This window comes from Aquimarina sp. KJ22-3 (assembly GCF_055808215.1).
Genome location: NZ_CM147859.1, coordinates 3,287,844 through 3,345,514, shown reverse-complemented (window position 1 = coordinate 3,345,514; position 57,671 = coordinate 3,287,844). Strand labels below are relative to the sequence as shown.

The 57,671-nt window shown below is 36.3% G+C and carries 49 protein-coding genes and 1 pseudogene (2 of these 50 cut by a window edge); 22 read left to right on the top strand and 28 right to left on the bottom strand.

All coding sequences use genetic code 11. From position 1 onward, the window contains the following. From AC0L3Q_RS15370 to AC0L3Q_RS15310, 13 genes and pseudogenes are all read left to right on the top strand, one after another. Positions 1–2,788, top strand: the 3' portion of a protein-coding gene (locus tag AC0L3Q_RS15370) for a leucine-rich repeat protein (protein WP_473280706.1). The gene continues 254 nt to the left of window position 1, outside the view; only the last 2,788 of its 3,042 coding nucleotides appear in the window; its start codon lies beyond the left edge, outside the window; the stop codon is at positions 2,786–2,788. 292 nt (positions 2,789–3,080) lie between these two features. Further along, positions 3,081–3,782: a hypothetical protein gene (locus AC0L3Q_RS15365; protein ID WP_473280704.1), complete on the top strand. Its 702-nt coding sequence runs from the start codon at positions 3,081–3,083 to the stop codon at positions 3,780–3,782. A 1,264-nt stretch (positions 3,783–5,046) separates the two neighbouring features. Next, a pseudogene (locus tag AC0L3Q_RS15360) lies at positions 5,047–6,056 on the top strand (fatty acid desaturase family protein). Between the two features lie 6 nt (positions 6,057–6,062). After that, positions 6,063–6,311 carry a cold-shock protein gene (locus AC0L3Q_RS15355; protein WP_473280701.1) on the top strand — a complete coding sequence of 83 codons (249 nt, stop codon included), beginning with the start codon at positions 6,063–6,065 and terminating at the stop codon, positions 6,309–6,311. 439 nt (positions 6,312–6,750) lie between these two features. After that, positions 6,751–7,755, top strand: a complete 1,005-nt coding sequence (locus tag AC0L3Q_RS15350) for a bestrophin family protein (RefSeq protein WP_473280699.1) — start codon at positions 6,751–6,753, stop codon at positions 7,753–7,755. A gap of 132 nt (positions 7,756–7,887) precedes the next feature. Then, the gene (locus AC0L3Q_RS15345; protein WP_473280696.1) at positions 7,888–8,181 is read left to right on the top strand and encodes a hypothetical protein; all 294 of its coding nucleotides are present in this window, start codon (positions 7,888–7,890) and stop codon (positions 8,179–8,181) included. Positions 8,182–8,316: 135 nt separating this feature from the next. Continuing rightward, positions 8,317–8,856 (top strand): helix-turn-helix domain-containing protein, encoded by a 540-nt coding sequence (locus AC0L3Q_RS15340; protein WP_324179543.1) that lies wholly within the window; start codon positions 8,317–8,319, stop codon positions 8,854–8,856. 401 nt (positions 8,857–9,257) lie between these two features. Beyond that, a complete protein-coding gene (locus tag AC0L3Q_RS15335; protein WP_324179376.1) occupies positions 9,258–10,109 on the top strand; it encodes a prohibitin family protein in 852 nt (283 codons plus the stop codon). Positions 10,110–10,532: 423 nt separating this feature from the next. Continuing rightward, positions 10,533–10,883, top strand: coding sequence for a cupin domain-containing protein (locus AC0L3Q_RS15330; RefSeq protein ID WP_473280694.1), 351 nt, complete (start codon positions 10,533–10,535; stop codon positions 10,881–10,883). A gap of 18 nt (positions 10,884–10,901) precedes the next feature. Then, positions 10,902–11,069 (top strand): hypothetical protein, encoded by a 168-nt coding sequence (locus AC0L3Q_RS15325; protein WP_299606236.1) that lies wholly within the window; start codon positions 10,902–10,904, stop codon positions 11,067–11,069. 48 nt (positions 11,070–11,117) lie between these two features. Further along, on the top strand, positions 11,118–11,387 hold the full coding sequence (locus AC0L3Q_RS15320; protein ID WP_473280691.1) for a beta-1,6-N-acetylglucosaminyltransferase: 270 nt from the start codon (positions 11,118–11,120) through the stop codon (positions 11,385–11,387). Further along, complete coding sequence (locus AC0L3Q_RS15315) at positions 11,326–12,162, top strand: beta-1,6-N-acetylglucosaminyltransferase (protein ID WP_473280688.1); 837 nt, start codon at positions 11,326–11,328, stop codon at positions 12,160–12,162. The genes AC0L3Q_RS15320 and AC0L3Q_RS15315 overlap by 62 nt, the downstream gene beginning before the upstream one ends. A 9-nt stretch (positions 12,163–12,171) precedes the next feature. After that, positions 12,172–12,483 (top strand): co-chaperone GroES, encoded by a 312-nt coding sequence (locus AC0L3Q_RS15310; protein WP_473280685.1) that lies wholly within the window; start codon positions 12,172–12,174, stop codon positions 12,481–12,483. A 71-nt stretch (positions 12,484–12,554) separates the two neighbouring features. Here the strand turns inward: AC0L3Q_RS15310 and AC0L3Q_RS15305 are convergent, their stop codons facing one another. From AC0L3Q_RS15305 to AC0L3Q_RS15295, 3 genes are read right to left on the bottom strand one after another with little or no spacing between them, the layout of a single operon-like run. Further along, the gene (locus tag AC0L3Q_RS15305; RefSeq protein WP_473280683.1) at positions 12,555–14,348 is read right to left on the bottom strand and encodes an alanine racemase; all 1,794 of its coding nucleotides are present in this window, start codon (positions 14,346–14,348) and stop codon (positions 12,555–12,557) included. Continuing rightward, entirely contained in the window at positions 14,330–15,421 is a 1,092-nt protein-coding gene (locus AC0L3Q_RS15300; protein ID WP_473280680.1) for an N-acetyltransferase DgcN family protein, read from the bottom strand. The genes AC0L3Q_RS15305 and AC0L3Q_RS15300 overlap by 19 nt, the downstream gene beginning before the upstream one ends. 42 nt (positions 15,422–15,463) lie before the next feature. Beyond that, positions 15,464–15,646 carry a hypothetical protein gene (locus AC0L3Q_RS15295; RefSeq protein WP_473280678.1) on the bottom strand — a complete coding sequence of 61 codons (183 nt, stop codon included), beginning with the start codon at positions 15,644–15,646 and terminating at the stop codon, positions 15,464–15,466. 1,098 nt (positions 15,647–16,744) lie between these two features. Here AC0L3Q_RS15295 and AC0L3Q_RS15290 point away from each other — a divergent pair. Beyond that, positions 16,745–18,325: an IS1182 family transposase gene (locus AC0L3Q_RS15290; protein ID WP_473286891.1), complete on the top strand. Its 1,581-nt coding sequence runs from the start codon at positions 16,745–16,747 to the stop codon at positions 18,323–18,325. A gap of 86 nt (positions 18,326–18,411) precedes the next feature. On the opposite strand, the gene AC0L3Q_RS15285 is transcribed toward AC0L3Q_RS15290, so the two are convergent. The 4 genes from AC0L3Q_RS15285 to AC0L3Q_RS15270 all read right to left on the bottom strand — a co-directional run bounded on the left by AC0L3Q_RS15285 (position 18,412) and on the right by AC0L3Q_RS15270 (position 21,602). Further along, the gene (locus AC0L3Q_RS15285; RefSeq protein ID WP_473280676.1) at positions 18,412–18,966 is read right to left on the bottom strand and encodes a dihydrofolate reductase family protein; all 555 of its coding nucleotides are present in this window, start codon (positions 18,964–18,966) and stop codon (positions 18,412–18,414) included. 143 nt (positions 18,967–19,109) lie between these two features. After that, positions 19,110–20,177 (bottom strand): ribosome small subunit-dependent GTPase A, encoded by a 1,068-nt coding sequence (rsgA, locus tag AC0L3Q_RS15280; protein WP_473280674.1) that lies wholly within the window; start codon positions 20,175–20,177, stop codon positions 19,110–19,112. 29 nt (positions 20,178–20,206) lie between these two features. Beyond that, entirely contained in the window at positions 20,207–20,935 is a 729-nt protein-coding gene (locus AC0L3Q_RS15275; RefSeq protein WP_473280671.1) for an MBL fold metallo-hydrolase, read from the bottom strand. 127 nt (positions 20,936–21,062) lie between these two features. Beyond that, entirely contained in the window at positions 21,063–21,602 is a 540-nt protein-coding gene (locus tag AC0L3Q_RS15270) for a TetR/AcrR family transcriptional regulator (RefSeq protein WP_473280669.1), read from the bottom strand. A 523-nt stretch (positions 21,603–22,125) separates the two neighbouring features. On the opposite strand from AC0L3Q_RS15270, the gene AC0L3Q_RS15265 reads away from it, so the two are divergent. Together AC0L3Q_RS15265 and AC0L3Q_RS15260 are read left to right on the top strand one after the other, a co-directional pair. Beyond that, entirely contained in the window at positions 22,126–24,555 is a 2,430-nt protein-coding gene (locus tag AC0L3Q_RS15265; RefSeq protein ID WP_473280667.1) for a hypothetical protein, read from the top strand. A gap of 380 nt (positions 24,556–24,935) precedes the next feature. Continuing rightward, complete coding sequence (locus AC0L3Q_RS15260) at positions 24,936–26,516, top strand: IS1182 family transposase (RefSeq protein WP_473286891.1); 1,581 nt, start codon at positions 24,936–24,938, stop codon at positions 26,514–26,516. Between the two features lie 83 nt (positions 26,517–26,599). Here the strand turns inward: AC0L3Q_RS15260 and AC0L3Q_RS15255 are convergent, their stop codons facing one another. From AC0L3Q_RS15255 to AC0L3Q_RS15245, 3 genes are all read right to left on the bottom strand, one after another. Beyond that, on the bottom strand, positions 26,600–27,847 hold the full coding sequence (locus tag AC0L3Q_RS15255; RefSeq protein WP_473280665.1) for a serine hydrolase domain-containing protein: 1,248 nt from the start codon (positions 27,845–27,847) through the stop codon (positions 26,600–26,602). Between the two features lie 111 nt (positions 27,848–27,958). Further along, entirely contained in the window at positions 27,959–28,315 is a 357-nt protein-coding gene (locus AC0L3Q_RS15250; protein ID WP_473280663.1) for a hypothetical protein, read from the bottom strand. A 6-nt stretch (positions 28,316–28,321) separates the two neighbouring features. Beyond that, positions 28,322–28,498, bottom strand: coding sequence for a hypothetical protein (locus tag AC0L3Q_RS15245; RefSeq protein ID WP_473280661.1), 177 nt, complete (start codon positions 28,496–28,498; stop codon positions 28,322–28,324). Positions 28,499–29,226: 728 nt separating this feature from the next. Between AC0L3Q_RS15245 and AC0L3Q_RS15240 the strand changes: the two genes are divergently transcribed. Continuing rightward, on the top strand, positions 29,227–30,336 hold the full coding sequence (locus tag AC0L3Q_RS15240; protein ID WP_473280659.1) for a hypothetical protein: 1,110 nt from the start codon (positions 29,227–29,229) through the stop codon (positions 30,334–30,336). A 1-nt stretch (position 30,337) separates the two neighbouring features. Here the strand turns inward: AC0L3Q_RS15240 and mnmE are convergent, their stop codons facing one another. Next, the gene (gene mnmE, locus AC0L3Q_RS15235) at positions 30,338–31,729 is read right to left on the bottom strand and encodes a tRNA uridine-5-carboxymethylaminomethyl(34) synthesis GTPase MnmE (RefSeq protein WP_473280657.1); all 1,392 of its coding nucleotides are present in this window, start codon (positions 31,727–31,729) and stop codon (positions 30,338–30,340) included. 287 nt (positions 31,730–32,016) lie between these two features. Here mnmE and AC0L3Q_RS15230 point away from each other — a divergent pair, with 287 nt between their 5' ends. Continuing rightward, positions 32,017–34,458, top strand: a complete 2,442-nt coding sequence (locus tag AC0L3Q_RS15230; protein ID WP_473280654.1) for a trypsin-like peptidase domain-containing protein — start codon at positions 32,017–32,019, stop codon at positions 34,456–34,458. Positions 34,459–34,629: 171 nt separating this feature from the next. Further along, on the top strand, positions 34,630–34,968 hold the full coding sequence (locus tag AC0L3Q_RS15225) for a DUF4870 domain-containing protein (protein ID WP_473280652.1): 339 nt from the start codon (positions 34,630–34,632) through the stop codon (positions 34,966–34,968). 80 nt (positions 34,969–35,048) lie between these two features. Here AC0L3Q_RS15225 and AC0L3Q_RS15220 read toward each other — a convergent pair whose 3' ends face one another. Both AC0L3Q_RS15220 and AC0L3Q_RS15215 read right to left on the bottom strand, forming a co-directional pair. Beyond that, positions 35,049–36,329, bottom strand: a complete 1,281-nt coding sequence (locus AC0L3Q_RS15220) for an ammonium transporter (RefSeq protein WP_473280650.1) — start codon at positions 36,327–36,329, stop codon at positions 35,049–35,051. A 52-nt stretch (positions 36,330–36,381) separates the two neighbouring features. Then, positions 36,382–36,720, bottom strand: coding sequence for a P-II family nitrogen regulator (locus tag AC0L3Q_RS15215; protein WP_473280647.1), 339 nt, complete (start codon positions 36,718–36,720; stop codon positions 36,382–36,384). Between the two features lie 448 nt (positions 36,721–37,168). Between AC0L3Q_RS15215 and gltB the strand changes: the two genes are divergently transcribed. Beyond that, positions 37,169–41,668, top strand: a complete 4,500-nt coding sequence (gene gltB, locus AC0L3Q_RS15210) for a glutamate synthase large subunit (RefSeq protein ID WP_473280645.1) — start codon at positions 37,169–37,171, stop codon at positions 41,666–41,668. A gap of 12 nt (positions 41,669–41,680) precedes the next feature. After that, complete coding sequence (locus AC0L3Q_RS15205; RefSeq protein ID WP_473280643.1) at positions 41,681–43,144, top strand: glutamate synthase subunit beta; 1,464 nt, start codon at positions 41,681–41,683, stop codon at positions 43,142–43,144. Between the two features lie 92 nt (positions 43,145–43,236). On the opposite strand, the gene AC0L3Q_RS15200 is transcribed toward AC0L3Q_RS15205, so the two are convergent. The 11 genes from AC0L3Q_RS15200 to AC0L3Q_RS15150 form a co-directional block, all read right to left on the bottom strand. Beyond that, positions 43,237–45,990: a M56 family metallopeptidase gene (locus AC0L3Q_RS15200; RefSeq protein ID WP_473280640.1), complete on the bottom strand. Its 2,754-nt coding sequence runs from the start codon at positions 45,988–45,990 to the stop codon at positions 43,237–43,239. After that, the gene (locus tag AC0L3Q_RS15195) at positions 45,990–46,349 is read right to left on the bottom strand and encodes a BlaI/MecI/CopY family transcriptional regulator (RefSeq protein WP_473280638.1); all 360 of its coding nucleotides are present in this window, start codon (positions 46,347–46,349) and stop codon (positions 45,990–45,992) included. The genes AC0L3Q_RS15200 and AC0L3Q_RS15195 overlap by 1 nt, the downstream gene beginning before the upstream one ends. Positions 46,350–46,526: 177 nt before the next feature. Beyond that, positions 46,527–47,462 (bottom strand): threonine ammonia-lyase, encoded by a 936-nt coding sequence (locus AC0L3Q_RS15190; RefSeq protein WP_473280635.1) that lies wholly within the window; start codon positions 47,460–47,462, stop codon positions 46,527–46,529. A 30-nt stretch (positions 47,463–47,492) separates the two neighbouring features. Continuing rightward, on the bottom strand, positions 47,493–48,341 hold the full coding sequence (locus tag AC0L3Q_RS15185) for an alpha/beta hydrolase family protein (protein ID WP_473280632.1): 849 nt from the start codon (positions 48,339–48,341) through the stop codon (positions 47,493–47,495). Positions 48,342–48,353: 12 nt separating this feature from the next. Further along, positions 48,354–49,355 (bottom strand): NAD-dependent epimerase/dehydratase family protein, encoded by a 1,002-nt coding sequence (locus AC0L3Q_RS15180; RefSeq protein ID WP_473280630.1) that lies wholly within the window; start codon positions 49,353–49,355, stop codon positions 48,354–48,356. A 106-nt stretch (positions 49,356–49,461) separates the two neighbouring features. After that, positions 49,462–49,860 (bottom strand): hypothetical protein, encoded by a 399-nt coding sequence (locus AC0L3Q_RS15175; RefSeq protein ID WP_473280628.1) that lies wholly within the window; start codon positions 49,858–49,860, stop codon positions 49,462–49,464. A gap of 42 nt (positions 49,861–49,902) precedes the next feature. After that, positions 49,903–50,325, bottom strand: coding sequence for a VOC family protein (locus AC0L3Q_RS15170; RefSeq protein WP_473280625.1), 423 nt, complete (start codon positions 50,323–50,325; stop codon positions 49,903–49,905). A gap of 127 nt (positions 50,326–50,452) precedes the next feature. Next, entirely contained in the window at positions 50,453–51,571 is a 1,119-nt protein-coding gene (gene dnaN, locus AC0L3Q_RS15165) for a DNA polymerase III subunit beta (RefSeq protein ID WP_073315309.1), read from the bottom strand. Between the two features lie 130 nt (positions 51,572–51,701). Further along, positions 51,702–52,277, bottom strand: coding sequence for a DUF1572 family protein (locus tag AC0L3Q_RS15160; RefSeq protein WP_473280622.1), 576 nt, complete (start codon positions 52,275–52,277; stop codon positions 51,702–51,704). A gap of 66 nt (positions 52,278–52,343) precedes the next feature. Continuing rightward, positions 52,344–53,375: a FecCD family ABC transporter permease gene (locus AC0L3Q_RS15155; RefSeq protein ID WP_473280620.1), complete on the bottom strand. Its 1,032-nt coding sequence runs from the start codon at positions 53,373–53,375 to the stop codon at positions 52,344–52,346. Next, entirely contained in the window at positions 53,376–54,515 is a 1,140-nt protein-coding gene (locus tag AC0L3Q_RS15150; protein WP_473280618.1) for an ABC transporter substrate-binding protein, read from the bottom strand. It abuts the gene before it with no gap. Between AC0L3Q_RS15150 and AC0L3Q_RS15145 the strand changes: the two genes are divergently transcribed. After that, positions 54,514–55,257, top strand: a complete 744-nt coding sequence (locus tag AC0L3Q_RS15145) for a Dph6-related ATP pyrophosphatase (RefSeq protein ID WP_473280616.1) — start codon at positions 54,514–54,516, stop codon at positions 55,255–55,257. The two genes, AC0L3Q_RS15150 and AC0L3Q_RS15145, sit on opposite strands and share 2 nt — an antisense overlap. Here AC0L3Q_RS15145 and cobC read toward each other — a convergent pair. The 4 genes in view from cobC to AC0L3Q_RS15125 are tightly spaced (at most 9 nt apart) and all read right to left on the bottom strand, a layout consistent with a single transcriptional unit that may run on beyond the window. Further along, the gene (cobC, locus tag AC0L3Q_RS15140; protein ID WP_473280613.1) at positions 55,254–55,772 is read right to left on the bottom strand and encodes an alpha-ribazole phosphatase; all 519 of its coding nucleotides are present in this window, start codon (positions 55,770–55,772) and stop codon (positions 55,254–55,256) included. The two genes, AC0L3Q_RS15145 and cobC, sit on opposite strands and share 4 nt — an antisense overlap. Further along, positions 55,754–56,518 carry an adenosylcobinamide-GDP ribazoletransferase gene (locus AC0L3Q_RS15135; protein WP_473280611.1) on the bottom strand — a complete coding sequence of 255 codons (765 nt, stop codon included), beginning with the start codon at positions 56,516–56,518 and terminating at the stop codon, positions 55,754–55,756. The genes cobC and AC0L3Q_RS15135 overlap by 19 nt, the downstream gene beginning before the upstream one ends. A 3-nt stretch (positions 56,519–56,521) precedes the next feature. After that, positions 56,522–57,556, bottom strand: coding sequence for a nicotinate-nucleotide--dimethylbenzimidazole phosphoribosyltransferase (gene cobT, locus AC0L3Q_RS15130; RefSeq protein WP_473280610.1), 1,035 nt, complete (start codon positions 57,554–57,556; stop codon positions 56,522–56,524). A 9-nt stretch (positions 57,557–57,565) separates the two neighbouring features. After that, on the bottom strand, positions 57,566–57,671 hold the 3' end of the coding sequence (locus tag AC0L3Q_RS15125) for a bifunctional adenosylcobinamide kinase/adenosylcobinamide-phosphate guanylyltransferase (RefSeq protein WP_473280609.1). Its footprint extends 407 nt past the window's final position; the window shows 106 of its 513 coding nt (coding positions 408–513); its start codon lies beyond the right edge, outside the window — the gene reads right to left on this strand; the stop codon is at positions 57,566–57,568.

The window sequence follows — 57,671 nt, the reverse complement described above, 5'->3', positions numbered from 1 at the left end:
CAACGGAACGATAAGGATTGATTGTCCTCAGGGAGAATATAAAGTTACCGGTATTAATAGTGAAGCTTTCGGTTATGAGTATTGGTTGAGTGAGGTCACCATACCGAACACTGTAAGATTTATTGAGCAGCAAGCTTTTGCAGGAAACGAGCACGACCCTGACCTCCACGACAAATTGAGAATTGCGTTGGTCATTCCCAATAGTGTGGAAAGGATTGATCTAAGGGCTTTTGGATATAGCGGCTTGACTGGCGTGACCATTAGTCAAAGCATTACCAGTATTGAGAATTCGGTTTTCCAGGGCAATAACTTGGAGAGCGTGGTTATTCCCGATAGAGTGACCACAATTGGTCTTTGGGCCTTTGCACTTAACGAATTGACCAGTGTGACCATTGGTCAAGGCGTTACCCATATTAGGGCTTCTGCTTTTGGCTTTAACAAGTTGACCCATGTAGCCATTCCCGATAATGTGACCACTATTGAGGCTGGAGCTTTTAGGAATAACCCAATTACCACAGTGGTATCAGAGCGCACAGATCCCCCATCAATCCAGACAAACACCTTTACAAACCGTAACCAAATAGATGTTATTGTCCCCAAGGGCGCATATAATAATTATGTACGAGCTTGGACAGGTTTTGGCTTTAAATCTATCAGAGAAAAAGTAGACGTTGGCGACACCTTTACGGCTAAAGGTATCGAATATCAAGTAACGGCGCTCGGTACCCCCAACGAGGTAATGATTATAGGTTACGTGTCTGCAGTTAACAGAGTAGAGATCCCCGAAACTGTAAGCAATGGGGGGAATGACTTTACAGTTACCAGTATTGGAGAAAGTGCTTTTCAGTTCAATAACTTGAAGAGTGTGAACATACCTAACAGTGTGACTAGTATTGAGTTTGGTGCTTTTGCTGGCAACGCCTTGGAAAGTGTGGACATACCTGGTAGTGTGACCAGTATTGGTAGTGGTGCTTTTAATAACAATGCCTTGACCCTTGTGAACATACAGGATGGTGTGAGAATTATTGAGGGTAATGCTTTTTCCGAAAATCCAGACCTTGCCGCAGTGGTGTCAATTGGCACAGATCCTCCATCGATTGAAGTAAGTACCTTTATAAACCGTAACCTAATAAACTTGATAGTGCCTGTAGGCACGAGAAATGATTATGAAAATGCAGGGTGGATGGGCTTTAGATCCATCTCAGAAGGGATTGGGGTTTCAATAGAAGCGCCGGCGAGAATAGCTGATGTATCACCCTTTACGATCACCTTTCGGTTTGATTTGGAAGTGACAGATTTTACGATAGATGACATTAATTTGGACAATGCTACCGCAAACAATTTTACAGGTAGCGGTACTGAATATACCGTAGAGATCACACCAACACTTTGCAATGGTCTCATTACCATTCATGTCCCTGAAAATGCAGCTGTAGCTGGACATCTAAGCAATGTCACCAATTTGCCAGCAAGCGTAGAGGTAAAGGTTAATGCCGTATTCGAACCCGAGGTAAGTAGTTCACTGGTCGAATATTGTGAAGGTGATAACGCCGTTGCATTGATGGCAACCGGAACAAATTTATTATGGTATACTGAGCCAACAAGAGGTACGGGAAGTACCACGGCACCGGTACCAAATACGGGAAGTGCTGGGGACACATCCTATTATGTAAGTCAAACAAACAACGACAACAATTGCGAGAGCGAACGCGTAGAGATAGTAGTTCGTGTCAAACCCCAGCTAGTAGCTCCAATAATAAGTTCAAATACCCCGGTATGTTCTGGTGAAAATGCCATATTTACCATTACAGGAACCCCAGGTGATATGGTAACCTATAGCGGGGCCCTAAGTGGAATGGTAATTATAGAAGCTGGTGGAACGGTAAACGTAGCAGTAAACGGGGCAGACTCGGACACGACCCTGGAACTAACAGAAGTAACCAATGGGGGCTGTAGTATGCCGTTATCGGGAACAGCCACGGTAATCGTTCAGGGTGATCGATTAATAACTATTGCCCAGGATATTACCGTACAATTGGATGTCAGTGAACAGGCGTCCATTACCCCAGCACAAGTAAACAATGGTTCAAGGGGTGGTTGTAACAACTCCGATTCTATCTTCTTAAGTCTGGACAAGACTACTTTTACCTGTGACGATGTGGGGACTCCAGTGATGGTGACCCTTACCGCAGTACAAGGAAGGCAAACGGCTGTGGCAACGGCTTTGATAACAGTAGAAGCGCATGTAAATAACCTTGTGGCAATGGCCCGGGACATGACCGTACAGTTAGATGCCAATGGAGAGGCGACCATCTTGCCAGAGGATATAGACAATGGCTCTACTTATGGCTGCGGCAACACCCCAGAATTGAGCCTGGACATAGATACCTTTACCTGTAATGACATAAATACTCCGCTGATGGTTACCCTTACCGCTACACAGGGTGCCCAAACGTCTACCGCCACTGCTATAGTAACCGTAGAAGCGATTGGCAATTGTGGGACTGGTGAGCCCCTTGCGGATTTCAATAGAGGGTTTTCCCCCAACGGTGATGGCATTGCCGATAATTTGGTGATTCAAGGCCTTGAAAAATATGAGAACAACGTGGTCAAGATATACAACCTGAGTCAGCGCTTGTTATTCAGCGCTCATTATGGGGGACCCAACGATGCCTGGGATGGCACTTATAAAGGCAGTAGGGTACCTGTAGGTTCTTATGTATGTGTAATCGACTACAACGAACCTGGGTTGGACCACGAAGCAAAAATGATCTATGTTAATTATTGATGTTTTTGTTTCTGTAGTGGTTGGGGCTATAACAGGCTCAGTATGAAACGTCAGCCTTCGACTCCGCTCAGGCTTCGGAAAGATAAGCGATCACTGAGCGGAGTCGAAGTGAAAGCGGGCTTCGAGAGCCTCAACCCTCTGTAATGTCGAACCCTGCGGACCCTGAGGTCCTCGAAGGGTCGAAGTGTGTTCTTCGGTATACTCAGAAACCAGATCATCGAGTCGAAGTACCATTTCCATAAAATAATCCCCACATCCAATATCAAGTATAAACCATAAATATATAACACGTATGTCCAAACAGAATTTTGAAACGAAATTAACCGAATTAGAAAACATGCCACAAGAATTAGTTAAAGCACCATCACAACCGGTAGATGTCACTACACAAGAAGCCGAAGACCTATTTGTTTGGGCGCAAGAAGATAAACAAGTACTAGTTAGTATAGGATTAGATTGGAGCAAATATGTAATCGATCTACCAATACGTACCGGAGCGTGCCGATATGCACAAGCCATTTGGAACAAAGAGCGTTATAGCCAGGAGGAAGCAGCCAAGGCCTGGAGAGAAGAATCGCCCAAAGCCTATGAGTTTAGAAACGATCTATTGGCAGATATGCGTTTTGCGTTTAGAAAACGCCCAGATCTATTAGGACGGGTACGCACTATTGCAGGAGGAGATGGCAATGCCGATATGATCCAGGATTTGATGGATATTAGTGTGCTAGGAAGAGGAAATACCACCGAATTTGAAGCAATTAAGTATGACGTATCCCGCTTTGATGTTGCTGAACAAAAGTCGGACGACCTGGCCGAGCTATTAGCCAAAGCTAATGGTACAACTTTAGACAATTCCAAAGCCAAGAACATTCGTGACCGTGCGTTTACCCACCTTAAAGAAGCTATGGATGAGATTAGAGATACGGGTAAATACGCCTTTAGAAAAGATCCAGAACGCTATAAAGGTTATATAAGCCGCTATCGACGTAGGTGAGACTGTTCATAGTTGATGGTTGTCCGAATTGAATATTTTTTTTAAGTACTCATATTTTTTAAAAGCTTACTACCACTGGCCCGCGCACTGGGTTGGGCTCTCCGCGTCACGCGGACGCCTCGCCTTAATGTGCGGGCTTCTTTTTACCCTGTGCGGACGTGTCACCTCATACCGCTGGTCGATACATCTAGTGCGCGGGAGGGTCACCTACCTATACGGAGTAGCTACCGAGTGCCGTTGGTCGATACAACAGTGTAGGGGAGGGTTACCGACTTGTGCGGGTGAGGTTTGGCGCGATGTTGGTCTATGAGAATTTGTGTTATGGATTAAGAAATCTTTTGGGATTAAGGTTTCTGCAATATTTCCTATTTATAAAGTTGTATTTTGAATTTTTACAAACTCATAAAGTTCCAAACTAAGTTTCTAATTTTTTAAAAAACTTATTAAATGTGACCTAACAATTCGCTTAAACATAAACAACCGAATATTCTAATACAGCAAGTGACAATTCTATTGTTTATAGGGAGTTAGAGAATTTGAGAGACAAACAAGTGACAAATAAAATCTAAATAAAAGAAAAAAAGGAAAATCTAAACCTATTCAATCCTCTGAGCTCATAACAGGGAGGATGAAGCCATTAAATAGATATCGCGAGGTAGAGCAGTAGGCAGCTCCTCGCACTTATAACCCGAAGGTTGCAGGTTCGAGTCCTGCTTCCGCTACTTTTCAAAAGTTAAAGCATTGCTCTTCATTTCTTTAGTTTTTTTGTTCTCTTCAATTTTTATAATGTTTTTGCCTAATTTAAATTACTAATAATATACCCTCCTTTTAAAAGGATGAACAATTTAACATATGATTTGGAGATAACGCTTAAATTAAAGGTATCTTTGCAATGATAAAATTCGTAAAGCTTCAATTTAATTTTGTTTTTTCAAATTCAACATTCTTTTCTTGCTCTCTTTTTTCTCGGCAATAGTGCAAAAAACAATTTTAAGTTAAATATTAAGGATAACAACATAGGTTTGAATGTTGTTTTCAGCGTAGAACAAGTCTTCACAATTGAATATTCCTGTTCGTTTCTCCATTAATATTACGTTTATACGTTGTCTCCGAATTATAGGAGGACAGGCTTAAAACAAAAGTTGATAGTATCAAAAATCTAAAATTTTCAAAAAGAACAAACTCTGAGTTTTCAAAAACATTGAGAAACAGGGTGAATAATTATTTCAAAACAAATAAAATCGACAAGCATGCAAACAAAAGCATGATCTTTAAAACTATCGTAATGCTTACGGTATTTTTTGCACCCTTATTATTAATTAATATTGGTATTGTTTCCAAACCGTGGCTACTTTTTACCTTCTATATAATTAGTGGAGTAGGGATGGCAGGCATAGGTATGGGTATTATGCACGATGCCATTCATGGTTCCTATTCCAAAAACAAAAGAGTTAACAAATACCTAGGGTACACTATGAATCTAATCGGCGCCAATGCTACAGTATGGAAGATACAACATAATATACTGCACCATACTTATACCAATATAGAAGGGATGGATGACGATATAAACGTACCTTTTTTTCTTCGTTTTTCACCGCACGCAAAAAAAATAGACTTCACCGATTTCAACATTTATATGTATGGTTCTTTTATGGATTGTCTACAATTTCGTGGGTTACCCTCAAAGATTTTATTAGACTTTCCCGTTATAGAAAGATGGGGTTCTTGAACAAAAAGAATGAATTTAGAAACGAAATAATTAAGGTTGTCGGCTGGAAGCTGCTATACTATTCGTATGCTTTAATTATACCATTGTTAATGATATCATTGGCTCCTTGGATGATTGTCTTAGCCTTTCTTAGTATGCATTTTGTTACAGGTTTGCTTATCAGTATCATATTTCAGGTGGCACATATTATGCCTAGTACTCAATTTCCCCTTCCAAACAATGATGGGGTGGTCGAAGGTGATGGTTTTACACATCAATTGGTCACAACTACTAATTTTGCACCCAAAAGTAGATTTTTCTCATGGTTAATAGGAGGGCTGAACTATCAAATAGAACATCACCTGCTGCCTAATATTTGTCATGTTCATTATAAAAAAATATCTGGTATTGTTGCCGATACAGCTAATGAATATGGAATACCCTATCATACAAAAAGAACATTTTTTTTAGCCATTATGGATCATATTAGAATTTTGCGAAAATTGGGAAAAATGCAAGTCATACCTATAGAATCAGGATGCAATTTTAAGACAATAAATTAAAGAACAATGAATATTATAAAACAAACATTAAATAGAATAATAAATAATAAATACAAAGTAATGAAAGAAGGAACAGTAAAATTTTTCAATAGTGCCAAAGGATTTGGCTTTATTAAACTCAAAGATTCCGATGAGGATATTTTTGTACACCAAAGCGGTATTATAGATGAAATTCGTGAGAACGATAACGTAAAATTTACGATGGAAAGAGGTGAAAAGGGAATGAACGCAGTCAATGTTGAATTGATTAAATAACAAGTTCTGTCGCTCTAAAAGTGTTGAAAAGCCATCTGTTGAAGATGGTTTTTTATGTCTGACCTCCAGACTGGTATGGATGGAAGTGCCCGAAATTGAAAAAAGGGTTAGTTAATATTGAAATAACAAACTAAAGTCAGATAAGATGAAATATGACCATAGAAGTTTCTATCACGGCAGCAAAATTCAGTATGAAGTCCTATCGAGTGGTGTAAAAAGAACACGACATGCTTTCTAAAGTGACGACCATTAATTGAGCATTTTAAACGAGTTTGATGCATGGTAGAATCGTAGTGCCAAATCATACACGTACTTTACTTATGTGGTCAAAGTTCACATTCGCTTAGCTGTAAATAAAAATAGAGTATGTATATAAAACCTGTTTACTCCTTAAAAATAGTACTCCTATGGACGAGAAAATATATTTATTTTTTTCTTAATGTCCATTGTACCGGTGATACTGTATGATGTTGTTGGGTTAAAATGGTTATATCTGCCTTGGCTTCCCATTGGACTTATAGGCACATCTCTCGCATTCATAACCGGATTTAAAAACAATGCTTCTTACGAAAGACTTTGGGAAGCCCGAAAGATATATGGAGGTATTGTAAATACTTCAAGATTATTAGCTACTATGGTCAATGACTTCATTACCAATGAATTTGTCAGAGTAGAGAGAACCGATAAAGAATTTTTTAATATAAAGAAGGTTATTATCATGCGCCATATAGCTTGGATGACTTCTCTTAGGTATGCTCTTAGAATCAAAAAGCCTTGGGAAACCCTTGTAGGTAGTAAGTCAGGTAAAGAGCACATGAAAACGATAGAAGTAAAAGAACACGAGCTGACGCTACAAGAAGAACTTCATGGATATTTAAATGAAGATGAAAAAGAATTTGTGTTGAGCATGACAAATAAACAAGCAGCCTGCCTCAATATGCAATCTAAGCATTTTAAAGAATTAAAATTAGAAGGATTGATTGATGACTTCCGACACATGGAGTTCAACAATATCATTGGTGAACTATTTACCTTACAAGGCAAGGTCGAAAGAATTAAAAACTTTCCATATCCAAGGCAATTTGCGACGCTAAACTTGTTTTTTATATGGATTTTCATGATTCTCCTACCGTTTGGAATGATGCATGAATTTCATGAAATTGGCCTCAATTTAGGCAATCATGAAAATAGATGTTTTATGAATCGCCTCATTGTTGAAAATTTTGTTTGGATGACCGTTCCGATCAGTGTTGTTATATCATGGGTGTTCATGCTTATGGAAAAGGTAGGCGATGTGTCGGAAAACCCTTTTGAAGGAACCAGAAATGACGTCCCGATTACTACAATTTCAAGGGGAATAGAAATTGATATCCGAGAAATAATTGGGGATGATAAAAATGTAATACCAAAACCCCATCCAAATTATGGTGATACTGAAATGTAAAGAGGATATTAACAGTCAACCAGGTGTATAATTAACCGCTTTTGATCAACAACGCCCTGGGCATATAAAATTAAGGTATTGTTCTATCCCATAAAACGAACAGTTAAACTACCTTTTAAAGACATTAAGATAATGATACGTACAATGCTATTCTTTATATCTCTTATCTCATTGGCCATATTCCCTTCCCAAGGAACAAGCCAAATAAAAAAAATAGAAGGGGTCTTTCTTGGGCGTGTTGAGAATGGTTATTCGTTTTGTTGTAAAACCGTATCTGGATTTGATGAGATATTGGTTTTTAATGAAGTGCTGTCTGTTATACTTGAGAAATATCCATTACATACGGATAAACATATTGGAGAAAATTTTATCATCTCGTTTACTAAGGATATAATTATTGAGAAAAAAAGAGTAGAGAAGTGTTAACCATATTACGTTTACAAAAGCTTGTACCGGGACAACATCTTCGAGAATGATATAAAACCCTAATTCCTAACGTATAAATAAATACCTTACATATAAACGTTTATAAATATGAGTACAAAACTATTCATAAAATACATGGTTAGTTTACGATGCAAACTGATGGTCAAAGAAGAGTTAAAAAAACTTGGATTGCATTATGTTGTTTTAGAATTGGGAGTTGTTGAACTCTTGGAAGATATAACCAAAGACCAACGCCTCGAACTGAAGAAAAATCTAAGTAAATCTGGCTTAGAATTGATGGAAAGTAAAAAGAGTATTCTAATTGAAAAAATCAGAAATGTTATTATCGAAATGATTCATTACACAGATGAATTGCCCAAAGTCAATTATTCCGATTATATAAGTGAAAAAGTTGGTTATAATTATACATATTTAGCAAATATATTTTCAGAAGTGAAAGGAATTACCATTCAACAATTCATTATTATCCATAAAATTGAAAGAGTTAAAGAATTGCTTATTTATGATGAACTAAATCTTACCGAGATCTCTTATAAACTACACTATAGCAGTACGGCACACTTATCTAATCAATTTAAAAAAATCACAGGTTTAACGCCTACTTTTTATAAAAAACTGAAAGAAAAACGTAAACAAAATCTGGAAGATTTATAACCAATTATATCCTGTTAACCAGATCTTAAGCATATAAACCAATCTTTTATACAAACTTACAGGATACCACTTTTTCAATTTTGCATCATTTAGATAAACGGATATATTGTTTTGATACTTACATATCACAAAATCCCCTGCATTAAGCTCAATGATAGCTGTTTTACCAGTCACATTTCTTATCCTAATAGGTAAACCCATAGATAAAATTATTTTTTTATTCATAACCATAAAGGTGACCTATTTTTGCTAGAAATATGCATGTTGAAAGTTATTTTTATACTAAATAATCTTTTGCTGTATTGATATTTGAGAATGTGCGATATATGTAATATGTACTTAGTGTAGTATAACACAAAGTATATTCAATTATCCCATTTTTGTAGTAAAATAAAAGCAAAATGGATGATCAAGATATAAACAACATAACAGAGACATTGAAAAATAGTAAATGGAGGAGATTGCTCATTGTAGTAGTAATACTCATTGTATTGATAGTATTTAAACCGTGGGCTCAGGTGGGGGCAGGTGAAAGAGGAATTGTTCAGAATTTTGGTGCAGTTCAAGATGTAGTACTAGGAGAAGGGATTCATTTTAAAATACCTATAGCACAAACAGTTACTTTGATAGATGTAAAGATCCAAAAAGCGATGACTGATGCTGCTTCTTCTTCCTCTGATCTTCAAGATGTAGATTTATCAGTGGCCTTGAATTATCATATTATACCAGAGAAAGCAAATTTAGTTTACCAAACCATTGGAGTAGAATTTAAAGAGCGTATTATTGATCCAGCCATTCAAGAGGTAATGAAAGCTGTTTCAGCAAGATATACTGCAGAAGAATTAATTACCAAAAGACCGGCGGTCAGTACCGAAATGCAACAGGCGCTCACATCAAGATTGCTTGCGTCAAATATATCGGTTGATGCTTTCTCTATTATCTCTTTCAGCTTTTCTCAAACTTTTACTGATGCTATTGAAGCTAAACAAACTGCAGAACAAAATGCATTAAAGGCAAAGCGAGATTTGGATCGCATAAAAGTAGAAGCAGAACAAACAATCACCGCTGCGAAAGCAGAAGCAGAGGCATTGCGTTTACAAAAAATGAATATTTCACCCGACCTAATCGAACTGAGAAAAATAGAAGCAAACCTTAAAGCCATAGAAAAATGGAATGGAATCTTACCAAAGGTAACAGGTGCTGGCGCTATACCTTTCATCGGAGTAAGTGATGTAGCGAAAAAGTTAAAATAATTATATGATGATATAGAGCCTTTGATATTAATCAATCCATAAAAAAGGTTTGATAAAGAAGGTGGTGAAATTCCAAATCTTTAGCGAACAATCTGTTTTATAAAAAACCTTTAAATGTGTGATATATGTAATGTAGGCCTAAACGAGTGTAATACATTAAAGTATTAATTAACTGATTTTTGTATCCATATCAAACTCCTTTTTATACGTGAAGGGGTATTAATAATCTAAAAACAGAAAATCATGTCAAAAGGAAAAGAAGGTAAATCGAAATCGGGTAAAAAAGCCCCGGCAAAAAGTTTGAAAGAAAAGAGAGCTGCAAAAGCTGCAAAAAGAAAAGAGAAAAGGAGTGAGGAATAAATAGTACTATCAAAATGTAGCTAATGTATTCTAGTTTAACATTAATCTTCTATAATATCATTTATGAAAAATCAAGAATTAGAAAAATCCTTTAAGCATAAATTGGTGGATACTATTGATTATGTGCCTGGATCTGTGGTGATGAAAGCAATTCTAAAGAAAAAAACAGGAATCGTAGCCATATCATCATTTGATAGTGGAGAAGCATTGACTTCTAAAACTTCTCCTTTTGACAATCTTATACAAATTATAGATGGAGAAGCTGAGATTATTATTAATGAACAGTCAAATATCATTGAAACAGGTCACGCAATCATTATCCCTGCTCATACAAGAAATATAGTAATGGCAAATAAACGATTTAAAATGATATCGATTATCATTAAAAGTGGTTATGAAGACGTAAGTATCTAAAATTTGAAAACAAAGTATATGGAAAGGCAAGAAAGTAAATTCAAACCAGGCGATACTGTTTATGCCAAAGTAAACCCTGAAGTTAAATTGATTGTACGATTATATTACCGGAGGATATACTATTGCAAATTTGCCGAAGATCCAGAGAAAAAAGAGGTTGTGTTTTTTGAAAGAGAGCTTTTATAATCATATTTATTAAGACAAAAGTTGAACACTAAACAAGACACCTACTAAATGACACAACGATTAGATATAACAAAAACTCAAAATCTTCATTTTAGTATTTTAGAAAGAAGACCAAAAATTGCTTATTTTATTAAGGTTCATAGTTGCCCTCAACAGTTTAAGAGATTGTTTAAAGCTATTTATCATCCCGAAAATCATTACTTAATTCATATCAATCAAAAAACTGACAGCAATATAAAAGAAGATATTATTTTTTTTGGCAGATTATTCCAACTCTTATTTACTGAAAAGTACAATTATAGAGATAAGAAAATATAATATTGTTCAATCTCAACTTAATGGGATGAAATATCTCCTGAACCGTTGTCTGAAATGGGATTTTTTTATTAATCTAAGCGAACAGGATTTTCCTTTGAAATCCCAAGATGCTATTCTTGATTTCTTACACAGGAATAGAGGGAAAAACTTCATAAAAATGGTTAGTCAAGTTAGAGGCGGGACTGATACGATGAACCGTATAGAAAATTATTTTCAAGGCATTGATATTGGTTTCCTGAGCATACCCTTTAAAAAATCTTTCATGAAAAACGTGATTCCATATGTTGGGGAACAATGGATGATCCTGTCCAGAACATGTTGTGAATTTATCTGTCATAGCCCCGAAGTTAAAAAATTTGAAGATTTCTATTATAACATACTAAATGCCGACAAATCATTTTTTCAGACCGTACTGATGAATACGTCATTTAAAGAAATAGTTGTAAACAATGATAAAAGAGCTGTTATATGGATAGCTGATGGAGATGTAAAGTTGAAACCAAAAACCTTAACAGAATCTGATTTTGACTTTTTAATGCAAGAAGAAAATTTATTTGCCCGAAAATTTGACACAAAAGTAGATGAATCTATATTACACCTTTTGGAAGAAGCTTTGAAAGCAGATCAAGTAACAAATAATACCAATGGTATAGATTTTAATCTTGTTTCAACAACTGATATTGAGGTAAGGAAAACAAATAAGACTTTAGATCGGGAGACATTTATAAATTCGCCAGCTCAACTACATAGACGACCACTTAACGGAAGTAAATAATTAATAAAGATGATAGGTAAATTTAAAATACAACCGCTTAGAGATTGGGTCTTGATAAAGGAGGATGTAGCACAGGAAAAACCTGAGGCAGGGATTGTCATCTCTGATACAATTAATAGCAATCAAAAATCTCAAAAAGGAATCATACTGGCAACTGGAAAAGGTAAAAAAGATAAGCCTTTGATTGTAAAGGTTGGGGATCTTGTGTTATTTGAAAGGGAGTCCGGAACAGAAGTCTCTATGGAAGGTGTTAAAATGTTTATTATCAAAGAATCAAACATCTTTGGTATTATTCGACCAACCAATTTGGAAGTCATATAAAAAGATTTAACAGGCTTAGTTTTTAACTACAATGATGAGCCATCCGAGAATTTGAAGATTAATAGATAAACCTAAAGATAAAAAAGTGTTTTATCGAGATGTTGAAAAACAGTTGATTGTATATTCGGTGCTTCTAAAATACCAAAATGAGCGTATTCTTTATTTTTTTCAACAGCCCAGGCAATATTGCCATAGTCAAAATGCCAATACTCTTTATGGTCACATACAAAGTCCTCATCTTCGAAAAGTTTCATAAGAAGCTTTCGATTTTTCTTTGCTTTTTTACTTATATCTGGATGTTTAGGATAACATTTTTCATTTAAATCAATGTGTAATCCATCATTGGTTCCAAAATCAAGCACGTATTCCCCACGCAAATCATAAATCAGAGCATCAACAGCTCCTCCGGTTGCATGGGTAGATTGCATTCTTGGTGCAATGAAGTTTGACACTATTTCATTAATTTCTTCTTTGGTTTTTTCCGGATGTTTCTTTTTAATGAAATGGGTCTTTTGATCTGATAGTTTTTGTTGGTGTTCAAATGATCTCCACGCGGATCTAATAATTAGTTTTTTACCCTGATCGTACAGAAGCTTACTAATTCGCCCTATTTTTTTATATACTTCCTTTCTAACCAAATAGCGATAGTTTTTTTGCGGGGACTTTTCGAATATTAGATTAAAGTCAGAATCCTGAAGACTTATCAATGGCGAATTATCCTCCTTGACAGCCATCATCAAGGTTTTCTTTTTGTGCAACCTATCTTTTTCTTCGACTATAAGACAATACTCTCTTGCGCTTATTGGAGTAATGACATTTTTGAAAATATAGGATGAATTCATAGCAGTAGCTAGTGCACCATACTTTAATGTAAATGAAACATTGCTGCCAATTTTTAATTTTTCTTTTTTGGCATTGATAATAATGTGATCTCCACCAGCTCCCAGAATTTCAATATCTAATTTAGGAGTTAACCCTGTCACCATTACATCTTGGACGCCCATGGCTAGTATAGCTCGCGTTATCATACCCTGATCTTTAAATTTTGGCTTGTTACCAAAGGCATCCAAACCGATTTCACCGTTTGGTACTGATCCTTTGTTTTTTAATTCGATGACTTCAGCTACCAACATAAAAGCGTCTTGGTAAAGTTTCGGAATTGGCTTTCCGGTTAAAGGTTCATAGCCTAAAAATATGGACTCTCCAAGTCTCAAATTATTAATCTTACCTACATCATTTGTAGTAGTAAACCAATTATAATTAGCTGAGTTCCCCCCTGAGATGATAGATAACTTTATGTTAAACTTTTTCTCAATATTAATAGCAATTGCAGATAATGTGTCCATTTTTTCTGCAGTAGGCTTAACTCCTGAAAAACAAGCAAGATTTGTACCTATACCTTCGAGTTTAATACCTTTTAAGGTCAATACTTTTTTGATAGTATTTTCTAACTGCGATGGTAATATACCTTCACGTAAATCCCCTAATTCTACCATAAGTATGATTTTATGGATCTTACGGTGTAGGATAGCAAATTCTGAAAGTTTTTTTATTACAGATAACTCAGAATTTAGACTGATATCAGTATATAATACTACTGATTCTGTTTGACTGATCATTGGGGTTCTAATCAACAAGAAATTTGCTTTAACTCCAGCAATACGCATTTTTTTGATATTTGATATTCTTGAATCGGCAAGAATTTTAACTCCACTCTTCACCAAAATATTAGCAATATGATGATCTGCGCAAACTCCTTTAGTAACAGCAATTATGTCTATACCTTTTGACTGAAAAATAGAGGTTAAAATCTTAGCATTATGAGCAATTTTACTAAGATTAATATCTATTCTTGGGATTGACATAGTAGTGGGTTGACACGAATTAAATCAGGAAATATTTCTTGAAGTTTTTCTACCAGCTTACTGCAGTCGTTTTTCAGGACATCAGTAACAGGTAATTGATATTTTTCTTCATAAGCCTTTGTTACATTTTCAACTTCTTGGTCATTCATATCTTCATGATTGATTGTTATTGCAATAACCTTGGATCCAGAGAAGGTTTCTAACATTTTTATTTCACTCTCAAGTGTGGGCATTGGAATTTCCGGAAAATCACACCTGGTGCGTCTTTTTGGTGGATGCTGAAGGATAATAGCCTTTGGCATAGCACCTCGGAGGATTGCACTTGAAGAGGTAAATGCGGGATGACTAAGGGCTCCTTGCCCCTCTACTACGATTATATCAGGTTGTTCTTTAATTGCTTCTAGAATAGCATTTTCTACTTCTCCTGTAGCAAAGCCAGAACTTAGAACATCTATGGCAATACCATATTTTGAACCTTGAAGTATTCCTGTTTGGCCTGTAGTTATAAAGATGGCGTTCAAACCTCCATTTTTCAGCGCTTCTACCAATTTAAGTGCAGTGGTTCGCTTGCCAACTGCGCAATCTGTTCCGGATATCTTTATTATTGGTGTTTGAACATTTCTTATTTTGCCTGTAAAGAGGTGAAGATTTTCTTTAGGGGGTGGTTTTCTTACATCAAAAATAGATACATTATATTTTTTTGAGAGACGAATACAAACTTCATTATCTGATAGAAACTCAGGAAGTCCACTTACAATATGCATCCCAGCTTTAATAGCAGTGTAAATAATTTTTCTCTCTTCATCACTAAGTAAGGGCTGGAGAGGAGCAATTCCGTAGATAAAATATTCTGGAATACTATCCAACATTTCGATAGCTTGATTGAAATTCTGGAATATTGGTATTTCATTTTTGATTCCATCTAAATATTCTCCTGCATCAAGACCTGATTTTGTGCTATCAATTATACCAGCAATTTTATACTTGTCTGAATGTCGGACAAGACCGTTTGCTACTTTGCCATCCAATTTGCCAAGTTCATTTTCGCAGTAGACAATTGCTGATGTTTTCATAATTTGTGTGATTTAATATAAAAAATGGATTTCAGGAAGAGTTTAACTTCCTATCAATGCTCTGGCGGTCAAACCTAATTCCCATCTATCGGGGTCATTTTGAAATCCGCAGTAATAAACCCCACCAATATATCTCCGAACGATTAGGGAAATATTGGGATTTATTTTAGTGAATACTGTATCTCCTATTTTATATTTACCGATTACCTTATTATCAAGTTTCATATTTACTATACTATAATTTTTTAATACTTCATTTAATAAGATTTGATCCTTACTAGTCTTATCCTTAGAATTGTTAAGTTTCTTTAAATTCCGGAGATTACATAAGCACAGAAATAATCGCCGGAACCTAAAGTTTTATTAGTGAATTACTAATAAAAAGAAACAGAAAAATGATTCAAGAGTATTTTCTTGTACAATACCTAATTTACCCCTAAGAATTATTTTTTACTTTTTTTCGAGTTATAGTCTTTTCGTTGAAAAGGAACTGTATAACAAATCTCTATATAAATTCTTTATCGTTTGAATTTTGAAACAATAAAGTAAATTGTTGAGATAAAGGTCTTTATAATTAACGGATAAGAGGTTGTATAATAAGAGTTGAATGTTACATAAATCACAGGTTTTAGATTTTTAATATGGCTATCCATTATCTTTTATTAAGAACGATGCTGCAAGAGCTGAATAAAATTGTTTTACTAATGATGCAATCCCTAACATGATAATCAAATCGAATCTCGTAAGGATTCTAGGACTCCGGATAAATATAATTTATCGCTTTCTAACTGTAGAACAAAAACGACCAGCGATTATATTGTTTTGTAAGGTATTGTAAAGAATCGTATCGAGAACGCTATAGGCTTTGATGAAACTGAACTTATTAATGATAGTAGCAATGATGTAACTTCTTCAGACGCAAATCATCAACTAAACAAAAGGTGTTTTGAATTTAAAATTAGGAGAGCAGAGGTTTTAGAAGGTTAGCTTTTTATTAGTTTTGTGACCCTTTTCTTACTTAACAATACAGTAAGTAACAAAGTTATATTTCATAGGGAATTACAGAGATTCAGGCCTGCTTTTGATGTGCTAAAACATCTAGAAAACGTAAAAAACATATCGGACCCTTATGAAAGTGACAAAAAGGTTCTTCCAATTATTCACTTTCTTCCATTATGCTTAGAAATCAGCCTTTGATTAATACTTTTATTTTGGTGTGACATAAAACCACAATGAATTATAGCCATTGTGCCTGTTGCACAAGTTAACAAAAATGTAAGATAGATTTGTTATTGATTTTGGATTGGTATGTTATCTTTAGTTATGCAAGGCAAGAAAATATACCAAGAAAAGCTCTTCAATCAATTTCAGCTTAGTGATCGTGTTCCATTACATAATTTTTACAGACGTCTCAAGGATTTTTTGGATCTTCAGTTTTTATACGGATTAACTCAAGAGTATTATGGATCTAGCGGTCAAAAAAGTATTGATCCCGTTGTATTCTTTAAACTATGTTTAGTGGGGTATTTAGAAAATATCATCAGTGATCGTAAACTTATGGATCATTGTAGTATGCGATTGGATATTTTATATTTTATCGGCTATGATATAGATGAAGAGCTTCCTTGGCATTCTACTATTAGCCGAACACGACAACTATTTCCGGAATCAGTTTTTGAACAGGTATTTACTCATATTTTCGAGATGTGTGTTAGTAAAGGTATGGTAAAAGGCAATACTCAAGCCATTGACTCAGCTCCGATAAAGGCAAATGCAAGCATGGATACTTTGGAGTTAAAAGTTCCAGAGCAGGATCTAACAGCTCATCTAGCGGATATTCGTCATATTAGCAACCGTGATAAAGATACTTTTCGCAAAGCCAAAGAAAACAAAGCGAGTAAGGAACAGCGGGGTATTACTGCCAGCGATAAAGAGCTTAAAGAGATAGAGAGCCGCACTGGCAACTGGAGTACGCATCAAAATCATCGGCCTGGAGCTGGTAATAAAGGTAGTCGTTACACCAGTAACAAAACACATTATAGTCCGACCGATCCTGATGCGCGTATAAGCGTAAAACCTGGTAAGGCTAGAAAACTTAATTACTGTAGCCAACTAAGTGTAGATACGGCTAACCATGTGATCACTGACATCAAGGCTTATCATGCCGATGGGAAAGACAATCAATATCTACAGGATATAGTAGATCGTTTACAACAGCGGTTATGGGGGTCTGGTTTTCAATTGGAAAACGTACTTGCCGACACAGGCTATAGTAGTGGAGAGAACTACGCTTATCTAGAACAAAAAGGGATTATAGGTTATATACCAACACACGGGACCTATAAAGGAGGCCCAGACGGGTTTACTTATGTAGAAGCTAAAGATCATTATATCTGTCCTAACGGATCAGTAGTACCCTTCAAGAAAGTATTTTTGGATCATCGTACCAAGACCAAGAAGAAAGAATACCGTATATCTAGCAAGATATGTAGAGAATGTCCATTATCATCAAGCTGTTTGGGTAAAAGTGCTAAAGAGAAGAAATTTAGTGTTACGTATTACAGAGAGGAATATGAGCGTATTAAGGAGCGATTACAAACCAAAAAAGGCAAACGTATGAAATCCAAACGACAGAGTACTGTTGAGCCAGTGTTTGGAACACTTACCCAATTTATGGGCTTACGGAAAATCAATACGATCGGGATTAGGCAGGCTAATAAAGTGATGCACCTATCAGCAACTGCCTACAATTTGAAGAAGTACCTGAAATTTGTAGAAAAACAGTTAAAAAGTGGAGCAGGAGCTGCACGCTGCTTTTTGAGAATCAAAAACATCTTTCCTTGCTTTATAAAACTGTATATAAGCCATTATAATTTTATTCCTTATAAGATAACAACAAAATAAAAACGCTCTTAAAAGAGCGCATTTAGGGTCAATTATTTGAAAAATATTGGCTTGTGCAACGGTTACCATTGTTAGCTACGGTTTTTTTATTTCTTATTTATCTCATACACCATTTCAACCATTCCATCTTTAAAGGCAGTTACATCCTTTAAATGCAACGGAATTTCCTTTCCAATGTAGTCGAAGAAAAGTTTTCCATCACCCAAAAGTGTTGGGATTATCGTGATATTTATTTCATCCGCTAATCCAAGTCGTAGAAATTCTTTCGTGAGCATAGTTCCACCAACCATCCAAATGTTTTTGTACTGGTTTTTTAGTTGATCATTTACTATTTTGCTTAAGTGACCTGAAATAAATTGTACATTTTTTTTATCCGATTCAAGTTGTCGTTCGGTTAGAACAAAAACTGGAACTTCTCCATAAGGCCAACCCAATTCAACAGCGTGTTCATAAGTACGAGACCCCATAACATAACAGTCAATAGACTTAAGGAATTCCGAAATATACTCTTTCGTCAGTTCGACACCTTCTTCGTAATTATCTTTTGAGTGCATCCAAGATACACTTCCATCCTTTTTGGCTATAAAACCATCAAGACTGGAAACCATATGGATCGTAATTTTCGAATTTTTGTCTTGCATTTCTCAAATTGTGGGTAATGGTCTAGTGTATGGGCAGTAACGGATTATACGTTTCTGCTTTTCAGACATATAAGATACTATATTTAATGTAAAAACGTTCAAGTTTGCACTTAAACCTCTATTGCTTATACACCGTGTTGTGCTTAGTCCTTATTTGATTTTTTCTTTTTCTTATAGTTTTTTATCATTTTACCAAAATCTTTGTCTTTTCTGCGTTTTTCGACTATGGTTGATTCATAATGTTCTTTTTCTCGTTCCATTTTCAAATAGTTCTCAAAATACGATTTCTCTATCTGATCATTATCTATCGCTAATTGAACCGCACAACCACTTTCAGAGGTGTGAGTACAATCTGAAAATCTACAACTTTGTGCCAAGTCGCATATTTTTTCAAATGTACTTTCTATTCCTACTGAACTATCAGTAATACCGACTTCTCGCATTCCTGGATTGTCAATGAGTATTGCTCCATTTATCATAGGAATTAATTCACGATGTGTTGTAATGTGCTTACCTCTATCAATGCTTTCACTAATAGCGGCTGTTTTCATTCGATTTCCTCCAATCAAGCTGTTAATCAGGGAAGACTTTCCCACACCTGATGAACCGAGAAGACAATATGTCTTTCCTTTATAGAGAAGTTTTTTCAATTTATCTATTCCAACCTTTGTTTCATTACTTACGTGGATCAGAGGAACACTTTCAACTCTGGCTTTTATTTTGCTGAGCAAATCATTCAAGTTCTGTTGGTCCGATAAGTCTGTTTTAGTTATAACAATTATGGGTTCAATCTTGGAAGTGTAGCAAAGGGTTAAATATCGTTCTAATCTGTTAATGTTGAAATCTCTATTTACGGATTGCACAATTAAGCCATAATCGATATTGCTAGCAATTATTTGCAGCTCACCAAATTTGTTAACAGCTTGTCTCGATAGAGTTGAAAACCTAGGTAGAATACTATGAATAATTGCAAAATTGGATTCATGATTCATCAAAGAAACCCAATCACCAACAGCAGGAAAATCTTCACGGCTTTTTGCAGAAAACCTTAAATTCCCTGTGATCTCTGCTTCAAATTCACCTTTTTCATTCTTTACAATATACCTTTCCTTGTGTTCGGCTATTACACGACCAATTTCAAAATCCTCAAGATTATTCTTGAGTCTTAATTTTTGGAAGTAGTCATTATATCCTAAATCTTGAAGTGACACAGTTTCTTTATATTTTTGATAAGATTACGCTAGTTTAACTTAAATACTTTGGTTGTGCTCTTTACCAAAGATTCAAACCGATTCAATTCTTCTACGTTTTTGATTTCATAGTGCATAGGGATAGTAATTTTGGGTCTAATTTTATTTACCATCTTAGCAGCCTCCTTCTCATTCATTGTTAGGTTATCTCCTCCAATGGGAACTAAAGCGATATCAATACTGATTAGTTCTTTCATTTTAGGAAAATAGTCCGTATCGCCTGCATGATAAATTTTTAAACCATTTTTAAATATAATCATATAGCCTACATTTTCTTTCGATTTAGGGTGCGCTTTGATCCATAAAAAAACTGATTTTGTATTGTATGCAAAAGTTGTCTCAATACTAAAGTCGTCAAATTCTAATTGTTGATGAGGCTTTACGACTTTGATTTTATTTTTGATACCTATCAGCTTTTTTGAAACTCCTTTAGAACAAATAATCTTTGTTTCAACCTTTAGAAGCTTTTTAATATCCTTCAAAGAGAAATGGTCTGGATGAGCATGAGTTATCAAAATATAATCTGCTTGCTCTGCATTCTCAATTCCTACGGGGTCGATGTAGATAACCTTGTCATCAACCTTCATTTGAAAGCTTGAAGGAAAAAAGTGTGACTTGTTTACTTTGATTGCTCCCCAAGTTGTTAGAGTCATATTTTCTCCAATAGTTACTTTTTGAGGTATTGGATTTCTTTTTTCGCTTATTGTTACCTTTACCATTGTGCATGCTTGATTAACTATTAACACTATACAAAGCATCAAAACGTATAATCTATTAAATCCCATTTGAAGCCTATCTTTTGGGCAAAAATAGAGAGCCTGAATATCAAATTTTAGACGCTACCGTCTATTTGGATTGTTTAAAAAGGAATACCATTTGCCGAATATTCGCAAAATATGCCTTTAGCCACGATTCGTTCAGAGTTTCCTCTGTGATCTGAAGATAAAAATTTTCCAAGCTAAGATGTAAAACCATTTGTGCTAAAGCACCATTCTCCGATAAGGAAATGATGTTTTTCCAAACTGGAAGTAACCCATGAACAGAAAATTGAAGAATGTGATTGAGATATTCTTTAAATTCAGGGTGGTTTCTATGAATTCTTAGTTGACGATTAAATAATAAATCGATTTTGTGTTCAAGAATAATCGCTATTAATTCCTTCTCGTTCTTTGCGGCTGACTCTAGTTTTGAAATGGCTTTTGCCTTTCTTAAGTGAAATTTTAATAGTCTTTCTGTAAAAACTTCTAAGTCAGCAAAGAAATGATAGAAGGAAGATTTATTTTTTCCTACTTCTTTGGCAAGTCTTTCTATCTTAAGTCCTTTAGGACCTTCAAAAGCAAAATACTTATAGCCTTTTTCTAGCCATATTTTTTCTGCCTCTTTCATTTATAAACAAAGAAATACTTTAGCTGATTAATATTCATTGTGTGAGGTTGTATTAAGCACAACGTATGTATATAGTTACTAAAGGTAACTATATTTCTTATATATGATGTTGTAATTTTTTGCAACTAATTGTAAGTATTTATAAACGCTTAAATGTTACCCTAAAAACTCAAAAACGATCGACAATTTAATTTAACTACGCATCATCATCTTAATGCAGTGGGAGTAATCAATATTGCTTCAGAGAAAATTAATAATTCGGTTCTAAAAAGGATAGAAGTTGATGATTCATTGATGTTCTATGTTATGTTTTGTTGTTCCCTTACACAAGGATGTTTTTAAAATTTGAATGAGGTGTAGGTCTTTAGGGATCTGAATCTAAACCCAGTATATTTCCCAGTTTTTGGAATTTAGGTATTTCTACTTACAAACAATACAAAACATGTTGATAAATTTAATGTCCCCTACAGTCACAATGAATTAATAGTTAACAATTTAATTAATTTTTTTAAACACAATCATCATGGAAGAAAAAGAGCAAAACACAATTGACTTACCTGTAAAAAGTAAGAAAAAAAGGATCGATAATCGATTAATTAAAGAAAGTAAAAAAACTTCTAGTAATATTTTGTCGAATGGAGAAAGAAGTATAGAAGAAGAGCCAGAACCAACAAATTTTACGGCCGTCCTTTATGATGGGATAGTGAATGCGGTCGGGAACAATAATCCCTACCAAATGTTTTCCTTAAACTGGCCAGCAACAGTACTCGATGAAGGAGCATTAAATTGGGATGCAAAGGCAACGGATTATGTAATGCCTGCAGATGTTAGAGCATTGACCTCTCAATTGTTAGACACCTATATCCCACCATCTCCTATTAGCCAAACAGATGGAAGCCGTGTATCTGATCGATATATGAATGCAATAAATGGTCTTGGTCCTATTCCAAATTCTGAACTCATTAACTTGCAAAAGATCATTCGAGATAAGCTACAACAGACCATTGTAATTAATGAAAATGGAGAACAGCTAGAAATTACCGTAACTCAATGGTTTGATAAATTATATTCAAAATACTTGTCGGCCAAGAAATCATGGGACAAAGCACAAACCGAAGAACGCGCACGTATAACATCTCAATATCCTAATCAACCGGATAAGCAAAATAATGCTTATCTGGAGTGGTACAATATCAACGCACGAAGTTTTTTGAATGCAATCAATGAAGCACATCAAAATCTTTTGGCAGAATTTCCTTTACGTGAATGGGAGGCTGCTATTTCTATTCTGGATACCAGTAGCGATCAGGATCTGATGCGGGCAAAAAATCAAATTAGAGATTTTCGTATTCCTATTCCTATAGAATATGGAGGAGGAGAATATGCGCCATCAACTGCTGTACCGTTAACCTGGTCAACAGATTTAAAAACTACCGTCGGGAAGTTAGATATGCTTTCTACTCCAGCAGCGCGTTTTCAGGATATATCAACCAGTATTAGAGCTTTACAATCCGAAGTCCAGGCCTGGTCTGCAATCATGCCAGATATTACAGATGAAGAAACAAAAACACGCCTTGCAGAGTTTAGAGCAGCTTTAGAAACATTTTCTCAAGAACGTACAACATTAACTCAAAATTGGGGGGAATCGGTATATGTAGTTGTAGAAGCAGTAGCAGCTTATACAACTTCCTTTTCAACAACTACAGAAAAGTTTGTTTCTGCGATGACAAAAACTGCCCAGGGAGATCAAGATTTGACTCAGAACCTTGCTAATGCGATTCATAGCGCATATGGATTAGGTGCAGGAGAAGCTACTTATGCTCGAGTTACTGAGTTGACAGAAAAAATTGTAAACCAACAAAATGGTGTTTGGGCCCAGCAGGAAAAAACGTTGAATGCAGGATCAACACTTGCCGGAGCGGCTACTACTTGGCTTGAATCCCAAGGTAGACAAACAAACATGCAATGGATATTTGGCTACATAGAACAGCTTAAAACCAGACTCGATAACCTTCGTCAAGTACAAGCACAACTGTTACAATCATCTATGGTGATGTGGAAAAAAATGTATGTTCCGGATTATGTGCCAAACGAAGATAATCCTAACGAAACGGTAGCTGCTTATGTTCCGCTAACCAATACTCCGATACCTGAAGAGAATGGAGGAGCTATAACACCACGTAGTGATTATGATAAACTGAATACTCCCGATGCCTATGCTTCTAATAATCCAGATACCTGGACAGAAATTTTGATGACCTTAAAAAAGAGTCAAATGGAGTCAACAGAAAGAATGACGACAACATTTACCAGGAGAGAATGGGGCACAAATTTTTTCTTTGGTTCCTACGGAAGTCAAAAGCAATCACAAACTTCAAATTTTGCCAATGAGTTTATGTCAGAGAAATCCGAAATCCAAATAGGAATGCTCGTTAAAAAAGTAAATATTAGACGTAACTGGATGGATCCGAATATTTTACGAAAAAGCTCTGATTATTTCAGATCTGGTAGCACACTTTTTATGGCTAATAGTAATATCACAACAGAAGAAATTCTTAACGATGAAGATATTCAGGCTCAATTGCAATCCACAATATTACCTTGTTATCCTGTTTCTTTTTTGATTGCTAAAGATGTCTCTATTAAAATGAACTTTGATTTTTCGCATACTGAGCGTATCAAACAATTTGCTAGCTCTACGGCTAGCGCAGGAGGTGGTTTTTTTCTTTTCAATTCTTCATCTGCCAGCAGTTCTAGTGATTCTTCAGAATCTGTTTCTGTTAATGCGGAAGCTGGAGAACTTGTTATTAAATTCAAGTCTCCACAAATCATCGGGTATTATTTAGCACTTTCTCCTCCCGACGAATCGCAGGAGTTAACTCAGCCTTTGGCCGAAGAAATTGCCAACGCAATAAGTTTTCTAAATGCGGTAAAAGAGGTTCATAATGAATAGATCTGGTAAAATGAGACGCAAAAAAGAAGTTTAAAACGTCAGACTATTCGCAGTAAAAAAGGCTTGCTATCTTTTAGGTAGCAGGCTTTTTTTATGATTTTTCAATAGTAATCCCAATGTTCTTTAAAACACATAACAACAAAAATAAAAATGGACAGTATCGTAGCCGTTGCTTATCAGAAGAAAACTCTATTAATTCCTACGCGACCCTCCGAAAAAAATGTCTAATACGAACTGAGCTATTTTATTACAACGTTTAGTATCAGAAACATTGCCATCCTGAAGGGGGATGTTTTTTATACATTGTGCCTGTTGCACAAGTTAACAAAAATGTAAGATAGATTTGTTATTGATTTTGGATTGGTATGTTATCTTTAGTTATGCAAGGCAAGAAAATATACCAAGAAAAGCTCTTCAATCAATTTCAGCTTAGTGATCGTGTTCCATTACATAATTTTTACAGACGTCTCAAGGATTTTTTGGATCTTCAGTTTTTATACGGATTAACTCAAGAGTATTATGGATCTAGCGGTCAAAAAAGTATTGATCCCGTTGTATTCTTTAAACTATGTTTAGTGGGGTATTTAGAAAATATCATCAGTGATCGTAAACTTATGGATCATTGTAGTATGCGATTGGATATTTTATATTTTATCGGCTATGATATAGATGAAGAGCTTCCTTGGCATTCTACTATTAGCCGAACACGACAACTATTTCCGGAATCAGTTTTTGAACAGGTATTTACTCATATTTTCGAGATGTGTGTTAGTAAAGGTATGGTAAAAGGCAATACTCAAGCCATTGACTCAGCTCCGATAAAGGCAAATGCAAGCATGGATACTTTGGAGTTAAAAGTTCCAGAGCAGGATCTAACAGCTCATCTAGCGGATATTCGTCATATTAGCAACCGTGATAAAGATACTTTTCGCAAAGCCAAAGAAAACAAAGCGAGTAAGGAACAGCGGGGTATTACTGCCAGCGATAAAGAGCTTAAAGAGATAGAGAGCCGCACTGGCAACTGGAGTACGCATCAAAATCATCGGCCTGGAGCTGGTAATAAAGGTAGTCGTTACACCAGTAACAAAACACATTATAGTCCGACCGATCCTGATGCGCGTATAAGCGTAAAACCTGGTAAGGCTAGAAAACTTAATTACTGTAGCCAACTAAGTGTAGATACGGCTAACCATGTGATCACTGACATCAAGGCTTATCATGCCGATGGGAAAGACAATCAATATCTACAGGATATAGTAGATCGTTTACAACAGCGGTTATGGGGGTCTGGTTTTCAATTGGAAAACGTACTTGCCGACACAGGCTATAGTAGTGGAGAGAACTACGCTTATCTAGAACAAAAAGGGATTATAGGTTATATACCAACACACGGGACCTATAAAGGAGGCCCAGACGGGTTTACTTATGTAGAAGCTAAAGATCATTATATCTGTCCTAACGGATCAGTAGTACCCTTCAAGAAAGTATTTTTGGATCATCGTACCAAGACCAAGAAGAAAGAATACCGTATATCTAGCAAGATATGTAGAGAATGTCCATTATCATCAAGCTGTTTGGGTAAAAGTGCTAAAGAGAAGAAATTTAGTGTTACGTATTACAGAGAGGAATATGAGCGTATTAAGGAGCGATTACAAACCAAAAAAGGCAAACGTATGAAATCCAAACGACAGAGTACTGTTGAGCCAGTGTTTGGAACACTTACCCAATTTATGGGCTTACGGAAAATCAATACGATCGGGATTAGGCAGGCTAATAAAGTGATGCACCTATCAGCAACTGCCTACAATTTGAAGAAGTACCTGAAATTTGTAGAAAAACAGTTAAAAAGTGGAGCAGGAGCTGCACGCTGCTTTTTGAGAATCAAAAACATCTTTCCTTGCTTTATAAAACTGTATATAAGCCATTATAATTTTATTCCTTATAAGATAACAACAAAATAAAAACGCTCTTAAAAGAGCGCATTTAGGGTCAATTATTTGAAAAATATTGGCTTGTGCAACGGTTACCATTGTTGTACGCAGGTTTATTGGATTAATTTACTTGAATACTCATCTAATTTGTTCATAATTCCAAAATAAGCATCAAATCCTTCTTGATTTTGAATATTCGTATTTACAAATAAAATTCGCCCTATCTTATTTTTTTGATTAAAGAACATTAAAGAAGAAACTCCAGGATCTCCGCCAGTATGACCTATATTATTAAAGGAGGAAAACCCCATAAAAATACCTGAATTATATTCATCATCGTATGGGTTTGTTTTGCCTCTTTCCTCAGTGAAATTTTTACTAGTCAATTGTATTTCAAAAAGTTGCTTGTAATTTTCTTTAGTTAAGATTGTTCCGTTTCCCGAATAGCCTTTAATCAATTCGGTCAAATATTTTCCTAAATCGTTGATGTTGGTTATAAACCCACCGTCTGGATATGTGATTAATGAATAATACGGTAGTTTGGTTTCTGTATTGGAATACAGGGTTGAAACGTTTTCAAAGTTAACAGTTCCATAGCTCCAGCCTGAACTATCCATTTCTAAAGGTTTCAAAATATGTTCGGTCGTGAAATCTGAATATGATTTATTTGATACAATTTCAACAATATAGGCTGCTAGCGTTGCACCAACATTTGTATATTCAAAAAATTGACTTGGTTTGTTTGCTGTAAAAGCATTTTTATCATACCATTTTCCATTTGTGGATAAGTAGTTTTCTAGAAATTCAGATAGAGCAATGTTAGTGTGTTTTGGATTGAAACTTTGAGGAATATTTTCTGATTTTATTAATGTGCTATCTATTTCATCTTTTAGCACATAGGATTTATCCATATAATTTTCAGTATCAATTATCGATGAAGTATGTGTTGCTAATTGTCTTATGGTTATATCCGTATCTGGGAAATTTGGATTTCGAACTTCAAATGGAAGGTATTTGTTTACAGGGTCATCTAAATTCAAAAGACCTTTTTCTTGAGCCTTCATTAAAGCTAATCCAATAAATGTCTTTGAAATAGAAGCTATAGGTTGTAGCGTATTCTCAGTATAAGGTTTTTTGGATTTTACATCTGCAAATCCAAATCCTTTTTTGTACAAAAAACCTGAAGAATCAACAATAGCGACCCCTAATCCATTAAAATAATTTTTATTCAACTTATTTATTTCAATCGCTAGACTGTCCTTTATTGGTTCGTTGTCTGTAATCTCTTTTGCAGTATTTGATTTTTGTTTACAGGAAATAATTAATAAAATTCCTAAAAGTGATAAAAGTATTTTGTTCATTATTTTAAAATCGGATTTTATAGATATTACAGATTTATCTTCTGCTTACGTACAACGTCTCTTTTATGTTGCGTTTGCATCCCGAAGGGTGTATATGCATTATACAAATTGTTATGTTCTTTTTGCTTTTTTAATTTTTTCTTGATCAGTCAAATACTCTTCAGAATTGACATAGTCCAGTTTTTCTTTTAATATCTTTTGATCCAAAGAGTCCTTTGAATGAAGTTTAGCCACTTTTAAAGCGTTGATAATTTTTGTTTCCAAGTCAGACCTTTGGGTGATTAACTTTTTATCTAGATATACTCTTCCAGGAATGCTTAGGGATTCATATAAAACCCAAGAGACATTCTGTACAAATTCTATTTCAAATTCTTGATTTAGATTATTTCTACATTTTAATGTGATTGAACCTCCGTCCATCCAAGCAAGTAATTCTTCAATTTCTATTTTTGATTCAAAATCAATCATTAGACATTATTCGTTTTTCGTTGCTTTTATAAGCTTATTTAATTCGTTAATTACGTTAAGCTTTGAAGTCTTTGGTAGATTAACATATCCCACTCCTCCAAAAATAACTTCCCAATAGCCACCTTCATCAATAACCATTTGTCCAACAACTCTCATTTCAGTTTCATTCAAAGCTGATGGCAATCCTATAACTTCAAGAGTATAATCAGATTCGGCATAAACTCCCTTAAAGACATATGTATCTTCATCTTTTTTTCTGGTAGAACTTCTATTATGGTCCCATAAGTCAAAATTTCACTAAAAGGGTCGTTATTAGTTAATTTATATGTGTATTCCGAAACTTTTATTACCTCATACGTACCCGTAGAAGCTTCTTCAGGAACATACATTTTTATATCAATTATTTTTTCTTCGTCCATTTTTGTTAATTGAACATAACGTATGTGTATAGTTACTAAAGGTAACTATATATTCAAATATTAAGAAATATAGTTATCTCAATGAAGTGATATTTCAGAATATAAAAATAGTAATCTCCAGTAAAAAAGCGAGGCCTAACAAAATAGAGTTAGCAAAATAGAAAAACAAAGGTGAGGTTTAGTACAAGACCGGACGATAAAAACTGCCCATATCTACCAGAACTGGGACAAACAGATCTATAAGGGGGTGTTGGATTCCCATTATCCCCAAAATAACGTATAACATCCCATTTTTATAGTGGTTGAGCACTAATTGTTGGATAGCTCCTTCAGATGGTTCTTTTTTGTTTGAATTTATATTCAAAAGTCAATGAAAATACTAATTCAAATGAAAAAACAATTACAGTCACTAATATATCATCTGTTTATGATGTTGACAACCTTTGCCGTTTATAGTCAAAATATAACGGCATTAATTTTAAAAAAATAAGAATGAAAACTTTGGGAATACTTTTTTTGACTGCATTTATTTCGTTGTCTTGTAATAGTGATGATGTGCCAGATCAACTTTTGACACGTGCTATGGTGGCATTAGAGACTGCCCAACTTAGTCAATTTGATGTAAACACGGATTTAGAAATTTCTATAGAGACTATAAATGGTTTTACTGTTGATCAGATAAATGTTCTTAGAAATAATGAAATAGTTGCTAATGCTATCATATCTGGTAATTCGGCTACGTTTAGCAGCTCAAGCCTAATTCCTTTCCAATCCACAATAAATCTGGATCTCGAATATACTGTTTCAAATGGAAACACTTTCAAAATACTTCAGGAAGAGGTGGATATTTTAGATCCTTTTTTCTTCACTCAAGAAATACCAACATTAAGCTTTAGAGATTCATCCGCTATTGAATATGGAAGTTTTACTGTCGGTGCAACTATTGATAATGTAGATGTAGAATGGAAAGTAGGTAAGAAGGGTGCTTTTGTAAATGCTACTCGTGTTTTTGATACTGATTCTGATGCTTTTCCTTTAAGTGCTGACACTTATATAAATCAGTTTGGAGCAAAAAAAGGGGACACTCTATTCGTAAGATTAAATGCAACTAGTGGATCGGTAACAAAAGAAATTGAAACATCAGTAGTTTTGGTTCCACAGAGTTTTGGTGTGGATCTCGAGTCGAAAATTGGCTCGATGGCAAGCATTAACGAAACCAATTTGTTTGATCCCAACGTATTTTCTGATGGAGATGATACTGCAGATTTAGTTTTTACAGATCCTCAAGGTATTTCTGTTAATGAAGGTACGAACATAAGTTTTGTTCGAATTCATACTACGGAAGAGCCGGAAGATTTTTATGCAGCATATAATGATGTTGAAGTTGCTAAATCAGATTTCGATGCCGGAACTCCTCAAACCTCCCTGCAAGTAAATGTAGGTGATATATACGTTTACAGAGCGATTAGGGACTTAAAAATTGATAGCGATATAGTTGAGAACACAGAAAACTACGGAATAATCCTTATTACCGAAATAACGGAAACCGTAGAAGATCTTGAAATTGATTTTCTTGTCAAAGAAAACACTATTATCGAATAAATTACTTCCCGATACAGAAGTTCGCAAAAATATTACCTAGTAAGTCATCACTGGAGATTTCTCCAGTGATTTCTCCAAAGTGATATAAGGCCTGACGAATATCAATGGCCATAAGATCACCCGATAATCCAGAATCTAGTCCGTATTGTACTTTTTGGATCTCCTCCAGAGCTTTTAATAACGCATCATAATGCCTGGTATTGGTCACAATGGTTTCATTGTTACGAAGTGCACCGGTATTCACAAAATCCAAAAGTTTGTTTTGTAAATCTTCGACTCCTAAACCAGATTTTGCAGATAACAAATGGATATTCTCAATTTCTGAAACCAAGTGATCAATTTGATCTTGTTTCAGTTTGTCTACTTTGTTGGCCACAATAACCAGGGGTTTTTGCGGGTATTTGTTTTTGATTTTACCGATTTCTGTTTTTAGTTCAATCAAACTCTCGGGAGTGAGTAGGGAACTGTCGATCAAATAAATGACTACCTGGGCCTGATCAATCTTTTCAAAAGTCTTTTGTATACCAATACTTTCTACCACATCTTTGGTATCTCGTATTCCTGCAGTATCAATAAATCGAAATCCAATACCACCAATATTGATTTCGTCTTCGATGGTATCTCTGGTGGTACCTGCAATATCAGATACAATGGCTCTTTCTTCATTAAGCAGAGCATTTAATAGGGTGGACTTACCAACATTAGGTTCTCCTACGATGGCTACAGGGATTCCATTTTTGATCACATTACCTACTGCAAAAGAATCTATTAAGCGCTTCAACACTTTTGTGATGCGTTCAATCAAATCTTTAAATTGTGTGCGGTCTGCAAACTCTACATCTTCTTCAGCAAAATCCAGTTCTAGTTCGATTAGTGAAGCAAAATTGAGGAGCTCATCACGTAGTTTTTTGATCTCATTAGAGAATCCTCCTCGCATCTGTTGCATTGCAATTTGGTGGGAGGCTTCAGAATCTGATGCGATCAGATCTGCTACCGCTTCCGCTTGTGATAAATCCAGTTTCCCATTGATAAAGGCACGCAGGGTAAACTCACCTGCATCGGCCATACGGCATCCTTTACGAAGTAATAGCTGGATAATTTCCTGTTGGATGTATGTTGAGCCATGACAAGAAATTTCTATGGTGGGTTCGCCAGTATACGAATTCGTTCCTTTAAAGATAGATACCAAAACTTCGTCAAGAACTCGTTCCTGATCTACAATATGTCCTAAATGAATCGTATGGCTTTTCTGTTTGCTCAGTTCTTTTCCACTTATGGATCTAAACAAAGGAGAGCAAATCGATATCGCATCTTTTCCCGAAACTCGGATTATGGCTATAGCACCGCTTCCCGAAGGAGTAGCGAGTGCCACTATAGTATCTTGTGAAATCATAGCAATGTACTGAAAGCGCAAAAATAGCCATTAATCTACTCACTTTAAACACGCATTGTTAAACTTTTTTTGAAGAGTTGTTTTTCTTTTCTATCTTGTAGGTCACTGAAAATGATGGTATTGATTGTGTACCTTTTGTAATCAGTGTTCGGGATAAAAAGTAGTAAAAATATCGAGTAGTTATTGTTGTGATAACGAATAGTAATTGGAAGACAAATGGATTAACCATCCATAAACCTAACAACTAAATTTAATGTCTAACCAATTAATAAATAATTCTTATTCGTATGAATTTACACAACACAAACTCAACTCACGCTACGAAGAAGTATTCCTTATCCACACTAGGAATATGGATTTGCACAGTATTTATGTTAATGCCCCTTATCGATTGGGGACAAACCGACCCTCTACCGACCAGATATCAAGATGTTAATGTTTCTTTATGGTCTACAAATTCAATAGGAAAAAGTAATACCGAAATTTTAACAAAGACCATAGCCGAACCAGGTGCTACTTGGTTGCGATTATTCTTCAAAGATGTAAATCTTGGACAAAATAGTACGCTTACGATTACATCGGCACTTGATGGAGCTTCTCAAACCTTAACCTCAGCCACAATTGGAGATTGGAAAAACACCAGTGCCTATTTTAATGGAGATAAAATTACATTAGAATTGTCGGTGGCTCCGGGAGAGAAATCGATAGGGCTTAGTATCAATGAGCTTGGGATAGGGATTCAAGATCCAAACACCAAGTCTCAATGTGGATCTAATGATGATCGTATCGACTCTACAGACGATGCTATTGGTAGGATAGTTCCTATTGGATGTACAGGATGGATCATTACTAATGGTCGTTTGGTAACTGCAGGACATTGTGTAGGGAGCAGAGCACAAATTATTGAATTTAATGTTCCAAAATCAAATCCAGATAGAACGATTGTTCACCCTGGGCCAGAAGACCAATATCCTATCGGAAACTTTGTTTCACCATATCCTAATAGTCCAAGTCAGGCGAATGACTGGGCTGTTTTTACTGCAAGTGCTAATACACAAACAGGACTTACACCAATCCAGGCACAAGGAAAATCATTCAATGTGGTTCAGTCAGCTCCTGGAAACACGATTAGAATCACTGGTTTCGGAACCGATACAGGTATCGATAATCAAACACAGCAAACCCATTCCGGACCACTTTCTTCGGTTACTAATACTTTTGTACGTTATCGAGCTGATACTACAGGTGGAAACTCCGGTAGTCCAATTATAGATGAAGCTACAGGTAACGCGGTAGGAGTACACGCTTATGGAGGTTGTTCAGGATCTGGAGGGTCTAACTCTGGAGAAAGAGCTACGATTCCTGCATTTTGGGATGCGATGGGGCTTGGTAGCACGCCACCTCCGCCACCAAATGAAGATTGTACTGGTGACGTTAGCTCGTTTCCGTTTGCAGAAAGTTTTGAATCTAGCTTAGGGCAATGGTCTCAAGCGACTTCCGGAGATGATTTGAACTGGAGTAGAAATTCTGGAGGAACACCTTCTAACGGTACTGGGCCTGGTAGCGCAGCAGATGGTAGTTTCTATCTATATGTCGAGGCTTCTGGTAATGGTACAGGATATCCAAACAAACGAGCCATCCTTAACTCTCCATGTTTAAACTTTGGATCTTTATCAGAGCCAACACTTACTTTCCAATATCATATGTTAGGTACTGCCATTAATAGTTTAACTGTAGAGGCGCGTACCAATAATTCTGGAAGCTGGTCAAGTGTATTTAGCAGATCTGGAGAACAAGGGTCAAACTGGAACAGCGCCAATGTAGATCTATCAGCTTATGCAGGACAGAGTAGTGTACAATTGCGATTTAATGTAGTTACTGGTTCTGGAGGTAGCGGATGGCAAAGTGATATTGCTATAGATGACGTAAGTATTCAAAATGGTTCGGGGACTCCACCGCCAACGTGTACTGCTTTAGATTTCAACGATTTTAGCATTACTTCTTTCTCTAACCAGGATGCTGCAGGTAATTCTTCAGTAGGAAATGGAGGAGCTTCTTTAACGCTAACCAACAATACCTGGAAATACATAGCATTCAATTACACGGTAACTCCAAATACAGTGATCGAATTTCAATTCAGTAGTTCTGGACAAGGTGAAATTCATGCAGTAGGTTTTGAAGACGACAATGACTTAACGTCTACAAGATATTTCAAAGTACATGGTACACAAAACTATGGAGTGACTAACTATGATAATTACTCTGGTGGAACAACCAACTATGTGATCCCTGTAGGTAATTTCTACACAGGTAGTATGGATCGATTGGTATTTATTAATGACAACGATGGAGGATCTGGAAATAACTCTACTTTCTCTAATGTGAGAATTTATGAAGGATCTTGCGGGCAGTCTGCAAATGCAGAACGTGTAGCGACTTTAGAAAATGTAACTCCTATTTTAGGTACTGAAGACGAAGGAAGTTTGATAGGACTTCGTATTTCTCCAAACCCGGTAAAAGATGTATTTTCTATTTATCTGAACGGTTTTGCGAAAGGGACAACAAAGGCTTTTGTGTATGATATCCTAGGAAGACAACAGGCACAAATTACTTTACAACCAGGAGAGAACAGAATTTCAACACGAAGCTTGTCTCTGGGTCATGGTATCTACATGATTAAACTGGATGTAAACAATGAATCGATAATCCAAAAAATTATTATAAACTAGGCAATTAAGTAGGGCATTAAATTTCGGAAGAAGCATCTCAATTAATTTTGAGATGCTTTTTTGTTTTTTTAGTGTTTTCAGTGTAACAAATTGCAAATAAAATCGTCATATAAGTAAAGTTGCTAATATTATTAGCAAAATTATTCATCAATCAATCAAAAAAGTAAAATCATGAGACAAGACAAATCATTATTAGTGATCACACACCTATCACAATTGTTAGATGTTATTACAGGATTCGGTGGTTTTTTGGTACCATTAATTTTATGGTTAACTCAAAGAGAACGAGTTTTGGCAATGGATGAGCACGGAAAATCCATTATGAACTTCCAGATAAGTATGTTTATCTATGCGATTATTTGTATTCCGCTTATTTTCTTATTTGGGTTGGGGATATTGGGATTAATCCTAATAGCAGTGTTGTATTTGGTATTTCCGATCATTAATGCGATAAAAGCGAGCAATGGAGAGGCACCATCTTATCCTTTGTCAATGCAAATCATTAAATAACAAAAGGGCAGTGTTAAACTGCCCTTTCTTATATAGAAACACCTTTACGGTTAGTGTTTGGTTACTCTATATGAATGAATTTACTCTCCATATGCACTGATACCATGCTCGTGCATATCAAGACCATCAATTTCTTCTTTTTCAGAAACTCGTAAACCAATTGTTTTCTTCAGTATAAATAATACTACGAAACTAGCTAATACAGCCCATCCGATCATAGAAAGAGAACCTAGAGCTTGTACACCTAGTTGTTTGAAGCCTCCACCGTATAATAAACCTCCGGCAAAATCTTCTCCTGGTACAGCAAATACTCCAACAAGTACAGTTCCTAAGAAACCACATACACCATGTACAGAAATTGCTCCTACAGGATCATCGATACGTAATTTTTTGTCAATAAATTCAATGGATAATACTACTACGAGTCCAGAGATAATTCCGATAGCAGCAGCTCCAACAGCGCTTACGTTTCCGCAACCTGCAGTAATACCTACTAATCCTGCCAAACATCCGTTTAATGTCATAGAGATATCTGGCTTACCATATTTTAACCAGGTAAAGAATAATGCGGTAATAGCACCAAGGGCAGCGGCAAGGTTGGTGTTAATGATCACACTACCTACAGCGATAGAATCACTTCCTCCAAATGCCAATTGAGATCCACCGTTAAATCCGAACCATCCTAACCAAAGGATAAAAACTCCGATAGCACCCAATACCATATTGTGTCCTGGGATTACATTAATTTTTCCATTGTCGTATTTTCCAATTCTAGGACCGATTAGTTTTGCCGCTACAAGACCTGCAAAACCACCTACAGCATGCACGATAGTAGATCCTGCAAAATCGATGAACCCTAAGTTGTTTAACCATGCTTTGTCATCAAATGGCCATAACCAGCTTCCTGATATCGGATAAATTATAGTGGTTAGTATTGCAGAGAAAATAAGGTACGTAGAGAATTTTGTTCTTCCTGCTACGGCTCCAGATACAATGGTAGCTGCAGTTGCGCAGAATACGGTCTGAAAGAATAAATTGTGCCAGTCGTCTGCGCTAAAGAAAGCAAGATCAAAAGGATCTCTCATAAAACCACCTAGTACAGTGTCTCCACCATACATGATAGAATATCCAATTACCCAAAACATTAAAGACCCAACACTTAGATCCATAAAGTTCTTCATTACGATGTTACCGGCATTTTTTGATCGAGTAAATCCAGTTTCCACCAATGTGAATCCTGCCTGCATAAAAAACACCAATATTGCTGCAATAAGAATCCACAATATACCAAGGTCGTTATTTATCCCCTCTACAGCAGCGTCTACTGCTGTCTGTATCTCCTGTTGTTGTATATTGTTCATAAATATGTATTTTAATTTTAAGTTTTAGTTGATTTTAGTTGTTAACAAAGGTTTATCTCAGTGTGTCTCCTCCTTTTTCCCCAGTGCGGATTCGGTAAGCATCCTGTACATCTGATACAAATATTTTTCCATCACCAACTTCTCCCGTTTTGGCAGCTTCGAGAATCGCAGAAATTGTGGCTTCTTCAAAATCATCGTTAACAACAATTGATAAATGTCTTCTTTGTATATCTGTAGTACTATATGAAATACCTCTGTACACACTTCCTTTTTGTTCGTGACCCACCCCGGTTACGTCCCAGTATGAGAAAAACATAACACCTTTATCATGTAGTGCTTCTCTAACCACACGGTATTTTGATCTCCTAATGATTGCTTCTATTTTCTTCATAAAGAATAAAAGTTAAAATTAATGTTAAATTCAGCTCAAAAATATGGTAATTTGTTTTTTGTGTCCAAATTTTGTGGGGTAAACACGTAATTTTTGTCATTTTAAAATAAATACCCCCTAAAAAATTAGGGGTCTTTATTTTTTGTTAATAAAAATGATAATTCTGCACTTTAAAAAATCAAAAATTTTACGAAAACGTTTTCATTGAAGATTATTGATAATCAATAGGTGAGAATTTTGCGAAAACCCTTGAAATAATTGGGGTTTTATTGAAAAAACTGCATTATCAAATTCGCAAATTGAGGACCATATTTTGTGATTATTTTATTCTAAAAGGCCTTTTTTTGGAGAGCCCAGAAAAGTGAAGTTGATTGTAGGGGTTTTCTTTTTCGTTCCTTAACGATTTGTTAATTTCATGAACTTGAAACACGTTTAAGTCGGAAACATTATGAAGAAACAAGGAATGTATCTACCCGAATTCGAACACGACGCATGTGGTGCCGGATTTATATGTAGCCTAGAAGGAAAAAAATCGAATGACATCATTCATAAAGCACTTGAGATTCTCGAAAAGTTAGAACATCGAGGAGCTGTAAGTGCCGATGGAAAGACAGGAGATGGTGCAGGAATTTTGATCGATATTCCTCATGACTTTTTTGTAGAACATTGTGATTTTGATTTACCGGAGGCTGGAGAGTATGCCGTAAGTAATGTCTTTTTACCTCAGAAAGAAAACCAAAGACAATTTTGTATAGATACTTTTGAGGAAAATATAAAGAATCAAGGACTTACCTTATTAGGATGGAGAGATGTTCCTGTAGATCCCATTCATCTGGGGGAGATCGCAGCCAGCACAGAACCTTTTATAAAGCAAATATTTATAGGTAAAGAAAAAGCGGATCAAAGTTATTTCGACTTCAATCTGAAATTATTCACTGCCAGAAAAATTACAGAACATACCATATATGGTTCTAAACTGTCTGAGAGTAAGTTTTTCTATCTGCCAAGTTTGTCTACAAAGACATTAATATTTAAAGGATTATTAATGCCTGAAGATATTAAACTATATTATATAGACTTATTAGATCCAAAACTAGTAACAAGATTAGCTTTGGTGCACCAACGTTTTTCAACCAATACATTTCCGACCTGGGATTTGGCACAACCATTTAGATATATGTGTCATAATGGAGAGATCAATACCTTAAGAGGTAATGTTACCAGAATGCGATCCAGAGAAGAATTGTTGAAGAGTGATTGGTTTGGTGAAGATATTAAAAAGGTATTGCCTGTTGTGTTACCCGGTAAATCAGATTCTGCTTCTATGGATATGGTGGTAGAGTTGTTATTAATGACAGGGAGATCACTACCAGAGGTGATGATGATGATGGTGCCTGAAGCCTGGGAGAAAAACCCTGACATGTCTGAAGCGAAGAAAGCATTTTATGAATATAATTCTTGTGCAATGGAGCCTTGGGATGGTCCGGCTTCCATTCCATTTACCGATGGAAACTATATCGGAGCAGTTTTGGATAGAAATGGATTACGCCCGTCTCGATATACGGTAACCAAGAATGGATATGTGATCATGTCTTCAGAAACTGGTGTGGTAGATATCAAACCAGATAATATTGAATATCACGGTAGATTAGAACCAGGAAAGATGTTTCTGGTAAATATGGAAGAAGGTAGAATCGTAAATGATGAAGAAGTAAAAGAAGAAATCGCTGCCAAGCATCCTTATAGAGAATGGTTGGATAGTAATTTGGTACATTTAAAGGATATACCCTATAATGACTGTCCTTTATTCTTAGGAGAAGAAACGATTGCTAAGCGTAAAGAAGTATTTGGATATACTCAAGAAGATATTGATACCATTATTGCTCCCATGGGGCAGTTGGGTAAAGAACCTATTGGATCTATGGGGTCTGATACTCCTATAGCGGTTCTTTCAGAAAGACCACAGTTAATTTATAACTATTTCAAGCAGCTATTTGCTCAGGTAACTAACCCTCCTTTGGACGGTATCCGGGAAGAGTTGATTTGTGATATTAGCCTTACTCTTGGAGCTGATCATAACATCTTTGATATCAATGATAAACACTGTAACAAGCTTAAGATTCAGAATCCAGTAATATCCAAAGAGGATCTGGATAAGATCAAAACGTATACGGATAAAGGGTTTAAGGCAACTTCAGTTCCTATATTGTATAATATAAACAGAGGACTTAATGGTTTAGAAGATGCATTAGACCAGTTGCTAGACAACGTTTCAGAAGCTATCGAGGAAGGAACCAATATCATCATACTGTCTGATAGAAATGTAAGTAAACACAGAGCTCCAATCCCAGCATTGTTGGCGTGTTCTTATGTCAATAGCGGGTTGCAAAAGCTAGGGCAACGTTCTAAAGTAAGTATTATTATCGAATCTGCAGAACCAAGAGAAGTACATCATTTTGCATTGTTATTTGGTTATGGTGCTAGTGCGATTAATCCATATATGGTGAATGAAATCATAGGAGAGCAAATCGAAGAGCGAAATATTTCTGATCTCAGCTTTGAAGAAGCCATCAACAATTATAACAAAGCGGTAGGAAAAGGAGTGCTGAAGGTGATGAACAAAATTGGTATTTCTACATTGAATTCGTACCGTAGTTCTCAGTTGTTTGAGTGTATTGGGATCAATACTAAGGTGGTAGATCAATACTTCCCGAATACAGCTACTAGAATCCAGGGAATTGGATTGTATGAAATTGAAAAAGAAATTGCAAAACGACATAAGAGAGCCTACGTAGAGCGGGAAATTGGGGCTAACTTGGATCTTGAAATAGGAGGGCAGTACCGTTGGAGACGTAATGGAGAAAAGCATCAGTTTAATCCACTTTCTGTAGCCAAACTGCAGAAATCTGTTCGCGATAATGATCCAAAAACATATAAAGAGTATGCAGAGCTGATCAATAAACAGTCCAAAGACCTAATGACGATAAGAGGGTTGTTGGAATTTTCAAATTTTGATCCGATTCCGATTGATGAAGTAGAGCCTTGGACAGAAATTGTAAAGCGTTTCAAAACAGGAGCCATGTCTTATGGTTCGATTAGTAAGGAAGCTCACGAAAACTTGGCGATTGCCATGAACCGAATTGGAGGAAAAAGTAATTCGGGAGAAGGAGGAGAAAATCCCGAGCGTTTCTACAAAAATGTAGGAGGTGACTGGAAAAATAGTGCGATCAAACAGGTGGCCTCTGGACGATTTGGAGTTTCGTCAAACTATCTTACCAATGCTGCCGAAATCCAAATCAAAATGGCGCAGGGAGCAAAACCAGGAGAAGGAGGACAATTACCAGGGCCAAAGGTAAATCCAGAGATTGCCAAAACGAGAAATTCTACACCTTATGTAGGACTGATCTCACCACCTCCGCACCACGATATCTATTCTATCGAAGATTTATCTCAGTTAATATACGATCTGAAATCCGCCAATAGAGAAGCAAGAATTAATGTAAAACTTGTTTCTGAAGTGGGTGTGGGTACTGTAGCCGCTGGTGTAGCCAAAGCAAAAGCCGATGTGATTCTAATCTCAGGATTTGATGGAGGTACTGGAGCATCACCGCTTACATCATTAAAACATGCCGGATTACCTTGGGAACTAGGAATTGCCGAAGCGCAACAAACTTTAGTAGGAAATAATCTAAGAAGCCGTGTAGTCGTGGAGTGCGACGGTCAGTTAAAAACCGGACGTGACGTAGCTATTGCATGTCTGTTAGGTGCAGAAGAATTTGGTTTCGCAACAGCACCGCTGGTAGCATCAGGATGTATTATGATGCGTGTATGTCATTTAAATACGTGTCCGGTGGGGATTGCAACTCAGAACCCAGAATTACGCAAGAAATTTAAAGGAAAGCCAGAACATGTAGTGAACTATATGTATTTCATTGCACAGGAATTGAGAGAGATCATGGCACAACTTGGTTTCAGAACTGTAGATGAAATGGTAGGGCAAGTAAGTAAATTAGATCATAAAAAAGCTGTAGAACATTATAAGGCTGCAGGGATCGATCTTAGTCCGATTTTACACCAGGTAGATGCACCAGAAGGAGTTGAGGTATATAATACAGAAATTCAGGATCATGGATTAGGAAAGTCGATAGATTTTGACATTATAGAGCAAGCACACCCTGCTTTGTTCCGTAAAGAGAAAACGACTTTAGACTTTGATATTAGTAATACCGATCGCGCTGTTGGAGCGATATTGAGTAACGAGATTTCTAAAATCTACGGAGCTCAAGGACTACCAGATAATACGTTGAAATTGAATTTTACAGGTTCTGCCGGGCAAAGTTTTGGAGCTTTTGCTACCAAAGGATTGACCATGGTAGTCAACGGAAATACTAATGATTATCTGGGGAAAGGATTATCAGGAGCAAAACTGATCATCAAAGTACCGGATGAGGCTACAATTGTTCCTCAAGAAAATATCATCACTGGTAATGTTACTTTGTATGGAGCAACTGGTGGTGAGGTGTATATCAATGGAAAGGCAGGAGAGCGTTTCTGTGTGCGTAACTCTGGTGCCAAAGCCGTTGTAGAAGGAATCGGAGATCACGGTTGTGAATACATGACTGGTGGAGTTGCTGTAATTCTGGGAGAAGTTGGAAGAAACTTTGGGGCAGGAATGTCTGGAGGAATAGCTTATATCTATGATGATAAGAAAACCTTCGAAAAGAATTGTAATAAAGAAGCGTTGAATCTTGATCCTGTAGTAGAAGCTAAGGATAAGGAAGAGTTAAGAACCTTGATCGAAAACCACTATAACGCGACTTTAAGTCCATTAGCACAAAGTATACTCGAAAATTGGGAGAGTGAATTGCCAAAATTCATCAAAATATTCCCGGAAGAGTACAAACAGGCGTTAAAACGATTAGAAGAAGAAAAATTAGCACAAGCATAAACGATAGTAGACATGGGAAAGACCACTGGATTTTTAGAATTTGAAAGAGAGATTGAGCAGTATCAACCTGTAGAAGATCGTATTAAAAACTATAAGGAGTTTACTGTGGCCATGCCAGAAAGTAAACTTAAAGACCAAGGAGCTAGATGTATGGATTGCGGTATCCCGTTCTGTCATAGTGGATGTCCGTTGGGTAACCTTATACCGGATTTTAATGATGCCGTATATCGAGGTAAATGGGAGAAAGCAGCCAATATCCTGCAATCGACAAATAATTTTCCAGAGTTTACAGGAAGGTTATGCCCAGCACCTTGTGAGGAGGCTTGTGTTTTGGGGATTAATGAAGATCCAGTAACGATCGAAAATATCGAAAAGAATATTACTGAAGAAGCTTTCAAAAATGGGTGGATAAAAGCAAATCCACCAAAAGATAGAACTGGAAAGACAATTGCTGTAGTAGGATCTGGCCCTGCAGGATTAGCAGCGGCACAACAATTAAATAGAGCAGGACACTTAGTAACTGTTTTTGAAAGAGATGAAAAAATAGGCGGATTGCTACGCTATGGAATTCCTGATTTTAAGATGGAAAAGCACATCATCGATCGCAGAGTTGCAATTCTTGAAGAAGAAGGAATTGTTTTTAAAACCAATACTGCAATCGGGAAAGATATTTTGGCTTCGCAACTCAAAGAAGATTTTGATGCAGTCGTATTATGTACTGGCGCTACAGTACGTCGTAATTTACCAATCAAAGGAGCGGACTTGAAAGGAGTGGTGCAGGCGATGGACTTTCTTCCTCAAAACAATAAGAGAGTAGATGGCATAAAGGACTTGGGCGAAGAAATATTAGCAACTGGTAAAGATGTGATCGTAATCGGTGGAGGAGATACGGGATCTGATTGTATCGGTACTTCGGTTCGCCATGGAGCCACTTCAGTGACCAATTTTGAAATTATGGGTAAAGGCACAACGGATCGTCCTGCCGATCAGCCATGGCCTTTTTGGCCTATGCGATTACGTACTAGTTCTTCGCACCAAGAAGGGGTGGATAGACATTGGAGTATCTCGACCAAAGAGTTTTTGGGAGATGAAAATGGAAATCTAAAAGGTCTGATAACTACCGAAGTAGAATGGGTAAAACAAAACGGACGTTTTACGCTGAAAGAAGTATTAGGAACAGAAAAAGAATGGAAGTGCGAGTTAGCATTATTGGCATTAGGATTTACAGGATCTGAGCCTACGGTTGCAGAACAACTTGGAGTAGATCTAGATGCTCGTACTAATCTTAAGGCTACAGAAAAAGACTATGCTACCAATGTAAAAGGAGTTTTTGCAGCTGGAGATAGTAGACGAGGACAATCTTTGATTGTTTGGGCGATTTCTGAAGGGAGACAGGCCGCACATTATGTAGATAAATACTTAATGGGGATTTCTAATCTACCACTCAAAGGGGATGGAGATCTACCAAGAATATAACATGATTAATTATTCAATATACGTGTTAATCAAAAGGCCGCTAAAAAATGGGATTAGCGGCCTTCGTTTTTTGATTGATGAACAAATTTTGACTAAAAGTGGATTTTAATTCTTATCGCTTGATCCAGAGAAATACTAGGATCTTCTTTCTTTAAGGATTGAACAAATTCTGGAGTCACATTATGAATTTTTAAGGATTGAATTTGATCAGCTGAAAGGTTTTTATATCCTATATCCTCAAAAGATTTAATAAACTCTGGCGTAATACGGTGAATTTTGAAAGACATGATGTCGTCCAATGGTAAATCTCCAAAACGAGATTGTTTAAATTCTTTGATATACTCTGGAGTGACGTTATGAATCTTAAGGGATATCAGGTCATCCATGGATAAGTTGTTGTACCCAATTTTCTTGTATTCTGAAGCAGAATCTGGAGAAACATTATGGATTTTGAGTGCCATAGCTTTGTCCAAAGAAATGTTAGAATACCCTGCCTTTTTGAAGGTTTCTATAAACTCTGGTGTTACTCCATGAATTTTTAACCCAACTACGTCATCCAAAGGAATGTTTTTGTATCCCGCTTTATGATAACCTTTAATAAAATCTGGGGTTACATTATGAATCTTAAGCGAAATAATTTGATCCACAGTAATGTCTTCATACCCTAAGGCCTTGAACTGCTTGATGTAATCCCCTGGTGTATTTTGTAGATCTTGACTACTACCGTAACTGTTGGTTGAACTGGATTCAGAATCTCCATCAGAAGAATAGTTTTTGGCCACTTTTACTTGTCCGGGCGTTACATTGTGTATCTTTAGCTTAACTACTTCTTGTAAACTTAGGTTGCTCTGACCGGATTTCTTGTACGCCAAAATAAGATCTGGTGTTACATTATGGATTTTTAATTTTTTTGCTTCTCCTAAAGTAATATTAGAATACCCTAGCTTTTTCAAGTCATTGATGTACTCCAAAGTCACATTATGGATTTTCATTTCTTTAGCTTCTTTTAAAGACACGTTTTTGTATCCCGCATTTTTGAAGGAAGAAACGTATTTGGGGGTCACGTTATGGATCTTAAGATTCCTGGCATCTTTTACAGAAATATCTCCATATCCAGCTTTTTTGAAAGAGGTAATAAAATCCGGAGTTACATTGTGGATTTTTAATTTCATATAATCGTCCAGAGACATTTTTCCGTATCCCGCCGATGCATACGATTTTACAAACTCTGGTGTAAGACTGTGAATTTTGGCTTTGGTAATTTTCTTTAGAGAGACTTTACTACCGTTGAGATTGTTTACGAATTTGATATAATTGGCATCTACATCAAAAAGATTAAGTTTCGCAATTTCTTCCATGCTATATTGACTATATCCAAGTTGTGTCAAATCTTTACGATACGACTTTAATTTGTCAAGTGGTAGCGCTTTATGAATGATATCTTCGAAATCATCCTGGTCGAGATTTAAATTCTCTGCCTTTAGATACGCCAGGTACTTGTTATCAAATCCTGTAAGAAAACAGTGCATTAGATCTCGATTTTCAGCCTGTAATCCGTAAGATGTTAGCGTTTTTTTGAATCCTTCATTGGGTTCAAAAACATATCTTCCGTCACCTAATTTATTGTCAAACTGACCTATGTATGTTAGGGTTCCGGCATCTGCTGTTACTTTTAGTTCTTGTCGATCTCCTGCCGGGAAATTAGCAAAGTATGAAGGATCATAACAACGGGTAATGGACCAATAATTGCGTTTTAGTGGTTCAGCGCTTCGGTACATTACACACAACTTGCCTCCACCCACTTCGGCATCCCATACACCTCTGGTGTAGTCATTTTTTGCTAAAGTAGTGATATTGGTTTCTGTTGTTGGAGGCATATCGTTTTCATCGATATGAGTAATGCTAGAAGCATTGGGTTGTACCGGATTAAAAGAAAATACGGTTAGCGCCAGTAATGGAATAATGATTAGGTATTTCCATCCTGATTTTGCAGTTGATTTTTTTGAATTCATCATAAGTATTCGTTTTTTGAGAAATGATTGATTGTAACTTGTTGCCAAACCTGTAGGCATATTTGGGGTAGAAACTTTTAAAAGATTCATCTGATAGGTCTCCTTGTCTTCACCGATATTCAACATACTGTCATCGGTAAGATATTCCAGATTGTTATCTATAGCTTTGCGATATAACCATGCAAAAGGATTGAACCATTGCAAGGTGACTAATAACTCCACCAGTAACATATCAAAACTATGTCTTCCTTTAATGTGCAATTGCTCATGTTTTAAGATTTGCAAATAGGTGTCGGGTTGATATTGACTGGGATTCATAAATATCCGATTCCAAAAGGAGTAGGGAGCATGTTTTTTATTGGTTTCGATGATTTTGTAATCATCTACTTCGATAGTGGGGTATCTTAAAATTCGGTATAACAAAACTCCTAATTGAATTATGAAATGGACACCAAATACCATTATACCAAGGATGTAGATATACACCAAAATCGATTTCCAGTCAATAAAGGTTTCCGAAGCTGTTAATGAAGTCCCATCTTCCGTTATAATCTGTGTTTCTTGGATATTAATTCCTGAAGTAGAAGGAGCAGTAGGGGTAGAGCTTTGAGCGTATTCTGTAGGTAGCGACACACTAATTTCTTGATCAACAGCTTTTTTGAAAGAAAGGCTTTGAGGTACGCTTATTAACGGTAAGGTAAAAGATAGTACGATCAATGAAAGTAGCACCCATCTGTTTAATCCGTAAAAAGTTTCTTTGGATAGAAAAAAACGATAGATAATGTAAGACAAGCTTATCAAAGCTGAACTATGAATAATATAATCGATTTCCATTATTTTTTCTTTTTGATCAGTTGTATGATTTCTTCTAATTCTTGTGAGTTGATTTTTTCTTCTTTGGCAAAGAATTTTACCAGTGCCAGTGGAGAGTTGTCAAAATAATTGTTAACTACATCGCCTACGACTTCTTTTTGATAATCGTCTTTGCTGATCAACGGATAATACTGAAAGCTATTCCCGAAAGCAACATGACTGATAAAGCCTTTTTCTTCAAGAATTTTTACAATGGTCGCGGTAGTATTATAGTGAGGTTTGGGATTAGGTAACTCAGCTATAATTTCCTTGATGAAAGCCTTTTCAAGTTTCCAAAGGCTTTGCATAATTTGCTCTTCTCTTTTGGCTAATTTCTGCATAATTCTAATTGTATAGCACAAACATACTACTAATCGATTAGTTTTACAACTAATTGATTAGTAGTTCTACTAAAAAATTAGGAGATGCTTCTGTAAACTGCTTAAAATAGAGGAGTTTTGAGAAATGTTAAAAAAAATATAAAAGCTTAAAGCAATGGCTGATAGACTTCTTATTGTCTAAAAAGGGAGGTGATTTAAATCCACATTACCACCAGATAGTACAATACCTATCTTTCTATTTTGGAAACGTTCTTTATCCTTAAGCAAAGCTGTAAAAGGTACCGCGCAAGAAGGTTCTATAATTATTTTCATACGCTCCCAGATCAATTTCATGGCATGGATAATTTCTTGTTCTTCTACTCGTATAATCTCAGAAACATGCTTTTGTATGATTGGGAAATTAATATCTCCTAACTGGGTTTTAAGTCCGTCTGCTATGGTGTTGGTACTGGTGTTTGTTTCAATTTTGCCACTTTGCAACGATCGATAGGCGTCATCTACTTCAAAAGGTTCTCCACCGATCACTTTACAATTAGTTCCAAAAAAGTGAGCTGCAAGAGCGGTACCTGCAATAAGTCCACCACCACCAACAGGGGTAAAGATATATTCCAAATCCTGTTGGTCTTCTAATAGTTCCAGAGCAGCTGTACCTTGCCCCAAAATAACATCCAGGTCATTAGAAGGGTGTAAAAAAGTAGCTCCTTTTTCTTTTTGGATTTGCATCGAAGTATTTTCTCGATCTTGTAGGGTAGGAGGGCATTCTATGATTTCACCTCCATATCCTTTTACAGCATCTTTTTTGACTTGTGGGGCAGTAGAAGGCATTACGATGTAAGCTTTTACCCCCAAACTTTTGGCCGCAAGTGATAAAGCTTGTGCAAAGTTCCCAGAAGAATGGGTAACTACTCCTTTGGATTGTTGTGCTTTGGTAAGCTGAAGAATAGCATTGGCAGCACCTCTCATTTTGAAAGCTCCCATACGCTGAAAATTCTCACATTTAAAGAAAATAGAAGTTCCAGAAATTTCGTTAAGCAATCGAGAAGTAAGAACAGGAGTTCTATGAATATAAGGAGTGATTCTGGTATGACAGTCTTTTAGGTCTTGTTTCGTCATTAACAATGCAATATTTACGTATTTATTTTCCTAGATAGCATCAAACCAATGCAGTGTTTCTTTCCAGAGGGTATCTTTAAATTTCCTGCTGAAAAAACCAAAATGACCAATTTTATTGGTAGGTACATCCTTTAGTTGAATTACCTTTAATTGTTTATCGGCTTGTACAAAAGAATCATGAATTCTTCGGATAGCCGTTTCGGTGCCAATAGGATCATCTTCTACTCCCAAAGTTAGCAATTTATTGGGATAAGCATCATAGAAAAATTGGATTCCGTTTGCTTCGAGCTGCTCTTTCATATCTTCTTGCAAACGTCTTTGATGCCATTGGTCAATAACCCCTTTGGGCACATCTTCTAGCATTCCTAATTTCTTACCCGGAAAATAACCAACTACTTTAGTAATTAGTGGTAACACCCCATGCCAAAGAAAATAAATCTTTCGTCTCTGTTTTTTATCCCAGTCCTTGTAATAAGCAGTTTGAGCTCCTATGTTGATGATACCACTTATTTTTTTACAATGTTCTGTCATACCAATTATGGTTCCACCGATACTATGACCAAAAACAAAAAGTTGTTGATCAGGGAACTCTTGTAATGCAAAATCAACTACTCCAGAAAAATCGTATTGCCCCCATTCTAAAAACGAAGTTGTAAACCCTCTTAGCTTTTTGGGTCTGGAAGCTGCAATTCCTCTATAATCATAGGTGATAACGTTATACCCTTTTTCTGACATGTATACCGAATAATGATGATACAATTTCTTATCCACCGCCGTTGCAGAATTCATGACCAGGACTTTGTTTTTTGAAACGTCCTTATTTGATCTGTAAATTTGGGCAGAGAGTGGATAACTATCGGTGGCAGGAATGAGTTTCATAGGGATAATGCGCTAGGGTTTGGAGATGTACTTTTGAGATACAAACCAGTCAATTGTATTACGTATAGCTTGTTCTAGAGTAGTTTGTGGAGTGTATCCGAGCTCTTCTTTGGCTTTGTTTCCGTTTAGGAATTGCCCGGCAGACATCACAGCTATAGCAGTTTCGTCCAGAAGAGGCAGTTCTCCTCCAAAAAGTTTGTATTTGGTAATCTTAATTTTTGAAATTAGTTTCGCCAGGCCCAGTGATACTGATTTTGGCATTTGATCAATATTTTCTAATCTGATAATGGTTTCAATAAGCGTTTTCATGGAGACATTTTCTCCGGTAATAAGGTAACGATGTCCTATTTTTCCTTTGAAACAAGCCAGTAACAATCCACGAGCAGCATCTCCGGCATACACTACATTTCTATCTCCTTGCACGTATCCGGGTAAGGTTTGGTTTACAGTATTGGTAATAATACGTCCGGTTGAAGGGCCATAATCGTATTCGCCAAAAGTCATCGAAGGGATACCAATCACAATAGGTGTTCCATTTGCACCGGCTTCTCTTGCGATTTTATCCATTATCCATTTTACCTGTACATAGGCGGATTTGTTTTTTGGACTTTGAGTATAAATTTCATCTTCGTTGGCGATTCCGGTTTTGGATTTGGGGATTGCTATAGCACCTCCCAAATACAATGCTTTCTTGACACTGCTCTCTTTGATAGCAGCAACAAAGTTGTTGATTTGCTTTTTAGCAATATTCAACTCTTCTTTCAAGGGCCTAGGGATAGTAGGGTAGTACGCTCCGCAATTCAATACATAATCCAATCCTTCGAAAGCCGTAATTAAACTATCCTTGTCGTTGAGATCCGCTATTCTTGCCTGAAATGTAAGATCTGAAATAGTAGAGAGATTAGAATTTTTTCGATGGATTACAAAGAGTTCGAGGTCTGGATCAGATTGAACTAGTTTTGCAACATGGTGCCCCAGCATACCAGTAGCCCCTATAACTCCAATTTTTTGCATATGATTTGTCTCTATACAAATATAGCATCTCAAGAAGATGCTATATGAATTTTTAATTGACCATGACTAAAATTATTTTCTGATCAATGAAATGTGAGGCAATACTTTATTGAGAGGCTCCACAATTTCCATTTGGACCAGCAAACAACTCCAAGGTTTTAATTTTATCATTTACCGATGAAGCAAAGTTTTGTTTTTGATCATGCAACAGACCTATTACAGTTGCTTCTACAGTTTTTTGATCGCTATTGGTAATAATCTTTATAACGTGCTTTCCACTTTTCAAGTTCTTTTTAAAGGGAGTTTGCATACCTCTTAAAACAACTTCTTTAGACTCGGTATGACCCGCTGGAGTAGTTTCAATTTTGACATCAAAACTTTCTACTTTTCCAGAAAGTGAGTTCACTTCTAAAGCATATGAGTATCCTTCAACATCTTCTTTGGGACTAAATCCGGTGGCAATTACTCCTACCAAGAGTGCCATTAGTACTATTTTAATTTTCATAGTAGGTGTTTTTATAATATTAGGGTTATTGGGTATTATTTTCTACATCACAGCCCACCATCCAGTGGATACCATATTGGTCTGTGAAGGTTCCAAAAAAGAACCCCAAAATGTCTTCTCCAGAGGCATAGTAATATTTCCTCCTTCAGAAAGAGCATTAAAGATTCTTGTAGTTTCTTCTATGGTGTCTACGCTTATTGAAATTGAAAAATTACTTCCTTGATTAACAGGACCTCCAAATGCTTCAGAGGTATCACTTCCCATTAGAATAGTTTCTTTACTAATTGGAAGGGAAATGTGCATGATCTTTTCCAAATCGGCTTCATCCACAGCGTAATCAGGATTCTTTGGCATTTCATTAAATCTTCCTACATAACGAAAATCACCTCCGAAAACGGATTTGTAAAATAGAAAAGCTTCTTCGCAATTTCCGTTAAACGTAATATATGGATTTATCGTAGCCAATTTCACTTAAGTTTACTTGATAAACTTACTATAAAAAGAGAAGGATTCCAAAGAAAATTATAAACCAAAACATCCAACCCTGGCTATAGGATTGGATGTACAATGGTATTTTTAATGATTTTATGTTCTAGTTGTTAAGCATTACTGGCATCACTAGCATGGTCACATATTCTCCTTCATCTAGTCCATCTACAGGAGTAAGAATACCAGCTCGATTAGGTAATGACATCTCCAGTTGCACATCGTCGGCATTGAGATTATTAAGCATTTCGCTCAAAAAACGAGAGTTGAATCCGATTTGCATATCATCTCCCTGATAGTCACAAGTAAGTCTTTCTTCTGCTTTGTTGGAGTAATCGATATCTTCAGCAGAGATATTCAACTCGGCACCAGCAATTTTCAAACGAATTTGATGTGTAGTTTTATTCGAGAATATAGATACACGTCTCACCGAATTTAAAAACTGCGTTCTGGCAATAGTAAGCTTGTTTGGATTCTCTTTTGGAATTACTGCCTCATAATTTGGATATTTCCCATCGATTAGACGGCAAATTAATTGTGTTTCGTCAAAAGTGAATTTTGCATTAGATTCGTTATACTCAATCATAACTTCACTATCGCTTCCTGCCAAAATACCTTTAAGCAAATTCAACGGCTTTTTAGGCATGATAAATTCTGCAGATTGAGAAGCCTGTACATCTTCTCTAGTGTATTTCACCAATTTATGAGCATCGGTAGCCACAAAGGTCAATCCTTCTGTAGAAAATTGAAAGAACACTCCACTCATCACAGGTCTCAAATCGTCATTACCAGTAGCAAAAATTGTTTTGCTAATAGCGGTAGCCAGAATATCTCCTAGGATAGTAGTCGAACTCGGATCTTCAAGTTCTACAGCTTTTGGAAATTCTTCTCCATCAGCATACGCCAAAGCATACTTACCGTGATTTGAGCTAATTTCAATAGTATTATTATTTCCAACTACAAAGGTCAAAGGTTGCTCAGGAAATGTTTTTAAGGTTTCTAACAACAATTTTGCAGGAACAGCCACTGTGCCTTGATCCGAAGATTCTACTTCTAATTTGGCAGACATTGTGGTTTCCAGATCCGAAGCTGAAACCGTTAAAGCGTTACCATCTAATTCGAACAAAAAGTTATCTAAAATGGGTAAGGTGTTACTATTATTGATAACTCCTCCTAATACTTGAAGTTGTTTTAATAAATATGAACTGGATACTATAAATTTCATTTGTATGTGTGACTAGTTTTGTACAGTTTTACGCAAATATAATTGTAATCCCTAAGGATTAGGTCATGCAGAAAACCATAGTTATTAACAAACCGAAAGGAGTTATTGACTATTTCAGGAATTCAATTTCTTAGCCTTTGTTATCTTTCATCAATTTATCGGTATAATGTGCCTTGTGTTTTGGTACGGAGAACCTTTTTTGATTGTATTCGGAGGACTTTCCTTTGGGGATAGAAAGGCTTTGCCACTGCGAGCCTGAGATCATTTTTCCCAGAAAAACAATCTGACCTACATGATACGAATAATGCGCTAATTGTCGGTTGATCGCTTCGGTAATGGAGTGTTCGATGTTTCTGATATAAACAGGTTGGTCAAAATTATCCTCGGTAATACTATCCAGTGCATTAAAGAGGCAAGTCCAACCTTCGTTCCATTTGTCCAGAATTTGCTCTTTGGTAGCGAGATCATCTTCAAATTCTGCATCTCTGGCCCTCCATTCTTTTTCGCCATCGGTGGTTAGAAAATCTGTCCATCGAGACCTCATATTTCCCCAAAGATGTTTTACAATAATACTAATGCTATTACTGTCTTCATTGTATTGCCAAAAGAGTTGTTCGGCGGGTAATTGATCAATGGTTTTTTCTCCTAAAGATTTATAGTATTGAAATTGCTTTTGTATTCCTTCTAGATATTCTGTAGCATTCATATCCAATGATTTGATCTTAAAGATAGTTGATTTTGTATACCAAAAGAAATAAAAGAAAGTTAACTTTTAGAATAACATTTTGCGTTTTCTAACCAATAACCAAATCACCACCGGAGCACCAATAAGAGAAGTAATGGCATTAATCGGTAACGTATATTCACTTGATGGTAATTGGGCAATACTATCACAAACCAGCATGATAATACTACCGATGAGTAATACTGCGGGTATTAGCGTTTTATGATCCGAAGTATGGAACAATTGTCGGGTGAGATGTGGTACAGCCAAACCAATAAAAGCAATTGGGCCAGCAAAAGCGGTAATTCCTCCCGCCAAAATACCTGTAGAAAGAATAATAAGGAAACGACTTGTTTTAATATTTAATCCCAAACTACGGGCATAATTCTCACCGAGTAATAAGGTGTTTAATGGTTTTATGGAGAAAATGGTAAGGAGAATTCCAATAGCAAAAATCCCGAAGAAGATCAAAACATCGTTCCAAGTTAAATTCCCCAAACTTCCGAAGCCCCAAAAAATATATTGTTGTAACTGATCGGCAGGAGCAAAGTAAGATAGAACGCTTACTACAGCTGCAGTAATACTACCAAACATTAAACCAATAATCAAAATCGCCATAGTATCTCGTACTCGAATAGAAACTAGCATCACTGCAAAAAGGACCAAAACACTTCCTAAACTGGCAGCCAAAACCAGACTCCATTTGGATACAATAAAGAAAGATACCGCTGCTCCCGCAAACGAACTACTTAGAATTAAGATGGCTACTCCAAGAGTAGCTCCAGAGCTGATACCCAGAACAAAAGGACCAGCCAAAGGATTTCTAAAAAGTGTTTGCATCAATAATCCAGAGATGCCTAATCCACTACCTACAATAACAGCAGTAATCGCCTTGGGTAATCTGTAGTTGATAATGATATGTCTCCAGGATTCTTTTTCGACATTGCCCCCAAATAGACTACTTAATGTGTCTAACCAGGGAATAAATACAGATCCCAGACTGATATTAGCAACAAAACAGATTAGGAGCAATAGGCTGATACCAATAAAAACTTTTTTATATGATTTGTTTGGGGTCAATTAGTTCAGTTTTTCAAAAAAATAAGGTTCATAATCGGTTAGCAGTTCTGGATGCGCAATATGAATGATATCTTTTAAAATCAAATCTGGACGCATGGGGCCTAATTCATAATAAATTAATCCCCCTTTGGGGCCCATCTTTAATGTTGAAGAATATACGGTTTTATTTTTAAATGCGTCAAATAAGGCATACTGATGATTCTTTTCTTGCAATGCTTGTAAAGAGGTTGAGTTACCCGAACCTATCCACAAATCAGCATTTTGCCCCTTCTCCAGAACACTTTCAAAACTAAGCGCAAGACTACCATTTTTTTTAGTGTCTTTCCATAGATAATCTGTACCCGCATCTTTTAAAAACTGCGCGATATAGCTATTACCACCAGGAACATGCCATACATCTTTAAACATACTACCAGAGATCACGGTAGGTGATGATTCCACATTTTTTGCCAGAGTGGAAGACTGTGTATAATCTTCTTTTATGTTCTGAAAAATTTCCTCAGCATCAGATTCTTTACCAAAGAAGGCAGCCACAAATTTGATCCATTCTGCTCTTCCCAAAGGGTGTTCTTCCATCCAGGAACCATTAATCACCACAGGGATTCCTGTTTTTTGAATAAGATCGTAGGCTTTGGTATCTCCTGTTGCCGAAAACCCAATGATTAAATCAGGAGAAAGATCCAATACCATTTCTGTATTTAGATTGTACTCTTTTCCTAGTTCTTTTACTTTTCCAGAATCAATGAGTGCACGCGTTTTTTCTGAAGAGACATAATCCGTATGTGGGAAACCTACTAGTTTTTCCTCCAAATTCAAATATTCCAACATGGGAATATCTGTGGTAGAGGTAACAACAACTCTCTCTGAAGGAACTTCAATAAAAATCGCTTCATTCGATTTGAATGGTTTTTCGGTTCCTTTGGGGTGTAAGATATAGGTAAGTTCATTTTTTGCATCCGGCCAGGGAGTAGTCACCTTAATTTCCTTATACGTTTTGTGATGCGTTACCGAAAACCCTTTGGCATACACAATATTTTGAGGTGCCAAATACATGACAGTTAGCGGTTCTGTTTGTTCCTTGTTTTGTTTACATCCTGATACATAGAAAGATAACAGAAGTAGTAAAAAAAGATGACGCATGATGATGTTTTTTGTAAAAATAGTAAATCAAAGAAAGGGAATTCTAACTAATTTTGGTTCGAAAATAGTAATCTCATTGGTAACCATGCAAACAAAAACATTTTTATGCTCTTGGAGTGGGGGAAAGGATAGTTGTTATGCCTTTCATAAAGCCGCAAACAGTGGATTTAAACCTACTGTTTTATTTAATGTATTGAATGAACATGGTGATCGTTCTCGTTCGCATGGTATTCCCAAAGAAATTTTGGAAGCGCAAGGAGAAGCTTTAGGATTACCCATTCATTTTTTTGAAAGCACCTGGGATGATTATGAACGATTGTATATCGAAAATTTAAAATCACTACGACAATCTTATGGCTTTGGGCATTCTGTTTTTGGTGATATTGATATTGAATCACATAGAACCTGGGAGGAAAAAGTATCCAAGGCAGCAGGAGTATCTGCTATTTTACCATTATGGCAAGAAGCCAGAACACCACTAGTAGTCGAAATGATTCAAAATGGTATTGAGGCTATTATCACTTCGTGTAATCAGGTATTAGGTCCTGATTTTTTAGGAAGAAAAATAGATACTCAATTACTCAAAGAATTAGAAGAAATAGGAGTAGATCCATGTGGAGAAAATGGAGAGTATCATACGTTGGTTATCAACGCTCCCTTGTTTCGTAAGCCATTGGATATTAAAGTAACGGGTAAAGAAAAATCAACAAATTACAATTTTGCTACGCTAGAACTGGTTTAGATACGAAAAACCTCAGAATAGGCAATTTTAATATCAAAAGAATCTTTAAGTGGGATATTTTGTAAATGTGCTAACAATGCTCTTATGGGTCCTGCATGGCTTATGACCGCGATCTTCTCATCAGATTGGAAGTCTAACGAATGATAAAAGTCCAAAACACGGGTTTGAAGCATGGTATAGGATTCTCCAAAAGGAACTTGAACATGAACAAAATCCTTCATCCAAGGAGTTAACTGTTCTGAAGGGATAGCGTCCCAGGATTTTAATTCCCAGTCTCCAAAATTGAGTTCTTTTAACCTCTTGTCTAAGATGATTTCTTTTGAAAATGTTTTAGCTAATAGTCTACAGCGCTGCAAAGGGCTACTATACACCTTAGTAATAGCACCTAGCGGTATTTGTTTATGTATTTCTTTAACTTCTTCGGGAAAAGTATCGGTAACTCCAATATCGCTCTGCCCATAGCAGATGCCTTTTTCTATATTAGGAGTGGTATGTCTTACCAGATATAATTCCATATTGCGATTGCTGAAAGATAAAATATAACTTCACTAAGCTGTTGTACAGCCCCTGCACAGTCACCAGTTTGGCCTCCGATCCATTTTTTGAACTTGGCTCCCAAAAACATTTTGGAGATATACATGGGGATTAAGGTAAGAAACAACCATGGATTCATAAAAAATAATAACGGTAAAATACCAAAAATGGCACTTACTAAAACCATTGTAAAGCTAATGTTTTTTGCTGCTGGCTTTGCTTTACTGTCATCATTTTCTCTTACATAGGGATGTGTATATAACAGGGTTACAGCAATAAAACGACTTAGACTATGCCCCGCAATTAGAGCAATAGGGATATATTCGATGGGTAGCTCTGATAGTGCTACAAATTTTATGGCCAATAGCATGAGGATTCCAATCGTGCCATAAGTTCCAAGGCGAGAATCTTTCATGATAAGAAGAATCTTTTCTTTGGTCCAACCTCCACCAAAGCCATCACATACATCGGCAAAACCATCTTCATGAAAAGCACCTGTTGCATAGATCGTAGAAAACATAGAGAGTAATAAGGCTATTTCTTTAGAAAAAAGGAAAGAAGTTCCGTAAAAAACAGCTGCTCCAATACCACCAACAATAATACCAACCAAAGAAAAATACTTGGCGCTTAGTCGTAAATACTGAGGATCATGATTTACCCATTTCGGACAAGGAATACGAGTAAAGAACATCAAAGCAGTAAAGAAAATATGAATCTCTTTTTTCATAGGTTATGCGTTAGATACTCCGGCACTTTCAAAACTAGCCATACTATTTAAAAATGCTATGGATGATGCTATAATAGGATAAGCTACGGCAACACCAGTACCTTCTCCCAGACGCATTCCTAGATTAAGTAAAGGTTGTTGTCCTAAAAACTCCAGCATTTTTTGGTGTCCTTGCTCGTTAGAATTGTGTGCAAAAATACAATAGTCTATTACCTCCGGATGCAATGCCTGGGCTACAAGCAACGCTGCTGTAACGATAAAACCATCTACGACAATCGTCATTTTTAGTTCGGCAGCTTTAAGCATAGCACCTGTAATCATCGCAATTTCGAAACCACCGAAGGTTGCTAATGCTTCCATTGGAGATGTCACCGAGTGTTTTTCGAAAACCTCATTTAGGATACGTTTCTTCGTGGCTACAATTTCGGATCCGCTACCTGCGCCATTTCCAACACATTCTGCAACCGGAATTTTGGTAAAATAAGACATCAATAACGATGCTGCAGAGGTGTTACCAATTCCCATTTCACCAAAGCCGATGATATTACTTCCGCTGTCAAAAACCGCTTTTACAATATCTGCTCCCTTACGAATAGCTGTTGAACACTGGTCTGTAGTCATGGCAGCTTCGTGCTGATAATTTTTTGTACCATGTACAATCTTGGCATCCACCAAACCAGGGATACTTTCAAAATCATGATTTACTCCGGCATCTACAATGGTGAGTTGTATTTGATGTTGATTACAAAATACATTGATAGCAGCTCCTTGGTTTAGAAAGTTATAGACCATTTGGGCGGTGACTTCTTGCGGATAAGGATTGACTTCTCCTTGTTTGGCAATACCGTGATCTCCTGCAAAAACTACAATTGTAGGTTCTTTTAAAACGGGGTTTTCGGTATTTTGAATCATACCCACTTGCAGTGCTATTTGTTCTAATGTTCCCAAAGCACCTATGGGTTTTGTTTTGTTGTCAATTTTGGATTGAAGGTTTGTTTTTAAATCTTCGTTAGAGAGCGGCTGTATGTTAAACTCCATAAAATAGAATTAATTTGTGCTTTTGATTTCTACAGGTATCCCGGATACCATTAAGGTGGCTTTATCGGCATGTTTAGCAATATGCTGATTCATCCAACCTTGAAGTTCAGTAAAT

Coding starts and splice junctions, on each gene's coding strand:
- dnaN (WP_073315309.1), bottom strand. CDS start 51,571: ATGAAATTTATAGTATCCAGTTCATATTTATTAAAACAACTTCAAGTA.
- AC0L3Q_RS15205 (WP_473280643.1), top strand. CDS start 41,681: ATGGGAAAGACCACTGGATTTTTAGAATTTGAAAGAGAGATTGAGCAG.
- AC0L3Q_RS15225 (WP_473280652.1), top strand. CDS start 34,630: ATGAGACAAGACAAATCATTATTAGTGATCACACACCTATCACAATTG.
- AC0L3Q_RS15180 (WP_473280630.1), bottom strand. CDS start 49,355: ATGCAAAAAATTGGAGTTATAGGGGCTACTGGTATGCTGGGGCACCAT.
- AC0L3Q_RS15330 (WP_473280694.1), top strand. CDS start 10,533: ATGAAAAATCAAGAATTAGAAAAATCCTTTAAGCATAAATTGGTGGAT.
- AC0L3Q_RS15215 (WP_473280647.1), bottom strand. CDS start 36,720: ATGAAGAAAATAGAAGCAATCATTAGGAGATCAAAATACCGTGTGGTT.
- AC0L3Q_RS15200 (WP_473280640.1), bottom strand. CDS start 45,990: ATGGAAATCGATTATATTATTCATAGTTCAGCTTTGATAAGCTTGTCT.
- AC0L3Q_RS15265 (WP_473280667.1), top strand. CDS start 22,126: ATGGAAGAAAAAGAGCAAAACACAATTGACTTACCTGTAAAAAGTAAG.
- AC0L3Q_RS15320 (WP_473280691.1), top strand. CDS start 11,118: ATGACACAACGATTAGATATAACAAAAACTCAAAATCTTCATTTTAGT.
- AC0L3Q_RS15255 (WP_473280665.1), bottom strand. CDS start 27,847: ATGAACAAAATACTTTTATCACTTTTAGGAATTTTATTAATTATTTCC.
- AC0L3Q_RS15355 (WP_473280701.1), top strand. CDS start 6,063: ATGAATATTATAAAACAAACATTAAATAGAATAATAAATAATAAATAC.
- AC0L3Q_RS15240 (WP_473280659.1), top strand. CDS start 29,227: ATGAAAACTTTGGGAATACTTTTTTTGACTGCATTTATTTCGTTGTCT.
- AC0L3Q_RS15220 (WP_473280650.1), bottom strand. CDS start 36,329: ATGAACAATATACAACAACAGGAGATACAGACAGCAGTAGACGCTGCT.
- AC0L3Q_RS15295 (WP_473280678.1), bottom strand. CDS start 15,646: ATGAAACTTGATAATAAGGTAATCGGTAAATATAAAATAGGAGATACA.
- cobT (WP_473280610.1), bottom strand. CDS start 57,556: ATGGAGTTTAACATACAGCCGCTCTCTAACGAAGATTTAAAAACAAAC.
- AC0L3Q_RS15345 (WP_473280696.1), top strand. CDS start 7,888: ATGATACGTACAATGCTATTCTTTATATCTCTTATCTCATTGGCCATA.
- AC0L3Q_RS15285 (WP_473280676.1), bottom strand. CDS start 18,966: ATGCAAGACAAAAATTCGAAAATTACGATCCATATGGTTTCCAGTCTT.
- AC0L3Q_RS15310 (WP_473280685.1), top strand. CDS start 12,172: ATGATAGGTAAATTTAAAATACAACCGCTTAGAGATTGGGTCTTGATA.
- AC0L3Q_RS15270 (WP_473280669.1), bottom strand. CDS start 21,602: ATGAAAGAGGCAGAAAAAATATGGCTAGAAAAAGGCTATAAGTATTTT.
- AC0L3Q_RS15160 (WP_473280622.1), bottom strand. CDS start 52,277: ATGAATGCTACAGAATATCTAGAAGGAATACAAAAGCAATTTCAATAC.
- AC0L3Q_RS15305 (WP_473280683.1), bottom strand. CDS start 14,348: ATGTCAATCCCAAGAATAGATATTAATCTTAGTAAAATTGCTCATAAT.
- AC0L3Q_RS15190 (WP_473280635.1), bottom strand. CDS start 47,462: ATGACGAAACAAGACCTAAAAGACTGTCATACCAGAATCACTCCTTAT.
- AC0L3Q_RS15185 (WP_473280632.1), bottom strand. CDS start 48,341: ATGAAACTCATTCCTGCCACCGATAGTTATCCACTCTCTGCCCAAATT.
- AC0L3Q_RS15275 (WP_473280671.1), bottom strand. CDS start 20,935: ATGGTAAAGGTAACAATAAGCGAAAAAAGAAATCCAATACCTCAAAAA.
- AC0L3Q_RS15230 (WP_473280654.1), top strand. CDS start 32,017: ATGAATTTACACAACACAAACTCAACTCACGCTACGAAGAAGTATTCC.
- mnmE (WP_473280657.1), bottom strand. CDS start 31,729: ATGATTTCACAAGATACTATAGTGGCACTCGCTACTCCTTCGGGAAGC.
- AC0L3Q_RS15325 (WP_299606236.1), top strand. CDS start 10,902: ATGGAAAGGCAAGAAAGTAAATTCAAACCAGGCGATACTGTTTATGCC.
- AC0L3Q_RS15150 (WP_473280618.1), bottom strand. CDS start 54,515: ATGCGTCATCTTTTTTTACTACTTCTGTTATCTTTCTATGTATCAGGA.
- AC0L3Q_RS15175 (WP_473280628.1), bottom strand. CDS start 49,860: ATGAAAATTAAAATAGTACTAATGGCACTCTTGGTAGGAGTAATTGCC.
- AC0L3Q_RS15135 (WP_473280611.1), bottom strand. CDS start 56,518: ATGAAAAAAGAGATTCATATTTTCTTTACTGCTTTGATGTTCTTTACT.
- gltB (WP_473280645.1), top strand. CDS start 37,169: ATGAAGAAACAAGGAATGTATCTACCCGAATTCGAACACGACGCATGT.
- AC0L3Q_RS15335 (WP_324179376.1), top strand. CDS start 9,258: ATGGATGATCAAGATATAAACAACATAACAGAGACATTGAAAAATAGT.
- AC0L3Q_RS15145 (WP_473280616.1), top strand. CDS start 54,514: ATGATGATGTTTTTTGTAAAAATAGTAAATCAAAGAAAGGGAATTCTA.
- AC0L3Q_RS15290 (WP_473286891.1), top strand. CDS start 16,745: ATGCAAGGCAAGAAAATATACCAAGAAAAGCTCTTCAATCAATTTCAG.
- AC0L3Q_RS15250 (WP_473280663.1), bottom strand. CDS start 28,315: ATGATTGATTTTGAATCAAAAATAGAAATTGAAGAATTACTTGCTTGG.
- AC0L3Q_RS15195 (WP_473280638.1), bottom strand. CDS start 46,349: ATGCAGAAATTAGCCAAAAGAGAAGAGCAAATTATGCAAAGCCTTTGG.
- cobC (WP_473280613.1), bottom strand. CDS start 55,772: ATGGAATTATATCTGGTAAGACATACCACTCCTAATATAGAAAAAGGC.
- AC0L3Q_RS15300 (WP_473280680.1), bottom strand. CDS start 15,421: ATGAAAACATCAGCAATTGTCTACTGCGAAAATGAACTTGGCAAATTG.
- AC0L3Q_RS15340 (WP_324179543.1), top strand. CDS start 8,317: ATGGTTAGTTTACGATGCAAACTGATGGTCAAAGAAGAGTTAAAAAAA.
- AC0L3Q_RS15350 (WP_473280699.1), top strand. CDS start 6,751: ATGTCCATTGTACCGGTGATACTGTATGATGTTGTTGGGTTAAAATGG.
- AC0L3Q_RS15260 (WP_473286891.1), top strand. CDS start 24,936: ATGCAAGGCAAGAAAATATACCAAGAAAAGCTCTTCAATCAATTTCAG.
- AC0L3Q_RS15365 (WP_473280704.1), top strand. CDS start 3,081: ATGTCCAAACAGAATTTTGAAACGAAATTAACCGAATTAGAAAACATG.